This is a genomic window from Burkholderia sp. 22313 (genome assembly GCF_052045245.1).
In the GTDB taxonomy this organism is placed as follows: Bacteria; Pseudomonadota; Gammaproteobacteria; order Burkholderiales; family Burkholderiaceae; genus Burkholderia.
Genome location: NZ_JBQEON010000027.1, coordinates 30,410 through 88,080 on the forward strand (window position 1 = coordinate 30,410; position 57,671 = coordinate 88,080).

45 protein-coding genes (1 of these 45 cut by a window edge) are annotated in these 57,671 nt (G+C 69.2%); 17 read left to right on the forward strand and 28 right to left on the reverse strand.

The features are described 5' to 3' along the window. From ACTJKF_RS21500 to ACTJKF_RS21520, 5 genes are all read left to right on the forward strand, one after another. On the forward strand, positions 1–62 hold a 62-nt coding region (locus tag ACTJKF_RS21500), incomplete at its 5' end, for a hypothetical protein (RefSeq protein ID WP_440626009.1). A gap of 117 nt (positions 63–179) precedes the next feature. Then, positions 180–419 carry a type II toxin-antitoxin system Phd/YefM family antitoxin gene (locus ACTJKF_RS21505; RefSeq protein WP_440625889.1) on the forward strand — a complete coding sequence of 80 codons (240 nt, stop codon included), beginning with the start codon at positions 180–182 and terminating at the stop codon, positions 417–419. Beyond that, the gene (locus ACTJKF_RS21510; protein WP_440626011.1) at positions 416–811 is read left to right on the forward strand and encodes a type II toxin-antitoxin system VapC family toxin; all 396 of its coding nucleotides are present in this window, start codon (positions 416–418) and stop codon (positions 809–811) included. Before ACTJKF_RS21505 ends, ACTJKF_RS21510 begins: the two co-directional genes overlap by 4 nt. A gap of 417 nt (positions 812–1,228) precedes the next feature. Beyond that, positions 1,229–1,813 carry a nucleotidyltransferase family protein gene (locus ACTJKF_RS21515; protein ID WP_440625891.1) on the forward strand — a complete coding sequence of 195 codons (585 nt, stop codon included), beginning with the start codon at positions 1,229–1,231 and terminating at the stop codon, positions 1,811–1,813. A gap of 200 nt (positions 1,814–2,013) precedes the next feature. Continuing rightward, on the forward strand, positions 2,014–2,157 hold the full coding sequence (locus tag ACTJKF_RS21520) for a hypothetical protein (protein ID WP_440625893.1): 144 nt from the start codon (positions 2,014–2,016) through the stop codon (positions 2,155–2,157). A gap of 89 nt (positions 2,158–2,246) precedes the next feature. Here ACTJKF_RS21520 and panE read toward each other — a convergent pair whose 3' ends face one another. Next, positions 2,247–3,185, reverse strand: coding sequence for a 2-dehydropantoate 2-reductase (gene panE / locus ACTJKF_RS21525; protein WP_440625895.1), 939 nt, complete (start codon positions 3,183–3,185; stop codon positions 2,247–2,249). Between the two features lie 256 nt (positions 3,186–3,441). Here panE and ACTJKF_RS21530 point away from each other — a divergent pair, with 256 nt between their 5' ends. Further along, positions 3,442–4,995: a methyl-accepting chemotaxis protein gene (locus tag ACTJKF_RS21530; RefSeq protein ID WP_440625897.1), complete on the forward strand. Its 1,554-nt coding sequence runs from the start codon at positions 3,442–3,444 to the stop codon at positions 4,993–4,995. A 126-nt stretch (positions 4,996–5,121) separates the two neighbouring features. Here the strand turns inward: ACTJKF_RS21530 and ACTJKF_RS21535 are convergent, their stop codons facing one another. Then, positions 5,122–5,799, reverse strand: a complete 678-nt coding sequence (locus ACTJKF_RS21535) for a LuxR C-terminal-related transcriptional regulator (protein ID WP_440625899.1) — start codon at positions 5,797–5,799, stop codon at positions 5,122–5,124. A 375-nt stretch (positions 5,800–6,174) separates the two neighbouring features. On the opposite strand from ACTJKF_RS21535, the gene ACTJKF_RS21540 reads away from it, so the two are divergent. After that, the gene (locus ACTJKF_RS21540) at positions 6,175–6,666 is read left to right on the forward strand and encodes a hypothetical protein (protein ID WP_440625900.1); all 492 of its coding nucleotides are present in this window, start codon (positions 6,175–6,177) and stop codon (positions 6,664–6,666) included. A gap of 66 nt (positions 6,667–6,732) precedes the next feature. On the opposite strand, the gene ACTJKF_RS21545 is transcribed toward ACTJKF_RS21540, so the two are convergent. From ACTJKF_RS21545 to ACTJKF_RS21575, 7 genes are all read right to left on the reverse strand, one after another. Then, on the reverse strand, positions 6,733–8,154 hold the full coding sequence (locus ACTJKF_RS21545) for a sigma 54-interacting transcriptional regulator (protein WP_440625902.1): 1,422 nt from the start codon (positions 8,152–8,154) through the stop codon (positions 6,733–6,735). A gap of 110 nt (positions 8,155–8,264) precedes the next feature. Beyond that, positions 8,265–8,849 (reverse strand): hypothetical protein, encoded by a 585-nt coding sequence (locus ACTJKF_RS21550; RefSeq protein WP_440625904.1) that lies wholly within the window; start codon positions 8,847–8,849, stop codon positions 8,265–8,267. Between the two features lie 141 nt (positions 8,850–8,990). Then, on the reverse strand, positions 8,991–10,667 hold the full coding sequence (locus ACTJKF_RS21555) for a chemotaxis protein CheA (protein ID WP_440625906.1): 1,677 nt from the start codon (positions 10,665–10,667) through the stop codon (positions 8,991–8,993). Positions 10,668–10,711: 44 nt separating this feature from the next. Continuing rightward, the gene (locus tag ACTJKF_RS21560) at positions 10,712–10,984 is read right to left on the reverse strand and encodes a hypothetical protein (protein ID WP_440625908.1); all 273 of its coding nucleotides are present in this window, start codon (positions 10,982–10,984) and stop codon (positions 10,712–10,714) included. A 76-nt stretch (positions 10,985–11,060) separates the two neighbouring features. Next, positions 11,061–11,651 carry a hypothetical protein gene (locus tag ACTJKF_RS21565; RefSeq protein ID WP_440625910.1) on the reverse strand — a complete coding sequence of 197 codons (591 nt, stop codon included), beginning with the start codon at positions 11,649–11,651 and terminating at the stop codon, positions 11,061–11,063. Positions 11,652–11,762: 111 nt separating this feature from the next. Further along, a complete protein-coding gene (locus ACTJKF_RS21570) occupies positions 11,763–12,089 on the reverse strand; it encodes a hypothetical protein (protein WP_440625912.1) in 327 nt (108 codons plus the stop codon). A gap of 1,915 nt (positions 12,090–14,004) precedes the next feature. Next, the gene (locus tag ACTJKF_RS21575; RefSeq protein ID WP_440625914.1) at positions 14,005–14,931 is read right to left on the reverse strand and encodes an AraC family transcriptional regulator N-terminal domain-containing protein; all 927 of its coding nucleotides are present in this window, start codon (positions 14,929–14,931) and stop codon (positions 14,005–14,007) included. Between the two features lie 179 nt (positions 14,932–15,110). On the opposite strand from ACTJKF_RS21575, the gene ACTJKF_RS21580 reads away from it, so the two are divergent. Further along, complete coding sequence (locus ACTJKF_RS21580; protein ID WP_440625916.1) at positions 15,111–15,572, forward strand: (2Fe-2S)-binding protein; 462 nt, start codon at positions 15,111–15,113, stop codon at positions 15,570–15,572. Positions 15,573–15,574: 2 nt separating this feature from the next. Next, a complete protein-coding gene (locus ACTJKF_RS21585) occupies positions 15,575–17,785 on the forward strand; it encodes a molybdopterin cofactor-binding domain-containing protein (protein WP_440625918.1) in 2,211 nt (736 codons plus the stop codon). Positions 17,786–17,894: 109 nt separating this feature from the next. Here ACTJKF_RS21585 and ACTJKF_RS21590 read toward each other — a convergent pair whose 3' ends face one another. Further along, on the reverse strand, positions 17,895–19,097 hold the full coding sequence (locus tag ACTJKF_RS21590) for a Fic family protein (protein ID WP_440625920.1): 1,203 nt from the start codon (positions 19,095–19,097) through the stop codon (positions 17,895–17,897). Between the two features lie 434 nt (positions 19,098–19,531). Here ACTJKF_RS21590 and ACTJKF_RS21595 point away from each other — a divergent pair, with 434 nt between their 5' ends. The 5 genes from ACTJKF_RS21595 (at position 19,532) to ACTJKF_RS21615 (ending at position 36,601) form a co-directional block, all read left to right on the forward strand. Then, on the forward strand, positions 19,532–19,927 hold the full coding sequence (locus tag ACTJKF_RS21595) for a winged helix-turn-helix domain-containing protein (protein WP_440625922.1): 396 nt from the start codon (positions 19,532–19,534) through the stop codon (positions 19,925–19,927). Positions 19,928–20,305: 378 nt separating this feature from the next. Further along, positions 20,306–21,466, forward strand: a complete 1,161-nt coding sequence (gene sctQ / locus ACTJKF_RS21600; RefSeq protein WP_440625924.1) for a type III secretion system cytoplasmic ring protein SctQ — start codon at positions 20,306–20,308, stop codon at positions 21,464–21,466. A gap of 3 nt (positions 21,467–21,469) precedes the next feature. Further along, entirely contained in the window at positions 21,470–22,144 is a 675-nt protein-coding gene (gene sctR, locus ACTJKF_RS21605) for a type III secretion system export apparatus subunit SctR (protein ID WP_040140436.1), read from the forward strand. Then, the gene (locus ACTJKF_RS21610) at positions 22,141–22,944 is read left to right on the forward strand and encodes a lytic transglycosylase domain-containing protein (RefSeq protein WP_440625926.1); all 804 of its coding nucleotides are present in this window, start codon (positions 22,141–22,143) and stop codon (positions 22,942–22,944) included. Before sctR ends, ACTJKF_RS21610 begins: the two co-directional genes overlap by 4 nt. A 235-nt stretch (positions 22,945–23,179) precedes the next feature. Then, positions 23,180–36,601, forward strand: a complete 13,422-nt coding sequence (locus ACTJKF_RS21615; RefSeq protein ID WP_440625928.1) for an LWXIA domain-containing protein — start codon at positions 23,180–23,182, stop codon at positions 36,599–36,601. Between the two features lie 57 nt (positions 36,602–36,658). Here ACTJKF_RS21615 and asnB read toward each other — a convergent pair whose 3' ends face one another. The 16 genes from asnB to ACTJKF_RS21695 form a co-directional block, all read right to left on the reverse strand. Next, on the reverse strand, positions 36,659–38,629 hold the full coding sequence (gene asnB, locus ACTJKF_RS21620) for an asparagine synthase (glutamine-hydrolyzing) (RefSeq protein ID WP_440625930.1): 1,971 nt from the start codon (positions 38,627–38,629) through the stop codon (positions 36,659–36,661). Further along, positions 38,605–38,886, reverse strand: a complete 282-nt coding sequence (locus ACTJKF_RS21625) for a hypothetical protein (RefSeq protein WP_440625932.1) — start codon at positions 38,884–38,886, stop codon at positions 38,605–38,607. Before ACTJKF_RS21625 ends, asnB begins: the two co-directional genes overlap by 25 nt. Then, on the reverse strand, positions 38,883–39,914 hold the full coding sequence (locus ACTJKF_RS21630; RefSeq protein WP_440625934.1) for an EscU/YscU/HrcU family type III secretion system export apparatus switch protein: 1,032 nt from the start codon (positions 39,912–39,914) through the stop codon (positions 38,883–38,885). The genes ACTJKF_RS21625 and ACTJKF_RS21630 overlap by 4 nt, the downstream gene beginning before the upstream one ends. A gap of 24 nt (positions 39,915–39,938) precedes the next feature. After that, positions 39,939–40,748 carry a type III secretion system export apparatus subunit SctT gene (sctT, locus tag ACTJKF_RS21635; protein ID WP_440625936.1) on the reverse strand — a complete coding sequence of 270 codons (810 nt, stop codon included), beginning with the start codon at positions 40,746–40,748 and terminating at the stop codon, positions 39,939–39,941. Beyond that, the gene (locus ACTJKF_RS21640) at positions 40,742–41,479 is read right to left on the reverse strand and encodes a hypothetical protein (protein WP_440625938.1); all 738 of its coding nucleotides are present in this window, start codon (positions 41,477–41,479) and stop codon (positions 40,742–40,744) included. The genes sctT and ACTJKF_RS21640 overlap by 7 nt, the downstream gene beginning before the upstream one ends. Then, on the reverse strand, positions 41,472–42,857 hold the full coding sequence (gene sctN, locus ACTJKF_RS21645) for a type III secretion system ATPase SctN (RefSeq protein ID WP_440625939.1): 1,386 nt from the start codon (positions 42,855–42,857) through the stop codon (positions 41,472–41,474). The genes ACTJKF_RS21640 and sctN overlap by 8 nt, the downstream gene beginning before the upstream one ends. Continuing rightward, complete coding sequence (sctL, locus tag ACTJKF_RS21650; RefSeq protein ID WP_440625941.1) at positions 42,854–43,483, reverse strand: type III secretion system stator protein SctL; 630 nt, start codon at positions 43,481–43,483, stop codon at positions 42,854–42,856. The genes sctN and sctL overlap by 4 nt, the downstream gene beginning before the upstream one ends. Next, positions 43,465–44,205 (reverse strand): SctK family type III secretion system sorting platform protein, encoded by a 741-nt coding sequence (locus ACTJKF_RS21655; RefSeq protein ID WP_440625943.1) that lies wholly within the window; start codon positions 44,203–44,205, stop codon positions 43,465–43,467. Before ACTJKF_RS21655 ends, sctL begins: the two co-directional genes overlap by 19 nt. Next, positions 44,202–45,086, reverse strand: coding sequence for a type III secretion system inner membrane ring lipoprotein SctJ (gene sctJ / locus ACTJKF_RS21660; RefSeq protein ID WP_440625945.1), 885 nt, complete (start codon positions 45,084–45,086; stop codon positions 44,202–44,204). The genes ACTJKF_RS21655 and sctJ overlap by 4 nt, the downstream gene beginning before the upstream one ends. Positions 45,087–45,137: 51 nt before the next feature. Next, positions 45,138–45,626, reverse strand: a complete 489-nt coding sequence (locus tag ACTJKF_RS21665; RefSeq protein ID WP_440625947.1) for a hypothetical protein — start codon at positions 45,624–45,626, stop codon at positions 45,138–45,140. Between the two features lie 124 nt (positions 45,627–45,750). Continuing rightward, the gene (locus ACTJKF_RS21670; RefSeq protein WP_059468365.1) at positions 45,751–45,960 is read right to left on the reverse strand and encodes a hypothetical protein; all 210 of its coding nucleotides are present in this window, start codon (positions 45,958–45,960) and stop codon (positions 45,751–45,753) included. Positions 45,961–46,101: 141 nt separating this feature from the next. Continuing rightward, positions 46,102–47,337 (reverse strand): type III secretion system inner membrane ring subunit SctD, encoded by a 1,236-nt coding sequence (gene sctD, locus ACTJKF_RS21675; protein ID WP_440625949.1) that lies wholly within the window; start codon positions 47,335–47,337, stop codon positions 46,102–46,104. Beyond that, entirely contained in the window at positions 47,318–49,360 is a 2,043-nt protein-coding gene (sctC, locus tag ACTJKF_RS21680) for a type III secretion system outer membrane ring subunit SctC (protein WP_440625951.1), read from the reverse strand. The genes sctD and sctC overlap by 20 nt, the downstream gene beginning before the upstream one ends. Next, a complete protein-coding gene (sctS, locus tag ACTJKF_RS21685; protein WP_440625954.1) occupies positions 49,360–49,638 on the reverse strand; it encodes a type III secretion system export apparatus subunit SctS in 279 nt (92 codons plus the stop codon). The genes sctC and sctS overlap by 1 nt, the downstream gene beginning before the upstream one ends. Next, positions 49,635–51,854, reverse strand: coding sequence for a type III secretion system export apparatus subunit SctV (gene sctV, locus ACTJKF_RS21690; RefSeq protein ID WP_440625957.1), 2,220 nt, complete (start codon positions 51,852–51,854; stop codon positions 49,635–49,637). The genes sctS and sctV overlap by 4 nt, the downstream gene beginning before the upstream one ends. A gap of 239 nt (positions 51,855–52,093) precedes the next feature. Further along, positions 52,094–52,927: a helix-turn-helix transcriptional regulator gene (locus ACTJKF_RS21695; protein WP_440625959.1), complete on the reverse strand. Its 834-nt coding sequence runs from the start codon at positions 52,925–52,927 to the stop codon at positions 52,094–52,096. A gap of 280 nt (positions 52,928–53,207) precedes the next feature. Here ACTJKF_RS21695 and ACTJKF_RS21700 point away from each other — a divergent pair, with 280 nt between their 5' ends. Then, positions 53,208–54,116: a helix-turn-helix transcriptional regulator gene (locus tag ACTJKF_RS21700; protein ID WP_440625961.1), complete on the forward strand. Its 909-nt coding sequence runs from the start codon at positions 53,208–53,210 to the stop codon at positions 54,114–54,116. A gap of 120 nt (positions 54,117–54,236) precedes the next feature. On the opposite strand, the gene ACTJKF_RS21705 is transcribed toward ACTJKF_RS21700, so the two are convergent. Both ACTJKF_RS21705 and ACTJKF_RS21710 read right to left on the reverse strand, forming a co-directional pair. Then, complete coding sequence (locus ACTJKF_RS21705) at positions 54,237–55,883, reverse strand: NRAMP family divalent metal transporter (RefSeq protein ID WP_440625963.1); 1,647 nt, start codon at positions 55,881–55,883, stop codon at positions 54,237–54,239. A gap of 107 nt (positions 55,884–55,990) precedes the next feature. Next, positions 55,991–56,128, reverse strand: coding sequence for a hypothetical protein (locus ACTJKF_RS21710; RefSeq protein ID WP_440625964.1), 138 nt, complete (start codon positions 56,126–56,128; stop codon positions 55,991–55,993). Positions 56,129–57,200: 1,072 nt separating this feature from the next. Between ACTJKF_RS21710 and ACTJKF_RS21715 the strand changes: the two genes are divergently transcribed. Further along, positions 57,201–57,470 (forward strand): hypothetical protein, encoded by a 270-nt coding sequence (locus ACTJKF_RS21715; RefSeq protein ID WP_440625966.1) that lies wholly within the window; start codon positions 57,201–57,203, stop codon positions 57,468–57,470. A 114-nt stretch (positions 57,471–57,584) separates the two neighbouring features. Beyond that, a protein-coding gene (locus ACTJKF_RS21720; RefSeq protein ID WP_440625968.1) for a carbohydrate porin crosses the window boundary here: on the forward strand, positions 57,585–57,671 show its beginning. The gene runs 1,425 nt beyond the window's last position; only the first 87 of its 1,512 coding nucleotides appear in the window; it begins with the start codon at positions 57,585–57,587; its stop codon lies beyond the right edge, outside the window.

Consider the following 57,671-nt stretch of genomic DNA (forward strand, 5'->3'; position numbering starts at 1 on the left):
CAATGGTAATTTCGCTGACGGGGATTTATCACAACCTGTTGAGGAAATGGGCGGATGCGTAGCCTGGACGGGTAGCGCCATGCCCACCGGGCAAGGCGGCCGACGCCCGCGCCGCGTCGCTTGCATCGGCTCGCCACGCGCGTCTAAAATGACCATCGTCAAATGACCATGCTCATATCATGATGCCGCACCCTCCCGTCTCCAAATCCGAGTTCAAGGCTCGCGCACTCGAATACTTCCGGCTCGTCGAGGCGTCCGGTGAAAGCCTGATCGTGACCGACCACGGCAAGCCCGCACTCGAAATCCGGCCTTATCGCACCCGCGAATCCCAGCCGTTGGACATATTGCGCGGCTCGGTCATGCGCTACGACAATCCTCTCGATCCGATTGCGGAAGATGATTGGGAGGCGTCGCGGTGATCGTGCTGGATACGCATGCATTGGTGTGGTGGGTGGCGGGCGATCCGTCGCTCAGCAAGAAGGCCCGCAGCGCGATCGAGCGCGCGCGTGGCGAAGGCACGCTCGCGGCGTCCGCAATCTCCGCATGGGAAATCGCGATGCTGGTGCGCCACGAGCGCCTCGCGCTGACGATGGACGTCGATGCGTGGCTCGCGACGGTCGCGCAGATCGACGGCATGCGCTTCGTCCCCGTCGACGCAGACATCGCCGCGAAATCCACCGCGCTGCCCGGCACCTTCCACAAGGATCCGGCCGACCGCATGATCGTCGCCACCGCGCGCAGGCTCGGTGCGTCGCTCGCCACGCGAGACGAAAGGATCCGTGCATACGCGCACGTCAAGACGCTCTGGTAAGCCGCTCGCGCGGCGCCGAGCAAACCGCGCCACATCCGCCGGCGCGGCGGTCGCATCGTGACGATTCGTCTGACCAAACCGCTCACGTGAATCGTCCGGCGCCTGTGCTACACGCACGCCCCTTTCATCCGCCGCCCGGCTGCCCGCGATCGGCAGGTTCCGATCGACGCACTCGCCCGCGCCGGCTTCGCCAATTCCCCGTCCGGATGGCAGCATGGGTCGTTCGGTGGCCGCCATTGCATCGTGATGCAACGCGAATCGCACGCACGTACCGCCCTGTCGAGCAGACCATGCTCACCGAAGCCCCCCGCTGACATGCTTTCCGACGACAACCCCCGCCCATCGGTAACATCCGCACTTGCCGATCCCTCCCCGCTCCCGCACAATCGGGCCACCTGCCTTCCTCCCCCCGCGCCGATGTCCTATGCGTCACTCGCCACCGGCATCCTGCTCGCCGGCGGTCTCGGTCAACGCTTCGACCCGAGCGGTCTGCACAGCAAGCTGCTCGCGCTGCTTCCCGACGGCACGCCAGTTGCGGTCGCGGCGGCCCGCCATCTCGCGGCGGCCACGGCCGACGTGATCGCCGTCGTGCGTCCCGGCGCCGAAAAACTCGCGATCCTGCTGAACGAAGCCGGCTGTCAGGTGGTCTACGCGCCCGACGCGATGCGCGGCATGGGCGCAAGCCTCGCGGCCGGTGTCCGCGCGACACCGGAAGCGGCCGGCTGGCTGGTTGCGCTCGGCGACATGCCGTGGATCGCGGCATCCACCTACGAAGCGATTACACGCGCGCTCGATGCCGACGACGCGTCGATCGTCGCCCCCGTGCATCGCGGCACGCGCGGTCATCCGGTCGGTTTTGCCGCGCACCACTTCGATGCGCTCGCCGCGCTCGACGGCGATACGGGTGCCCGCGCGCTATTCGCCCGCGCACCGGTGAACCTGCTCGACGTCGACGATCCGGGCATCCTGCGCGACGTCGATACGCCCACTGACCTGCGCTGACAGCGGATTGCGCGGGCCGCGCAACGCATGGCGCATGCCTGTCGCCTGGCGATCCGGCGCGATACCTGCAGGCACGCGCATCTCGCCGGCAATCCGCCTGCCGTCGCGAGAATCCCGCTGCAAACGCGCGTCCGATTGCCTATAACGGAGACGAGGCGCACCCGCCGCGCCACCGCCGTCACGCATTGCGCGAGTTCCCCATGGACCACACGACCCCGATGCCCGAGTCCCCCGCCGACCCGAACCGCGATCCGGAAGACGACCCGCTGTCGCCGCCACCGCCGGGCCATCCTCACGACAACCCGCAGCAGCCCGACGGGCCGCCGAACAAGGATCCCGTCTAGCCGGGGGCGCGGCCCGCGCCGCATTGGCCGGCGCGTTCACCAGCCGGGGCGCCGCAGTCTCGCGGCCGACACCCCGGCGGCGGCCGCCCTTACGCGGCCGCGCTCTCCCGCGCAACGCGCGCCTCATACGTCTTCAGGTGGTTGTACGCGATCCGCAGCAGCGACAGCGTGTCCGCCGCCTGCGGGTCGCGCCGCGCCAGCAGGTCGCCGATCACATGATCGGCTTCGACACGTGCGCGGTTCTCGACGTCGCGCAGCATCGACGCGGTCAGCGGCGACGGCGTCAGCACCATCCGCTGCATCCGCTCGACCGCGGCCGGATCCGGCCGGTAACCATTGTGCGCGGCGATCGCGCTGCATTCGTCGAGCATCGTCTCGAGCAGGCGGCGGCCGTCCGGCGCGGCGAGGATGTCGCCGATCGAGCCGCGAAACAGCGACGTACTTGCCGCGAGCGTCGCGAGGAACACCCACTTGTCCCACATCCGCGCGGCGATGTCGTCGCTGAGCGTCGCGTCGAAGCCCGCGCCGCCGAGCACGTCGGCCACCGCGCGCACGCGCGCCGATGCGCCGCCGGCGAGTTCGCCGAACGACAGCCCGTGCGTGTCGTTCAGGTGCACGATCCGCTGCTCGCGATCGAGCGTCGCCGCGATCACGCACAGGCCGCCCAGCACCTGCGCGGCGCCGAACCGCTCGCGCAGCACGCCGAGATGACGCATCCCGTTGAGCATCGGCAGGATCAGCGTCGACGGACCGACGAACGGCGCGAACGACGCGATCGCATCGTCGAGGCTGTACGCCTTGCAGCTCAGCAGCACGAGGTCGAACGGCGCGGCCGCATCGCCGGCGCGCACCGTCGGCACGTTCGCGAGTGTCAGGTCGCCGCGCGGGCTGCGGATCAGGAGCCCGTCGCGCGCGAGCGCGGCCGCGCGGCCGTCGCGCACCAGGAACGTCACGTCGCGCCCCGCCGCCGCGAGCCGCCCGCCGAAGTATCCGCCGACCGCGCCGGCCCCTACCACCAGAATTCGCATCGTTGCCTCCTTTCAGGTTGGTTCGGCGCCATCGCGCTGCGCCCGGCCAGCCGCGCACGACGCGCAACCGCCATTGCCCGACAGTATAGCGACGCAGAATATGCATATGCATAGATACCCGCGCCGCGCTCGATGGCATCGGGCGGCGCAAGCCCTAAGGGATTTCCCGCCTACGGCAACGTTCGTTGCGCGCCGTCAAAGACTTATCCCCCACGCCGTTCCGGCGCGCCTGTTCGACCGACCGACCTCACTACCCATGCGCACCCTTTCCCTGAACCAGAAACTTGCTTCGATGATCGTCATTCTGTGGCTCGGCCTGCTCGTGATCGCCGGTATCGGCGCGTGGCAGACGCGTGCGTCGATGATCACCGACCGCCGCGACCAGCTTGCGTCGCTGGTCGCACAGGCGACGAGCGTCGCCGATCATTACTACAAGCTGTCGCAGCAGAACGCATTGCCGGAAGCCGACGCGAAGCAGAAGGCGATCGAGGCGATCGCCGCGATGCGCTACGGCAGCGACGGCTATATCTCGATCAACGACTCGAAGCCGGTGATCGTGATGCATCCGATCAAGACCAACCTCGACGGCAAGGACGTGTCGAATTTCGCGGATCCGAACGGCAAGCACCTGTTCGTCGAGATCGTGCAGGCCGGCAACGTGGAAGGCGGCAAGGGCTTCGTCGAGTATCTGTGGCCGAAGCCGGGCGCCGACAAGCCGCAGGACAAGACCAGCGCGGTGCAGCGCTTCGCGCCGTGGGACTGGTATCTGGTGACGGGCATGTACATGGACGACGTGCGTTCGGCCGTGCTCGCGAGCGTCGGCCGCTGGCTCGCGATGACGGCCGTGCTCGGCGCGATCGCGACCGCCGTGATGGTGCTCGTGCTGAAAAGCGTGCGCGCGAACCTCGGCGGCGAGCTCGAAGTGGCGCTCGACGCCGCGCAGCGGATCGCGCAGGGCGATCTGACCGCGCGCGTGAACGTGAAACCCGACGATCGCGGCAGCCTGTTGCATGCGCTGCATACGATGCAGGGCGGACTGATCGACATGGTGTCGCGCGTGCGGATGGGCACGGAGAACATCAACGTCGGCGCGAGCGAGATCGCGTCGGGCAACACCGACCTGTCGCAGCGCACCGAGGAACAGGCGGCCGCGCTCGTGCAGACCGCGTCGAGCATGGATCAGATGACCGCGAACGTGAAGCAGAACGCGGAGAGCGCCGCGCAGGCCGCGACGCTTGCCGGCCAGGCCGCACAGGTCGCGACGCGCGGCAGCGAGGTGGTCGACGACGTCGTGCGCACGATGAACGAGATCACCGACCGCTCGCACAAGATCGGCGACATCATCGGCGTGATCGACGGCATCGCGTTCCAGACCAACATCCTCGCGCTGAACGCGGCCGTCGAAGCGGCACGCGCGGGCGAACAGGGCCGCGGCTTCGCGGTGGTCGCGGCGGAAGTGCGTTCGCTCGCGCAACGCTCGGCGACGGCCGCGAAGGAGATCAAGTCGCTGATCGTGTCGTCGAACGAAACCGTCGAGCACGGCGCGACGCTCGTCACGAATGCGGGCGAGACGATGACCGAGATCGTGCAGTCGGTGCGGCGCGTGAACGAGATCCTCGACGAGATCAGCCATGCGTCGCGCGAGCAGAGCGCGGGGATCGAGCAGGTCAATCGCGCGGTGGGCGAGATGGACCAGGTCACGCAGCAGAACGCGGCACTCGTCGAGGAAGCCGCGGCCGCCGCGCATTCGCTGCGCGACCAGGCCGAAACGCTGCGCGACGCGGTCACGCGCTTCGCGCTGCCGGCCTGACACAGCCGGATCGCGCCGGAGCCCACCGGATTGCGCCGGATCCCGCCCGACGGGCCGGCGCCGCGCGGTGCCGGGCCATGCCCGGCCAGCGCCTGCCTTGAGCCTGCTTTCGTACCCGCTGCGCGGCTACCCCTCGCCGCCCGGCAGGCTCAGCGCCCTGGCGCCGCCGAACCCCAGGCCGGCCGCCCGCTGGACCAGCTCGATGTCGTTGGTGACGCCGAGCTTCTTCATCGCGCTGATCTTCTGCGCACTGACCGTCTGCTTGCCCTTGTTCAACCGCTGCGCGATCGCCTTGATCGGCACGCCGGACAGATAGAGGCGGATCACTTCGATTTCGCGCGTCGACAGCTTCACGGGCGGCTGGTCGTGTTCGGCGAGCGCCTCGAGCGCGCGCCGGACGAGCGGCGACAGATAGCGCCCGCCGCTGTAGCTCGAATGGATCGCGGTGACGATATGGCCAACCTCGTCGAACTTGCTGACGAGGCTCGCGCCGCCTTGCGCGAGGATCGAGCGGAAGATCACCGGCGTCTCGTTCCCGACCAGCGCGACGATCCCGACTTTCGGGTGCGTGCGCCGCAGCCATTCGAACAGCGCGAGGCCGTCCATCTGCGCGTCGCCGCGAACCGAATAGTCGACGAGCGCGACGTCGCAGTCGATGCTGCCGAGCGCCGCGATCAGTTCGGCCGGCGTCCGATAGACGCCGACGAGATCGATCGCGCACGCGTCGCCGGCGATGTGCTCCATGCCCGCGAGCGTCAACGGCCAGTCGTATGCGAAAACGGTGCGAATACTGAATTTCCCCATGCGCAATTCCAGAAAATTCGCCGGGCCGCGCGGCGCGGAATGCGCGCACGGCAGGATCGGCGTTGAATCGACGGTCGAGATATTTTTATCCCGGCCACTATTCTAGGAAGCCGCACGCGACCGAGCTATCGGACGGCATATAGATTGGCCCGCAGGAACGTAATACGAGTTTGATATTTGCGCCGATTCGACCGTTCGGCAGTGGCGGAGGTCGACCGGACGGCCGACGTTGCGGACCGCGCGGGCCGCGGGGACGGCCAGCGCGGTAAAATTGCGGCCTTTGCATGCCGCACCGGGCGACCGGCCGGCGGCAGCGCGCCCACCTGGCCGCGCGCCCCGCCCGCTCGCCGGCGGCCCGTACTCCCCGCCTTCTCCATGACCGAATCCGATCTGCAATCCGACGACACCACCCTCCACGAAGCCGGCCTCTGGCGCGACAACGGCTGGACGGCGCGCATCATCAAGAACGAAGACGACGACGGCTGGGCCGTCGAGATGATCAAGGACGGCGAGACCGAGCCCGCGCTCGTCGGCCCGTGGACGATGGGCCGCGACAAGAAGAACCCGAAGCCGATGGACGCGAACGCGTTCCGCACGCTGGTCAAGACCGCGACCGAAGTGCTGATGCGCCACGAACAGCAGCGCCGCGCGATGCTGCACAAGGAAGTGACGGTCCAGGGCGACGACGGGCAGGATGTGTCGGTCACGCTCGACATCGTGCCGGACGAGTTCGAGCCGTATGCGGAGCTGAAGGCGTTCGACCCGTACGGCGAGCTGCTGGCCGACGCGAAGGTGTCCGCCGGCTTCAAGCTCAACAAGGCCAGCGCCGCACGCTGGGTCGAATCGGGCTTCGAACGGCCGGCCTGAGGCCGCCCGCCCAGCGGCCCGCGACCGCATGACGCCGGGACGCGTGCCGCGCGAGCGCGACCGGCGTCAGCCGTGCAGCCCGTGCGCGATCATCAGGCGGTACAGCGTCGCGCGCGAGATGCCGAGTTCCGCCGCGGCGTCGGCATGCTGGAGCCGATGCCGCAGCAGCATTTCCTCGATCGTGCGCCGCTCTGCCTGCCGGCGTGCTTCGGCGAGCGTCGGCGGCCGGTGCGACGTGTACTGCGTCAGTTCGAGATCGACGGCCGAGATCAGCGGGCCGTTCGTCATCACGATCGCGAAGCGGATCCGGTTGATCAGCTCGCGCACGTTGCCGGGCCACGCATAGTTGTGGATCGCCTCGATCGCGCACGGCATGAAGCCGCGAATCCGGTGCGAGCTGTCGCCGCGATAGCGCCGCAGCACGTGGTCGGCGAGCAGCATGATGTCGCGGCCGCGCACGCGCAACGGCGGTTCGTCGATGCGCAGCACGCACAGGCGGTAATACAGGTCGGCGCGAAACCGCCCCGCCTGCATCGCGGCCTCGAGATCGACGTGGGTCGCGGACACGATTCGCACGTCCACCGGAATCGACGCGCGCCCGCCGAGCCGCTCGATCTTGCCTTCCTGCAGGAACCGCAGCAGGCTCGCCTGGCTCTCGAACGGCATGTCGCCGATTTCGTCGAGAAACAGCGTGCCGCCGTGCGCGGCCTCGATGCGGCCGATCTTGCGCTGATGCGCGCCGGTGAACGCGCCGCGTTCATGACCGAACAGCTCGGCCTGCAGCAGCGTCGGCGGAATGGCCGCGCAATTCACGGCGACGAACGGCGCGTCGGCGCGCGACGAATGCTGGTGGATCGCCGCCGCGGTCAGCTCCTTGCCGGTGCCCGATTCGCCGGCGATGAACACGGTGGCCTCGGTGTTCGCGACCTTGCGGATCGTCGCGAACAAGCGGCGCATCGCGTCGCACGCGCCGATCATCGCGTCGCCGGGCGCCGCGGCGTCGACGGCCGGATCGCTTTCCGCCAGCTTCAGCATCCCGTACGCATGGCCGACGAGATAGCCGATCGTCGTATAGGCCGTCGCATTGCGCACGTAGTCGAAGCAGCATTGGCGAATCAGGCGCGCGATGGTCACGTCGCGCAATCGCTCGTCGTCGGCAAGCGCGACCCAGCCGATGCGCGGATCGCGCAGCAGCACCTCGAACGACACGACGTCCGGCGACGCGACGTCGCCGAAATCGACGATGCCCGCATGCAGGCGGTTCGCCTTGACGAGATTCAGTGCATCCGCAACGGATTTCGCGCGCCACACGTCCCAGCCGCGCGACACGAGCCAGTCGACGAGCCCCGCATCGGGGTGCTGCGACAGATACACGAGCGGTCGCGACAGCGCGGCATGGGGGCGCCGGACCGCGACGAACGGCGGCGCGCTTGCGGCCCGTTCGCACTCCTGCGGGCCTGACAGTCTGATCGGGCAGCAATGGTTCACGGTCGCCTCGCCGCGTAGGGTTGTCGGGCGGACCGGGCGGCGCGCAATGATGCGCGGTGGGCCTTCATGCCCGCGCGGCACAGCCGGCGGGTCCGCTCGGGAAAGTTTCGTTATCGGCAAAACACGACCCGCTGCGTATAGATCTGCGGTTCGACGACGGGCCGTGCAGCCTGGTTGAGGTCCTCGCGATAGGTGCGGTAGGTCTTGCCGTTGACCGTCACTTCCGTCGCCGGCGCCGTCTCGATCGTGTTCAGCGCGTTGCGTTGCCAGTCGCTGACGCGCGCCGACGCGGACAGGCTCGACTCGCCGGCGATCTTCTGCGTGATCGCGCTGCTGTCGCTCCACGGCTGCGTCTGCATGTCGTTCGCATGCTGCATCGCGCCGACCGTCTTGCCGGTCGGGTGCGGTCCGTTCTGCGCTTCGAACGGCGCGCCGCGACCGTACACCGGCGAGTGCCACGACGGTGCGTGCCCTTCCTCCGGCATCATGTAAATCATCTGCGGGGCGCCGACCATCACCATCGGCACGCATGCCGTGTTGTCCGGGCGGCCAAGCGTCGTCAGCGCCTGCTGGACGCTCGCGGCGTTCGCGAGGGTCTGCTCGCTCAGGATGACAAAGACCGCAGGGTTCTGGAAAACCGACTGCGCGGCGGCTTGCGTGCCGACCAGCAGCAGAGCGACCAAAAAGATCCTCATGATTGAGGCCTCCTTGTACCCTCGTCAGGCAAAAAGAGGTGTTGACCTCGGGGAGGGGACCAACACCCGTCAAACTTGCAACGCGCGTCGCGCAGCGGATCCCGGCTCCCGCGCGGCCGGCGTGCNAGCCGGGCCGCACGCTTACGACGACGTGCTCGTCGAGATGACGGCCGGAGCCGGCATCACGGGAGCGGCCGGAGCAGCCTGCTGGCCGGCCGTGGCGGGCATCGGATCGGTCGCGGCCGGCATCTCGGCGGACGGTACCGGTGCGGCAGCGGACTCGACCGCATCCGTCGCCTTCGCGTCGACGACCGGCGTGTCGGCTGCGGCCGCCGCTGCGGCGGGCTGAACCGCTTCCGGGGCAGGCGCTTCGGCCACTGCCTGCGGGGCCGGCTCGGCAGCCGGTACTGCGGCTTCGGCGGCTTGCGGCGCGGCGTCGGTCGCGGCCGGTGCGGCTTGCGCGGCATCCGGCACCTTCACGTCGGCGGCCGGTGCTGCCGCGGCTTGCGCTGCGGTGTCGGCTGCCGCCGGTGCCGGTTCCGGGGCCTTGTCGGCGATGGCCGGCACGGGTTCCGGCGCCTGCGTGTCGACCGCCGGCGCCGCCGCGGCTTGCGCTGCGGTATCGGTTGCGGCGGGCGCAGGTTCCGGGGCCTTGTCCGCCACCACCGGCGCAGATTGTTCCGGCGCCTTGCCCGCCACCACCGGCGCGGGTTGTTCCGGCGCCTTGTCGGCGACGGCCGGCGCGGCCACGATGGCCGCAGCAGGCACCGCACTCGGCGCAGCCGGTGCGATGGCAGGCGCGGCGCTCACCACAGCCGGTGCGACCGCAGGCGCGGCACTCACCACCGGCGCCGCGGCGGCAACCGGTGCGACGGCTGCCGCAGCAGCAGCCGGCACGACGGCAGCCGCTTGCGATGCCCTGGCGGCGGCTTGCGTCGCCGCCGGCACCGCGCTGACGGCAGGCGCGGCGATCGACGGCGCGGGCGCCGGCACCGCGAGCGGCGCGGCCTGGACCGCGGTCGTCGCCACCGGGCGCGTCTGCGCGGGTGCCGGTGCGGCGGCGTCGAGCGGCGGCAGGCCCATGCGGCTGCGCACGAGCGGATCGCGATACTTCACGTCGTCGGCCACGGTCGCTTCGGCGGCGGGCGCCACGTTCGACCGCGCGAGCGGCGCGGTGGTGCCGGGGCACAGGTGCCCGGTCGCTTCCACCGCGCGCCGGTTCGCATCGCTCTGGCACAGCAGCGCGAGCGCGACGTCGGTCAGCCCCATCGCGCGGAATTCACGTGCATCGAGACGACGCACGCACGCCTGGTCGACCAGTGTCGTGCCGCCCGTCGCGCCGAACCCCGGGAACGACACGCCGACGCTCACCGAGCCCATGCAGGTATCGGACAGCGTGGTCGTGAGGCCGGGCGCCTGGATTGCCGGGTTGGTCTTGATCGTCTGGGTACCCGAGTAGTTGACGTTTTCCGCCGACTGGGTGTTGTACGGGCTGCTGCCGGGCGCGCCGGCCGCGAGCGTGCTCGTGCTCTGCGGCGTCACGTTCGAGCCGCCGCTCGCGGCGGACGGCATCGTCACGTTGACCTGCACGTTCGAATTGCCGCTGCCGCGCACGCCGCTGGTGCTCGCGCTGCTGGCGTTGCCGCCGCGCGAGCTGGTGACGTTCGTGTTCATGCTCGAGCCGCCGCCCTGGCTGATCGCCGTGGACGATGTCGAGGACTGCGCGCTGGACGTCGAGTCGGCGGTTTGCGCTTGGGCACCGATCGCGGCCATCGCGAACATCGCCGCGCATGCCGCCCTGATCTTGTTGCTGTTCATTTCAATCTCCGGACGAGGTTTGACCTCCCACCCAGGCAACCGTATTAATTCCCCTGAATTCCTTCAGCTTTGCCCGCTTCCCCGAACTGCTTCCAGCCGCTACCCAGCTGGGACCACGAGCCGCCCGACATGCCCGGCCAGGGCCGGGAGTCCGGTGTGCCGATGGCACTGCCCGACGAAAGCGTTTGTTGTTGTGACGGGTTGGTTGTAGGGTTTGACGTCTGCAAATTTGATTGCACGTCCTCGGCAGCACGGTCAGCGCCATATGCCGTCAGAGACGCGAGCATCAGAGCGGCGGCAATCAGTTTCTGCTTCATGCCAACTCCTTACGGTGTCAACAAGGCGAAGCAAGAGACCAGCATCTCTGGGAAACTGGTCCCCCCCAACACCCCATTAAGGACTGCTTGCGGTTGCGCCCGAACTGCCTTGGCTGCCGCCCGCCGCGGATGGCGACCCGGCCGGGCCGGTGCCCCACACAGTCGACGAGTTGAAGTGACTCGAGCCCGCGATCGCGCTCGACCCGCCAATGCCCGTCAGGGCGGCGGCCCCCCCCGTGGCATTGCCGTTGTCGTTCGCACCCGTTGCCGTGTAGTGGTTCGCGCCCAGTACGATCGTGGCGGTCACCCCTCCCGACAGCGCATTCGCGTTCTCGCTCGTATTGCCGGTTCCACCGAACGAGCCTGCGGCACCGATACCGCCGCCTGCCGCGAACGCGCCCCCGTTCGAGCCAAAGCCGCTGGCCGTCGAAGTCGAGTCGTGATAGGCGGATGCCGTGCCGGTGGATCCAGCGGGTGTCACGGTACTTCCTGCATTTGCGCCCGCAACCGAAGTCGAGTTGCTCGTATAGCTTCCGGTGCCGACCAGCGCCGAACCCGATACGCCCGCCGCGATGGATTGCGTCTGGTTGAACGTGGTCGGTCCGGACGCCATTACCGCCGACGACACGACCGTGAGCGCCGCCGCTAAAAAGACGTTGGCTTTCATAGCAATTCCTTTCTGTGAGGAAATTCGGTGGCCAGGCTGCCGGGCCCGCCCTTGCGGAACGCAACCCGGCATCCGTGCCACCAGTCCATGACGAACGCTATGCGCCGCGGCTTAGTAGTGATACATCGTCCAGCCGGTCGCGCCGGCGTTTGCGCCGCTCGAGCCGCCGGCTTGTGCGCCGCCCCAGCCGAAGCCGCCCACCGTCGACGTGTTGGTGTGGGTCGTGTACGAGAGCGCAGCGCTGCTGCCGTCGCCGGCGCTTGCCCCGGCTGCGCCGAGCCCAGCGCCCGAATTGGTCGCGGTGAATTGGCCGAACCCGGTGACCACGGCCATCGTTTGGCCGCCGCTCGACGAGTTGCTGGTCGATGTCGTGCCGCTCGCTGCGAACGCTGCACCCGAAACCGCCATAACTGCTGCTGCAATCAGAAGCTTCTTCATGGTCGACTCCATAACGGCGTGGACGGAACAAGCGAGGAAAGCTGCACGCCTTCAACTTCCCTGCCATGAGCAATCCCGAAAAATAAGGATCACTATCAAATTAAAAAGAATCGATTCACACCGAATCCGATACCCAGAAATTTTTGGCCAATCCAAGTTCATGTTCGTCTTTTTTAGTTTTCCGAACTTTTTAACTGGCACTTTCGACAAGGCATATCTGCGTTTTTAATAATCAGGAAACAAATCACCAAACGCATCCGCAAAAAGGAATTCACCCTTCCGGATCATTCGTTTTCGATACTCGGCCTTGCGGCATGCCGGCACGTGGCATCCGCTTCATCGATCGAAAATGCGTGAATGGTGTTGCCCACCGTCAATGCAGTGCCGCTGGAAAAATGCGCGTTATTGCGGCAATAACGGGCCTGCATGACAGTCAGGTGGCATCGCTTCTCCCTGATCTACCGATCAACGATCTTCCGGGCAATCCGGCCGATGGGCGTTCGAGCTAGTCCAGCCAGCGCCGGCAGGTACGCGGCGCAATCGAAACGGCCCGGCACGGTCGAAGACGAATCGGCGCCAGGCTGTCCGGCACGAACAGCCTGGTCCATCCGGGTGAACTGAACGACGGCGGACACCACTGGCGGTCGGTTGCCGTGCAGAGCGACAGGCGTTCCCGCGCGTGCACCGTGCGGAAGCCGCGAAACCGGCAACGAGGAACCCGCGAAGCGGGCACTGCGCCGCGCGTCATTCCCCCATCCGTCCGACTACCCCACTGTTGCGCCAACCACGCGCGGATTACGCTGCTGCTAATGGTCTTCATTGCCGTTTCCCCGACTGGCTCTTTGACGAGGTGGCCGCCCCACATCTTGATCGCATCATGTCGACCGCTCGCCGATGCACTCAATATCGCAAGCAACATGCCACGCGTTATGCCACCGACCGTTGCGCGGCGCGCACCGACCGCCATGTCCGTCCCTGTCGCCAGAAACGATATTTTTTGTTTCAGGAATGTATCGCAACGACCGGCGCCGGCATGCGGCGATCATTGAGTGCCACGAAGCAATCCCCGGAAAAGACGGACGAATGCGGGCTCCAGCATGCGCTCGGGCGCGGATGCGAACGGGTGTTTCATGCTTGAGAAGCGCGCCGCGTGGCGAGCGGGCCCGCACCGCGTCCGAGCCGGCCGATCGCGGGTTGCGCGCCGCGCGACGGGCAGGCAGCGCCCCGACATCCATCGCAGCGGATCGGCCGGCAACCGGCCGTGCGAGCCCGGCGCGGCGGGCTGCGCAGCGTTCGCAGGAGGCGCGCACCGGCTGCGGCGAAACGCAATTGATTCATCCGTGAAAAGGGCCAACGGGATCGAGCGTCGACCGACAATGCGAACGCGCGGCAAATAGCGGTGGGTGCGGCGCCGGCCGAAAGCTGTCACCCCGCCTGCCTATCGAAAAAACGACGACACGCGTCCGCGCGAATCCTTCAATACACTTGAATGATATTGACGGTCGTCATTCAATTGGCCTGCATTCAATGCCGATTACGATCGTGTTTCAATGACGGGATCACGACACACGATACGCGCGAGCAACATTATCGAAGCGATATCGACCGGGAATCTCATTGCTGAAACAGGTTCGTGCCGCGCGCGATTGACGCTGAAAATCCGTCATCACGCGACTTTTTTTGCGCGTGTCGACCCGTGGGGCCGCATCCGGCCGGCAATCGCCGCATCCGCTCGCGCGCTACCGGGATGCATGCGTGAAACCGAAACGCATGCGCGGCGCGGCCGTGCGTGCCGCTACCCCGATCGCGCCTGCGTGCGGCGCCCATGACATGCGGGTTGTCCGTCAGCCGGCGCCGGCGAAACATGCGACGCGCGGCAGCCGGCTCGCTGCCATCGACACGACCTGCATCGCCGTCAGGGCCCGAGCAGTTCCTTCTTGCGCAGATGCACGACGTCGCGCATCGGTGGCGCGCCGAACAGCCGGCTGTATTCGCGGCTGAACTGCGACGCGCTCTCGTAGCCGACGGTCGCGGCCACCGAGCCGACATCGCCGCCCTGCCGCAGCAGCAACCGCCGCGCCTCGTGCAGCCGCAACTGCTTCTGGTACTGCAGCGGGCTCAGCGTGGTCACGTGCTTGAAATGATGGTGCAGCGACGACACGCTCATGTTGACCGCCTGCGCGAGGGTGTCGACCCGCATCGGTTCCGCATAGTGATCGCGGATCCATTCGATCGCGCGCGCGATCCGGTGCGTCTGGCTGCCCGCGACGGCCATGTGCCGCAGTCGCGTGCCCTGCCCGCTCGTCATCAGCCGGTACAGCAATTCCTTTTCGATCAGCGGCGCGACGACCGGAATGTCGGCCGGCGTATCGAGCAGCCGCAACAGCCGCAGCGCGGCATCGAGCAGCGGCGGCGTCAGCTCGGCGAGCGCGATGCCCTCGCCTTCGGGGCCCGCATCGGGCTCCGGCAGCCGCATCTCGGCCGCGAGTTCGACGATGCGCTGCGGATCGAGCGTCAGCGACAGGCACAGGTACGGCGCATCCGGCGACGCCTGCGTGACGCGCGAGAGGATCGGCAAGTCGATCGACGTGATCAGGCAATTCTGCGTGTCGTATTCGTAAGCGTGGCCGGCCACGATCACGCGCTTCGCGCCCTGCGCGGCAATCACGAGCGCGGCGCGCGACACGCCGCAGCCGAGATCGACCGGATGCCCGTGCCGGTGCAGCATCAGTGCCGGCACGGCGGTCGAGTGGGAGCCGTCCGTCGGCGCGAAACGGCCGATCAGCGACGCCAGTTCGCGCCGCCCGGATTCGCGCGACGCCGCGATATCGGTCATGTCCATGACGGAGTCCTCGCTTCCTTTCCCTGAATCGCGGGAGCATAGCGAAACGCCCGGCGCCGTGCCGGGGATTTGCAGGATTGTTCAATAAATTTGCAGGATTGGGTAGACGTAAAATTCGGCCGCTCACGCACACTGCCACCTGACCGGCGCATGCCGGGTTTTCCCCACGGAGACAAAAAATGCCCACCACGTTTGTCCTGAACGGCAAGAGTGTCACGCTCGACGCCGATCCGTCGATGCCCGTCCTCTGGGCGATCCGCGAACACGCGGGGCTGACCGGCACGAAGTTCGGCTGCGGCATGGCGCAGTGCGGCGCATGCACGGTCCATCTCGAAGGCCAGGCCGTCCGCTCGTGCGTGCTGCCGCTCGCCGGGATCGCAGGCAAGCACGTGACCACGATCGAAGGCCTGCAGAGCAAGCCCGCGCAGGCCGTGCAGGCCGCCTGGGTGAAGCTGCAGGTGCCGCAGTGCGGCTATTGCCAGTCCGGCCAGATCATGTCGGCCACCGCACTGCTCGAGCAAAACCCGAAACCGACCGACGCGGACATCGACACCGCGATGAACGGCAACCTCTGCCGCTGTGCGACCTACGCCCGGATCCGGGCCGCGATCCACGACGCGGCCGCGACGCTGGGAGCCTGACCATGACGATCGATCTCGACAAGCGCGATGCGGTGCAGCCGTCGCGTCGCACGTTCCTGAAGGCCGCGGGCGCCGCGGCCGCCGTCAGCCTGACGATCGGCTTCGAATGGGCCGGCCTCGGCCGCCGCGCGCTCGCCGCGACGGCACCCGCCGCCGATTTCGCGCCGAACGCGTTTCTGCGCATCACGCCCGACGGTGCGGTCACCGTGATCGCCAAGCACGTCGAACTGGGCCAGGGCGCCTACACGGGCATCGCGACGATCGTCGCCGAGGAGCTCGATGCCGACTGGTCGAGCGTGCGCGTCGAAAGCGCGCCGGCCGATGCGAAGCGCTATGCGAACCTCGCGTTCGGCACGATGCAGGGCACGGGCGGCAGCTCGGCCATGTCGAACTCGTGGCAGCAGTTGCGCGAAGCGGGCGGCAAGGCGCGCGCGATGCTCGTGTCGGCCGCGGCCGCGCGCTGGAAGGTGCCGGCCGGCGAGCTGACCACCGCGGGCGGCGTCGTCACGCATGCGAAGAGCGGCAAGACGGCCGCCTACGGCACGCTCGTCGCCGATGCGTCGAAGCTGCCGGTGCCCGACAAGGTCGCGCTGAAGCAGCCGGCCGACTTCAAGCTGATCGGCCATCGCATTCCGCGCGTCGACGCGTCCGCCAAGTCGAACGGCACCGCGCATTTCACGCTCGACACCACCTTCCCCGGCATGCGCGTCGCGCTGCTGCAGCGCCCGCCGCGCTTCGGCGCGACGGTCAAGTCGTTCGACGCGACGGCCGCCAAGGCCGTGCCCGGCGTGGTGGCGGTCGTGCAGGTGCCGCGCGGCGTCGCGGTCGTCGCGACCGGCTTCTGGGCCGCGAAACAGGGCCGCGACGCGCTGAAGGTCGACTGGGACGAAACGAACGCCGAAAAGCGCGGCTCGGACGAGATCATGCGCGAATACCGGCAGCTCGCCGCGAAGCCCGGCGCGTCGGCGCGCAAGGACGGCGATGCCGACGCGGCGATCGCCGGCGCGGCACGCAAGGTCAGCGCGACCTATGAATTCCCGTATCTCGCGCACGCGCCGATGGAACCGCTCGACGCGGTCGTCAAGCTGACGGCGAACCGTTGCGAGATCTGGGCCGGCGACCAGTTCCAGACGGTCGACCAGGGCAACGCGGCCAAGGTCGCGGGCCTGAAGCCCGAGCAGGTGCAGATCCACACGCTGTACGCAGGCGGCAGCTTCGGCCGGCGCGCGAACGCGTGGTCGGACTACGTGGTCGAGGCCGTGTCGATCGCGAAGGCGCTCGGCGCGGACGGCAAGCCGGTCAAGCTGCAATGGACGCGCGAGGACGACATCCAGGGCGGCTTCTATCGCCCGATGTACTTCCACAAGCTCGACGCGGGGCTGACCGCGGACGGCCGGCTGGTCGGCTGGCGGCACCGGATCGTCGGCCAGTCGATCCTCGCCGGCACGCCGTTCGAGGCGTTCATGGTGAAGAACGGGATCGACGCGACGTCGGTCGAGGGTGCGGCGAACCTGCCGTACGCGGTGCCGAACGTGTCGGTCGAGCTCACGACCACCCAGGTCGGGTTGCCCGTGCTGTGGTGGCGCGTGGTCGGCAGTTCGCACACCGCGTATGCGGTCGAGGCGTTCATCGATGAAGCCGCGCACGCGGCCGGCAAGGATCCGTACCTGTTCCGCCGCGACCTGCTCGCGAAGGAGCCGCGCCTGCGCGCGGTGCTCGAGCTGGCCGCGCAGAAGGCCGGCTGGGATCCGGCGAAGCCGCTGCCGAAGGGCCGCGGGCGCGGGATCGCGGTGGCCGAGGCGTTCAAGAGCTATGTCGCGCAGGTAGCCGAGGTGTCGGTCGACGCCGACGGCAAGGTGAAGGTCGAGCGCGTGGTGTGCGCGGTCGACTGCGGGATCGCGATCAACCCCGACATCGTCGCCGCGCAGATGGAAGGCGGGATCGGCTTCGGGCTCGGCGCGGTGCTGCACAGCGCGATCACGCTGAAGGACGGCCACGTCGAGCAGCGCAACTTCGACGGCTATCACGTGCTGCGGATGGCGGAGATGCCGAAGGTCGAGGTGCATATCGTCCCGTCGGCGCAGGCGCCGACCGGCGTCGGCGAGCCGGGCGTCGCGCCGATCGGGCCGGCGGTGGCCAACGCGATCTTCGCAGCGACCGGCAAGCGGCATTACGTGCTGCCGTTCGATTCGGGCGATAGCGCGAAGGCTTGACGCGCGCCAAGGCGAAACGCCAGGCCGGCCGGGTGACGGGAACGTTGCGCGGCCGGTTTTTCATTCCGCAACACCGCCCGCGGCCCGCAACACGCGCCGCCCGGATCGCTCACTCCTGTTCGACTTCCGGCCAAAGCCTCGGAAAAAGAAATCGAAGTGCTGCAAGCGGCAGCCCGAACGAAAGATCACCGCGGTGTGAAGGCGAAGTCAGCAACCCGAAGTCGAGCAACGACCGAACCATACGGCGCGCCAGCACGTCGCTTACGCCAAGCATCTGCGCGAATTCCGCGCGCGTGACGGTACGACGCAGTGCGACGAATTCCATGGCCAGCGCGGCGGCTTCCGCCTTGACGACCGATCTTTCCGAACCGATGGCCCATGGATTGAATTCCAGGTACCGCAGCAGATCCAGCATACGCCCCGTCACCCCGCCGAACTCGGTCATATGGACCATGAATCCGACCTGATCCTGGCAGCGATCCAGAAAGAATCCGGCAAACCGGACGAGCCCCTCCTGAGACAGGTTGCCCCGGCCATCCAGATCGTTGCGCCGAGTCTGATCGGCTTCGCTTAGTCTCGCGTAATACTGCGCATGCTCGCGCGCCAGCCCGCGCAGCGGCGACCACAGCCCATGGGTGAGATCGGCGGCGTGCAGCCCAAGATGCGAATGCAGACGCGCGACACGGCCGTTGCCGTCCATGAACGGGTGTACCCAGGCCAGACGGTGATGCGAGCAAGCGATCGCGATCACTTGATATTCCTTCGCGCGAATGCGGGCGTAGCGCACCGCCCAGGCTTGCAGCAACGGCTCGATCATCTCCGGCTCCGGCGCCAGATGGCGCCCGACCGTCACATCCGAGCGCCGGAACTCGCCCGGAACGATGACCTGTCCGTCCTCGGTGACGCGTTCATCCTCGGGCAAACAGGAAAAGAACCGTTCGTGGATGACCGGGACGCGCGCAGGTTCAAACAGCGCGGCGACCGGAAGAGCGGCCCATTCTTCCTCGAGCGCCGCTTCCGCTGCGATATGCGCGACCGCGAAGCGCTGCTTCTTGCGCTCGACGGTATCGGTCGAGTAGTCCCGATGAAGCGCGGCCTCGATCTTGGCAGGGGTCGTATGCTGACCTTCGATCTTGTTCGTGTAGTACGAATTCATGGCGCGCAACTGGGGAACGAGCGCGCGGGCCAACGGGGTATCCCGCACGGCGAGCAATCGCTGCGACGATTCGACGAGTTGCCCGGCCTGATCGAGCAGCGCTTCGAGGACGCGATCCTCGGGAAACAACGGTTCGAAGGCAGCAACGGTCGTCATGCTTCGCTGTCGGACTTCATGTAGGGTTGAATGTAGGGTTCACTGTCGGCAATTATACCCATTCAACCTCATGATTTATATGAAATTTCAATTGATACAAGTAGAGTCTTATGTAGGGTTCCATGTCGGGTTTATCGGCGTGATTTTACGCCCCATGCCGTGCGAAAGCCTCGGCATCGTCGCCACCGTTTCCCACGTTACGCCCTCCGTAACGCCCGTAACGTTTCCCGATTGATGCTACGTAACAATTCTTCAATATTGATCCGGCCCTCGCGAAGCCCGCCGCTCGTCCCGCGTTAAAAATTCTTTCAGATTCAAGGCTGGCGCGCCGCCCGCCCCGCTCGCGCCCTGCGCCCCGCCCTGACGATCCGCCCCTGGCCCGGAAGTTGCAGTACATGACCCGCAACACTCCTATACGGACATGCGAGGGCCACATGGATTGCAAATACCTGTACATCGACAATATAAAAATCAACTTCGTGCGCCGCACGATCGAAATCGACAACACGGTCGTCGACGTCACGCCGCGTGAATTCGACGTCGTCGAATTCCTGCTCGACAACATGAACAAGATCGTGCCGCGGCAAGCGATCCAGGAAGCGGTCTGGGGCCGCGAGCTCGGCGTATCGTCGCGCACGCTCGATACCCATATCTCGCGCATCCGTTCGAAGCTGCAACTCGATCACGACAAGAACCTGCGGATCATCCCGATCTATGCGGTCGGCTATCGGCTGGTGCTGTTCGGCGCGGCCATGACGCACGTCGAGCGCCACGATGTAGCGCCGATCCTGCGCGCCGCGCCGCAGCCGGCGCTGGCCGACTACGCATGACGCCTGGCGGCCCGCTCGCGCGGCGCGCCGGCCACGCTCCCCCGCCGCGCGGCACGTTCGACCTGCAGCGCGTGGCGGCCCGGCATGCCTGCGCCGCCGCGACACGATCGCCGCCTCACGGTGGCGACCGCCTTTGCGGCGGCGCACACGGGTGCGCTTGCTGCCACGCCGTACCGCCATCCCCCTCCCGCCACGCCACCCCGCAACCGGCTTCGTAGCTCACCGCCGCCCGCGCCACCGCGCGCTGCGCGCGACTACGGATTCCGGCGCGGCACGCGGCCGACACCGTCCCTACAATCGACGCAGCAGCCGAGCGCACCCTGCGCCGCCGGCCACCGCAACCCGTCGAACCAACGCCGAATCCGCCCCGATCCCGCCGTGCCTGCGCTGTCCCTGACGAATGCCGACGCCGGCGACGCCGCGAACCGGGTCCCGCCCGCCGCGGCCACCGCGCATGCCGTCCCGCCCCCGCCGGCCGTGGTCGCGCTCGATGCGTCGCCCTACCTGCCGCGCCTGTCCGCCGCTGCCGCGCGCGGGCTGTCGCATGCGTATGGCGCGACGGCCGCGATCCCGGTCACGCTCGGCGAACACGCTTGCGAGGTGCGCTGGCGCGTCGATGCCGAACCGGCCGCCGATGCGCATGCGTACCGCTTCGTCGTCGGCCCGGCGGCCGGCACGCTATGGCTCGATCCGGTCGCGGAAACCGAATGGCTCGGCGACGCGGCCGACCCGGCCGTGCCGGCCGTGATCCGCGCGGCGCTGCTCGCCGACCTCGCCGCGCCGCTCGCGGCCGTGCTGCAGGCCGCGACGCGGCAGCGCGTGGAACTGCTGCCGCCGCCCGCGAGCGTGCCCGCGTGGCGCACCGCGCCGGCCGCGCTGCGCTTCGAGCTGCGCCGCGCCGACGGGGCCTGGCGCTGCCACGGCGCGCTGCTGTTCGATGCGCCGGACGCGCTCGCGGTGTTCTTCGCGACGCCACCGGCCGCGCGGCCCGACACGCACGCGGCCTACGCGAGCCTGCCGGTGCCGCTCGTGTTCGAGATCGGCGGGACCGCGCTGACGATGGCCGAGCTGGCGGACGTCGTCAGCGGCGACATCATCGCGATCGAGCGCTGGCGCGCGCACGAGCAGACCCTGCTGTGCGTCGCCCGGGTGCCGGCTGCGCCCGCGTGGGAAATCACCGGACGGCCGTCGGGCCCGCGGCTGACCGTCGAACGAATCAGGGAGATGCCTTTGGAACCGACCCGCACCGACACCCCGCCCGCGACCGCGCACGACGCGCCGCAGAACGATGCGCCGCGCACGCTCGACGGCCTCGCGGTCGACCTGCGTTTCGAGTTGCCGCCGACGTCGATCCCGCTCGGCGAGCTCGGCACGCTGCAACCGGGCGCGGTCATCGAACTGGAGCAAGGGATCAACCAGAGCGTGATCCATCTCGTCGCGAACGGGATGCTGATCGGCACCGGCCACCTGATCGCGGTCGGCCAGAAGCTCGGCGTGCGCGTCGTCACGCTGACGCAGCCCGCGCCGCGCGAGCGCTGAACGATGGGTAACCTGCCGAATCCGGTCGCGCTGATCGCGGTGATCGCCGCGCTCGGCATCGCGCCGTTCGCCGCGCTGATGGTGACGAGCTATACGAAGCTCGTGGTCGTGCTCGGCCTGCTGCGCTCCGCGCTCGGCATCCAGCAGGTGCCGCCGAACCTCGTGCTGAACGGCATCGCGCTGATCCTGTCGCTGTTCATCATGGCGCCGGTCGGGATGTCGATCCGCGACGCGCTGCAGGCACGCCACTTCGACGCATCGGGGCAGCTGTCGACCGCCGATATCGGCGCGCTCGCCGATGCCGCGCTGCCGCCGATCAAGGATTTCCTGGTGTCGCACACGCGGCAGCGCGATCGCGAATTCTTCGTGCGCACCGCGACGTCGGTATGGCCGAAGAACCGCGCGGACGGCATCAAGGACGACGACCTGCTCGTGCTGGTGCCGAGCTTCACGCTCGCCGAGCTGACCAAGGCATTCCAGATCGGCTTCGTGATCTATATCGTGTTCATCGTCGTCGACCTGCTGGTCGCGAACATCCTGCTTGCATTAGGCATGCAGATGATCTCGCCGACGACGATCTCGGTGCCGTTCAAGCTGCTGCTGTTCGTCGCGCTCGACGGCTGGTCGCTGCTCGTGCACGGGCTCGTGCTGTCGTATCGCGTGGCGGGGGCGGGATGAACGCGCGCGGCCTGCGCGGCGGCGTCGCGCACCTCGGCGCGCTGGTCACGCTGCTCGCGCTGACGCTCGCGTGCGCGGGCATGCAGCCGCGCAGCGCGCACGCGGCCGGCAACGCCGCGGGCTTCGCGCAGCTCGCACGCGCGTGCGCGCCGAACGTCGATCCCGACACGCTCGCCGCGCTGGTGCGCACCGAGTCCGGTTTCAATCCCTATGCGATCGGCGTGGTCGGCGGCCACCTGACGCGCCAGCCCGCATCGCTCGACGAAGCGCGCGCGACCGCGAGCGAGCTGGCCGCGCGCGGCTTCAGCTACAGCGTCGGCCTCGCGCAGGTGAACGAGCGCAATTTCGCGAAATACGGCCTCGACGACACGACGATGTTCGAACCGTGCCGCAACCTGCAGGCGGGCGGCGCGATCCTGACCGAATGCTTCGCGCGCTCGGCGAACACCGGCCGTCCCGCCCAGGCCGCGTTGCGCGCGGCGCTGTCGTGCTACTACAGCGGCAACTTCACGACCGGGTTTGCGAGCGGCTATGTGAGCCGCGTCGTCGCGAGCGCGCAGCGCAACGCGCGCGAAGGCGGCGTCGAACCGATTCCGGTGGTGCGCGATACGCCGCCGCCCGCGCGGCAACGGCGCATGGACGCCGCCGCGACCACGCCGCCCGACCGCGCGCACAGGCTCGCGTCGCCCGCGGCATCCGCCGACGCGCCGTCGTGCCATGCGCGCCCGGTCGTGATGATGTGCCGCGGATTGTCGGCGAACCAGGCAAGGCGGCTGTGCGTGCGGTGTCTCGATCAGTGACGGCGCGCGGCCCGTATTTCGGGGCACGAGCATCGGCCGCCCCGCCCAGGGCACGCCGCCGGCGCGGGGCCGCGCGCGTCTCGTAGCCTCCCGCGCGCGCACGCGGCGGCCCGGATGCCGCGCTACGAATCAGCGAGGATCCGGCCGCGATCCGTGCCCCTACACTCGTCGGATCGCATCGTGGCGCACGTGGCGCCGTGCGGGGCGCACCTCGCGCGAGTCAAGGGAGACGAGCATGCTGTCGATCGACGGAATGGGACTGGGCGTGAACTGGCAGCGCTTCCTGTCGGAAACGCTGGACCCGGTCGTCGCGCCGCCGCCCCCGCCGAAGCAGGACGATTCGTCGGCCGGCCCGGCCAACCCGAGCGTGGCGCCGCCGATTCCGGTGATTGCGACGCCGACCACCGATCCGTCGAAGCCGACCAACGCGGAGATCGCGTCCGCGACGTCGCTGATCCAGAGCATGGCCGCGCAATACACGCCGCCGCCGCCCGACATCACGGTCGAGAACGACAAGACCCGCGCGGTGCAGAAGGCGATCCAGGACGCGCAGACCCAGTACGACAACGCGTCGCAATCGCTGCAGGGTGCGCAGAACGTGCTGCGCATCGCCAACCACGATCCCGAGTCGACCCCCGACGAACGCAAGGCCGCCCAGGCCGACTACGCGAAGGCGCGCACCGCCGCCGACAGCGCGCAGCGCAACCTGAACGTCACGACCGACGCCGGCTACATGATCCTGTACGGCGAACAGGCGACGAACGACATGCCCGCCGGCATGGTGCAGTCGGATACGGGCGAAGTCACGAACCCGGGCGACGCGCAGAATCTCGCCACCCAGAAGCTCGCCGCGCTGCAGGCGCTGTTCCCCGACTACCCGCACGATCCGAACGACAAGAACTGGGCACCGCAGGCGAGCGACTGCAAGAACCCCGTCCAGATCCGTGCGTACGACGACTGGCAGATCGCCGACGCACAAGCCGCCGCCGGCGCGTCGAGGTATTACGCGGATATCTCGAACTCGAATCTCGCCTATGCGCAGTTCCAGTCGTACCTCGCCGATCCCGACTACAAGTCGGCGGTCGATGCGAGCGTCGGCAAGCTGAACGACGCGCTGGCGTCACAGAACCTGGCAGTGTCGCTGCCCGAAACACCGGCCTCCGCGGACGCCGCGCAGCAGGCCGTCACGACCGCCGCGAAAGAGGCGAACTACGCCAATGCGGCGCTCTCGGCGGCGAACGACGGCGTGACGCTCGCGCAAGCGCAGCAGCGATCGGACGCGGACAACGGCAAGGAAGGCCCGACGGTCATCGTGCCCGGCGCGATCGCGAAGGACAAGACCGCGCTCGATCACGCGCAAACCACGGCGGGCACGAGCGGCAGCTATCTGCAGATGCTGTCCGCGCAACAGCAGGTCGATACGCTGCAGGCGAACTTCCACGGCAAGCATACGAGGATCGACGACGATCCCAGTGACCCGTACACGCAGCTGCAGATGGCGAAGCAGCAGGCCAGCATCGCGCACGACGCGTTCGTCGTCGCGTACGGCGGATCGCTCGCGCAGCAGTACGACGACCAGGCGGCGCAGATCGAAGCCACGGTGAAGCCGCCGCCGTTGTGCCGCGTGCAGCCGAACCCGCTGAATGCGTCGCTGCAATTTTCGCCGCCGCCGTGGAACGCGGCCGGCGCACCCGCGAACGGCGCGGCGAACCTGCCCGGCGCGGCACCGCTGCTTGCATCGCCGCTCTCGACGACGAACCCGACGGCCAACCCGATCTGGAGCGGCACGCCGAACGGCAACCCGACATGGCCCGGCACGGCGCCGTTCCTGACGGGCCCGCTCGCGCCGTCGCAGACCGATCCGGCGACGAGCGCCACGGCGGCCACCGGCCCGACGCTGGCCGATGCGAAACGTCTGCGTGTCGCCGCGGGCGCGATCCGCGCGGCCAACGATCGCCTGTCGGATTCGGTCAACGAGCGCGCCACGAACGCGGCGCTCGCCCAGGCACGCAGCCAGCAATCGCAGAAGCACGACGCGCTGACGACGGTCCAGCAGCAATACGACGACTGGCAGGCGTCGCATCCGGCACCGACGCGCTTCCGGCAAATCGCCGACGGCGACATCCTGCCGGCCTATACGCCGCCGCTGCCGAACCCGTACCAGAGCCAGCTCGACCAGGCGAAGCAGGATGTGCAGAACGCCGACAACACGGTGCAGCGGCTGAAGTTGCTGAGCGAATCGGCACACCAGCAGGTGCTGATGGACCAGTTCGACGCGGGCCTCGACGAGCGGCTGCGCTACACGACAGACGGCACGGACGCGCACAACGACTTCGTGAAGGCACAGCACGACTTCTACGAGGCGCATCGCAGCGAGCTGTCGAACACGCTGCTCGACGCCGCGGGCGCGAACACCGGCAACGGTGCGACGATCGAGTTCGGCAAGCTGAGCGACACGCAGCAGCGCAATCTCATCGGCGTCGCGCTCGGCATGGCGCCGGACGTCGGCGGCGATGCGTCGTCGACCGCATCCGTCGCCACCGATACGCAGACGCACTTCACCGACAAGGACAAGCTGTCGGCGATCGACGGCGTGCGCGACCAGTTGCTGAAGATCGGCGGCGGCGCCGCCACGAAGATCAGCGTGCTGCCGATCGTGTATGCCGCGAAAGACACCGGCATGCAGACGACCGCGCTGTTCAAGGTCACGGACCCCAAGGGCGGCACGCAGTTCGTGGACGAGACGGGCGGCACGTACCACGACATCAACGACTACATCGACAACAACCAGCTGTCGTCGGACGGCACGGTGGACATCGCGACCGGCCATAACGCGGACGGTTCGCTGCAGATCGTGTCGCGCGCCGCGCACCACGACAGCGGCTTCGACAGCTTCCTCAATACGCTGACGGGCACCAAGCTCAATCTCGGGATGCTGATCGGCGGCATGGTGCTCGAAGGCATCGGCGGCGTGCTCGACGCGACGGTGCTCGGCCTGCCGCTCGGCGCGACGCTGAATGTGGTCGGCGCCGGCATGACCTATACGTCGATCGCCGCGACGATGACGAGCTCGGCGCTCGACCTCGCGAACCGCGCGGACCACGGTCGCAGCATCAATCCGTTCAGCGACGCGGGCGCGCGCTCGGACTTCATCAACCTGGTGCCGATGGGCGCGGCCGGCGCGGCGAAGCTCGTCGGCAGCAAGCTGTTCACGCGAACCGTCACGGCGCTGACGCGCACGCCGAAAGTCGCGTCGATCCTCAACGGCACCATGAAGGCCACCGCGTTGACGACGGGCGTGGCCGGTGCCGGCGAGTCGTTCGTCGAGGCCGGTGTCGACTACTGGAACCACGATGCCAAGGCGGGCAACCAGGCGCTCGTGGGCGGCTTCACCAACCTCGCGCTGATGGCCGCGGGCGGACTCAAGGAGCGCGCGGTCACGAGCGTCGTCAATCGCACCGGCAGGCCGTTCGTCGCGCGCACGACGGACGGCAAGGCGGTCACGGTCGACGGCCAGACGATCGGGCAACTGCTGAACAAGGGCGGCGACGCGTCGCTCGCGGCCGGTCGCAATCGCGCGACGCTCGACGGCGAGCGCGTGACGGTGTCGCGCGACGGCACGCTGATGGCCGGCGGCAAGGTGCTTACCTACGACGACAAGCCGATCCGCGTGCTCGACGGCGCGTCGCGCAAGGCGCTGCCGGCGGGCGAATCCGTGGTGCTCGGCGAGGACGGCAAGCTGTCGCTCGTGTCGGCGTCCGACAAGAACTGGACCAACGGCACGCGGATCGACTCGCTGACCGACACGGGCGAAAGCCTGTCGTTCGGCCCCGGCGGGCGGATGAGCACGACGCCGAAGATCCTGGCGAGAACACCGCTCGACCTGCTCGACAGCGCATTGCAGCAGGCGCGCGACGCGCATGCCGCCGCGGGCGGCGCCGAACCGGCGGCGCGCAGCCTCGCGCAGACGGCCGTGCAGGACGAAGCGGCGAGCACCGCGGCCGACGCACGCAGCACGCGGCGCACGAGCGAGGCGCGCGCGCGCGTCGACGCGCAGCACGACGAAAGCGCTGCCGAGCACGCGACGAATGCAGCCAGCAACCGGCGCAGCGCCGACGCACACGCGCTGCAGTATCGCCCGCTCGAGACCGATACGCCGGCCGGCGCCGGCCATCGCGCGGCGCCCGATGGCGCACGCTCGACCGTCGCGGTCCGGGTCGTCGATCTCACCGACGAGGCGCCCGCCGCGCGCCCGGCGACGTCCGACCCGGCCGGCATCGCGGTACCGCGCGGGCCGCGCGCGGAGCCGATGGCGGTCGGCGACCGCACGGTGTACATCGTGCGCGACGGCGCCGGGCCGGACGCCCCCGCCAGCGGCGCCATCCGCCCGCAGGATCTCCAGGATCCCGTCATCGTCGTCGCGGGCGAGCACGATGCGCCACTCGCGCCGGAACTCGCGAACCGCTGGCAGAAGGCCGTCTATGCGGCCGCGCCCGATGCATTCGGCCCCGACGGCCAGTTGCGCGCCGATGCGCGTGTGCTGCGCTTCGACCCTGCGCCGGAAGGCGCCATGGCGGCCGGCGGCCTGCCCGGCGCCGCGGCCCCCGACGAAACACCGCACGCGAGCCCGCCGCGCAACCCCGGCAACGATACGGTCATCGTGCTCGCCGGCAAGCGCGGCCCGAACGAGCCCGAAGTGCCGAATCCCGCCGCGATGCGGCAACCGGCCAACGCGCTCGACGGCCGGTTCAGCCCGCCGAACCGGATTCTCGTGCTGGTCCGGCCCGAGCGCACCGATGCCGCGGAGCGTGCGCCTGCCCGCGACGAGACGGCACCGGGCGAAGCGCGCGCGGTGCCGCCCTCCCGTGCGAACGATGCAAAGCCGCGACCCGCAACGGCGCACGCTGTCGCAGCGTTGCCCGAGGGCGACCTCGTGGCCGCGCACCCGGACATGACGGAGCCCGCCGCGCCCGATGCCGCCGCGCAGAACCCCGGCTGGTTCACGCGGATGCAGATGCGTTTCGGCGGTGCGCCGCTACCCGAGGCCGCCCAAGCGCTCGCGATGCAGTCGGCGACGCTCGTGACGCAACTGCGCATGCTCGACGATGCCGGCTGGCGCGTGAAGGTCGGCAAGCGCGGCGGCGGCAGCCACATCGATCCGCGCAAGCGCCGCATGACGATCGACGGCGCACTGCAGGACCCCGGCAGCATCACGTACACGCTTGCAAGCGAGGCGAGACAGGCGGTGGAAGCAATGGCCGGCGCGCTGAACCTCGACTACGGCAATCGCGGCCGCTTCACGCGCAAGGCGCTCGAAGCGGAGGCGCGCGCGCAGATCAATGCGTTCGAGGCCCGCTACGAGATCGCCCTGTCGAGCGGCGTCGACATCGCCGAACACACGCATTTGCCCGAGGCGATCGCGCGCGAGGGGGTCGATTGGCAAGGCCCGTCGAACGATTACACGGGAACGGTCGGGCGGCTCGCCGACCAGTTCGCCGAGGCGCCGGTATCGGGCCGCGACGCGCAGACCTATCGCGAGTTCTACGACGACGTCTGGGCGCACCAGAAGCGCGGCGGCGGCCTCCCCCGCCACCTGCCCGCACCGCGGATGCACGACGCCGGCGATGCGGTGGACGGCAAGGCGCACCTCGACGCGCGCACCGCCTGGAGCCACGCGCACGCGGTGCTCGCGTCGCCGTTCGGCGACGCGCGCCCGACCCCCGACGCCGCCGATCTGCACGCGCACCGCGGCGGTCACCTGGCGACGTTGCCGGACCGCAACCTGCTCGTGCTGCACGCGGACACGCTGCCGGACGGCACGCTGCTGGTCGACGGCAAGCCGGTCGGCGCGCACGAATATGCGCTCGCCATGGCGCCGTGGAGCCTGATCAAGGGCGCCGACACGATCGTGCTGTCCGCGCGGCACGGCGGCAACGCCGCCGCCGCGCGGCTCTCGAACGTATGGCAGCGCGCCGTCTACGCGCCGCCCGAGCGGGCGGTCGGCGACGATGCGGCGCTGCTCGACACGCGCGTGTTCCACCGCTTCGATCCGGCGCCCACGGCACCGCACGCCATCGGCGAACTCGCGGCCGACGCCGGGGGCGTCCATCTCGCCGGCGATCCGGGCGCGCGGATCGACGTCGAGCACCACGTCGGCGAACTGCTGGGGGCCGGCGCGCGCAAGACCGCGTTCGCGCTCGGCGACGACGCGGTGCTCGCCACGGTCGATCACGGCCCGACGCCGTCGGCGCACGAGCAGGCGCCCGCGACGATCGACGCACGACGCGCGGCCGACGAGCAGCTCGTGACCGACGAACAACACGCGCTTCAGGAACTCGAAGGGCTGGGCATCCGCACCGTGCAGTTGCACGGGCCGTTTCGCGCGCTCGGCGGCGTGGTCTCCGCACTGGTCCGCCCGCTCGGCGTGTTCCACAGCGACGCGTTCGCGGCAGGCGAGCTGCCGCCCGTCATCTCGTTCGCGGGGCTCCAGAACATCCTGAAGCTGCGCGAGGTGCTCCAACAATCCGACATCGGCTTCGACCTGCAGGGCATCTTTACGAGCACGGGCGACTTCCTGGTCAGCGATCCCGGCCGGATCCGGCATGACTACGCGTCGCATCAGCTGTCGCTGTCGCGGCTCACGGAAATCGAGAACGGCGTGATGCGCTGGATCACATTGAATGCACCGGAGCGCCTGCCGCCCGACGCGTTCGCGCAGAAGCCGTCGATCATCACGCGCGTGCGGATGCGGATCGGCGGCGCGCCGCTGCCCGACGAGGTCGGCGCGCTCGCGCTGCAGTCCGGCACGCTTGCGACGCAACTGCGCATGCTCGACGCGAGCGGCTGGCGCGTGCGCGTCGGCAAGCGCGGCGGCGGCAGCCGAATCGATACGAAGCGCAAGCGCGTGACACTCGACGGCGCGGCGGCCGGCCCCGCATCGATGACGTACGTGCTCGCGCACGAGGCCAGGCATGCGGTCGAGGCGATCCAGGGCACGCTCGGGCTCGACTACAGCGGCCGCGGCCGTTTCACGCGCACGGCGCTCGAAGCCGAAGCGCGCGCGCAGCTCAACGCGTTCGAGGCCCGCTACGAAATCAAGCTGGCCAGCAGAATCGACATCGCCGCGCACGTGCGGCTGCCGGACGCGCTGCAGCGCGAAGCCGACGCGTGGCAACCGTGGCACGATCGCGCCCGCGCCGTCGCACGGCTCGCCGACGCGTTCGCCGACGCGCCGGTGTCGGGCGCGGGCGGCAAGACCTACACGGCGTTCTACGGCGATGCCTACGCGCGCGGCCGCGCACACGGCACGCGCGCAATGCCGGCACCGGAGACCCGCGCCACGCGCGGCGACGGGGAAGATGGGCCGCAGTCGATGCGCGCGATCCAGGCGCAGCGCGCGGCATGGTCGCAGGCCAACGCGGAACGCAATGCGTCGCCGTTCGGCGCCGGCGGCCCGCCGCCGTTCGACACGCTGCAGTTCCTGCGCGACGGCCGCGTGCTGATCGATCCCGCCAGGCGGCTTGCCATCGTGCCCGCCGAGACGCTGCACGACGGCACGCTGCTCGGCCCCGACGGGCAACCGGTCGATCCGCACGCGTTCACGCTGTTCAATCCGCCGCCCTCCGACACGGGCTATACGACGATCCTGTCGACGCGGCATGCGAACGAAGGCGCGGCCGCCCAGCTCGCGAACCTGTGGCAGCGCGCGATCTACACCGCCCATCCGGATGCGGTCGGCGCCGCGGGCGCGCTGACCGACCTGTCCGGGATGAACCGCTACGTGCCGGCCGCGTATCGCCAGCCGTCGCTCGGCGAACTGTCGGTCGACCCCGTGCACGGCGGCCTCACCCTCGACGGCGATCCCGCGCGGCCCGCCGATCCGGCGGATTTCCTCGGGCCGGTGCTGGGCTCGGGCGCCTACAAGACCGTGTTCGACGGCGGTGCCGGACAGGCGATCGGCGTGTACCGCGACGAGTCGATCGACGGTCTCGCCGATGCCTATGAAGCGGTCGGGCTCGAGCAGGGCGGGCTCGCGATGCTGCGCGACGTCTACAAGCTGCCGACCAGCACCACCGACGGGCCGTTCACGGTCGCGAACCGCGTCGGGGTCGTGCTGAAGCCGTCCGCGCAGATCAGCAGCGTCGACGTGGAGTTCGGCTTCGGCTTGCCGCGGATCGTGTCGAGCAGCGGGCTGGCGGACCTCGCACGAATCCGCCGCGTCACGCAGACCCACCATCTGCTGTACGACTTCCAGGTGCTGTTCGGCCGCAACGGCGACGTGATGCTGCACGATCCCGGCGAAGTCCTGCCCGGCGCCGACCCGGACGGCAGCGTACTCGGAAGAATCGACGAGGTCGCGGCGAAGATCCACCACGGGGTCATGACCGGCCGGATCCGGCTCGCGCATCCGGCGTTCGACGAAGCCGGCGCCTATGCGCCGCGGCGCGGCGCGATCGCGCACGTCGTCACGACCTTCCGCGGCATCGCGCTGAAGCTGCACATGCACGCGCTGGCCGCCCTGTCGCCGACGCTGCGGGACCAGATGCGGCTCGCGCGGCGCGACGGCTGGAAGGTGAAGCTCGGCGCCCCCGGCGGCGGCCAGTACGTGGACGCGGCGCGGCGCGTGATCGTCCTCGACGGCAACACGCGGCGCGCCGGCACGCTGGTGTTCGCGCTCGCGCACGAGGCGCAGCACGGCGTCGACATCGCGACGGACACCCTCGGCATCGACCGCAGCAGCCCGGAAGCGTACGTGCGGAGCCTGCTGCTCGCCGAGGCGCGCGCGCAACTCAACGCCTGTCGCGTGCGCGATGAAATCCTCGCCGCCGGCGGCCCCGACATCGCCGCGCACGTGCAACTTCCCGACGCGCTCGCCCGCGCCGCGGCACACGCGTTCGCGAGCGGCGATCCGGCCGCGCTCGACGCGCTCGCGGACACCTTCGGCGACATGCGCACGTCGTTGCCCGGCAAGCCGACCTATCGCGCGCTGTACGGCGAGCAGGCACGCGCCGAGTTCGCCGGCGAGCCGGTGCCGATGACGCTCGCGGCACCGGCGCGCGGCGGCGCACGGCGCGGCCGCTACGCGACCGACAGCGCGGAAATGACGCGGGCGCGGGCATGGCTCGACGAACGCGGGATGCGCACGCTCAAGCGCGTCGACGGCACGCGTGCGCCGTCGCTGCGCGCGCTCGTGCGGCACACCGGCGTCGATACCGAACTGCTGATTACGCGCGCCGGCAAGGTGACGCCCGCCGCGGTGCCCGAATTCGTCGCGACCGCGCGCATCGATGCGAACGGCGCGATCACGCCGCCGAAGTTCGTCGGCAATACGCTGACGCCGGACGAACAGCACTCGCTCGTTGCCGCGCTGAACGCCGCACTGGATGCGACGGATCGCACGCAGGCCGCGGCCGCGCGCCGCCTCTTCGCGTTCCACGCGTCGCCGGTGTCGCTCAAGGAACTGCAGGCGTTGGGCGGCGTGGCGAAGATCGAGCCGGCGCGCGACGGCAAGACGGTCGAATTCACGCGGCCCGGCCGCGTGAGCAAGCGCTACGTCGACGCGATCGACGCACTGGGGAGGAATACGAAGCAGTACCGCAACGCGCACCAGGCGATCGGAGCGGCCGGCGAGTCGGACACGATCTACGCGATCGACCGGGCAAGCGGCGAGATTCGCGGCCACGCGCGCTACGACAGCGCGCACGGCGTCTGGCAATACCACGAGAACGCACCCCTTGCGCAGACCCGCGTTGCGACGCGACCACTGGCCGACGCCTACCCGCGGCGTGCGCACGTGCGCGTGCGGCCGCACGGCAAATCGCACGGCGTGCCGCTCACACGGGCGCGCCGGCGCGGAATGTCGTTCGCGGTCAGCAGCATCGACCCGGCGATGCTCGAACGACTCGGCAACCGCTTCGATCCGGTCAAGCCGCCGAAAGCCGCCAAGCCCGACAAGCTGCCGCGCCCGGGCCTGCGCTATCTCGGCCACCTGGGGCTCACGAAAACGCTCAACGCCCCGCGCCGTGCCGCGCTGCTCACGCGCAACCGCGCCGCCGCGATGCTCGGGCGCGGGCGCACCGGCGCCGCCCTGCCCGCCGGCGGCACGCGCGCGACGGATCCGGCCACGCGGCTGTTCGAGAAGAACGTGTTGCCCGCGAGCAAGCGCGCGGCACTCGATTTCAGCGGCCACAACGCCGTGCACCTGCTCAGCGTCGCCGAATTCGGCGGCCTCGAAGCCGGCAAGCATCACATCTACGTCTACGACACCACCGCTCCGCTGACCGACCGGCTCGACGCACCGGACGGCATGCTCGTGCCCGACGCGAACGGCAAGCTGACGTGGCACGACGCGCGCAACCCGGCCAGCCGGGGTATCCCGCTCGAGTCGTCGCCGATCGGCAACGGCCCGTATGGCGCCGACATTCACCTGCTGCTCACCGAACTGACGCCCGCCGAGCTGGCCGCGCATGCGCGCGGCACGCGGCTCGCGGCGCTGAAGCGGCGCCTCGCGCACCTGGAGGCGATCAAACAGGGCAAGTCGCCCGGCACGTTCGCGGCGCTGCGCACGTGGGCGAGCAATCAGGCCCGCGATGTGCGCCGCGAGAAAGACGCGCTGAAGAAGGAGATCCAGAGCGCGAAGGACGAGGCCAAGCGCCGTGGCCAGCCTGCGCCCGTCAACCCAAAGCTCAGGATCCGGCCTTACCAGCCGTCGCTCGTCAGCGCGACGCTCGTCGAATGGAAGCGCCTGTACGGCGACGGCAACGTGTCCGGCCTGTTCGCGCACCTCGAACGGATCGATGCGCTCGCGAAGCGGGAACGTGACCCGCGCCTCGCGGCGCTCGAGCTGATCGACACCTCGCCCGACGCGCCGCCGCCGGCGATGATGGCCGACGCGGCCGCGTGGCGCGGGACCGGCATGCCGCTGTACGTGGCGCGCGACTGGGCCGGCGGCGGTGCGCGCACCGCGCCGGTGCCGTTCTGGAAGCGCGCGCAGCGCGGCCTGAGCACGGCCGCGGCCACCGATCGCGCGCTGCGGCGCGCGTTCCTCGCGAGCAGCGACGCGTTCCGCAACCGCGTGGTGCCGATGAGCCGCGCGTACCGGCTGTCCGACGATCCGGCGCCGTTCGTCCGGCAGATCCTTCGCCACGGCGGCGTGATGCCGGTCGTGACGATCCCGATCGATCCGCACACGCTCAACGCCACGCGCGGCGCGAAGCACGACCCGGAATTCGTCGGCGACGTGAAATCGATCGGCAACCAGAAGAACGCGAAGATCGACTACTGGGAAGGCACGATCACCGGCGAAAACGGCAACACCCTGCATCTCGACGACCTGACCCAGGCGCATCTGCATCGGTGGCTCGACGCGGCATCGCAAGCCGGTTTCCTGTTGCGCCTCGAAATGGCGCCCGCGCGCGCGCTGGTGTCGTCGGAGGACAACCGGCATCTGGCCGGCACCAACGACGGCTATCACCATCACGCGCGCCTCGGCACGCTGCTCGAATCGTGGGCTGCCGACAACGAAGGCAGCCCCGCGCCCCACGTGATGGTGACGTTTCACGGGTGGGATGCCGTGCCGGAGCCGGTGCCGGGCGCGGGCCATCTCGCGCTCGTCGACTCGCTGCTCGACCGTCCGACGCTGCAATGGGTCCATGTCGGCCTGTCGTACGCCACGCACGGCGCCGACTTCATCGCGAATCAGGAACTGACGACCGCGCTGGCCACGATGCTCGTCGACCGTGCGCAGGCAGAAGCCGCCGCGCCGGGCGGCACCCGGGCGAACGACAGCAAGCTCGCGCGATTGCACGGCTCGGATGCGCTGACGCGCGTGTTCGAGCGCGTCGACCGCGCCACGCTGGCGGACCAGCACCAGATGCTGCTGGCCGAAATCGACCGGATCGGCCGCGCCAAGGGCCTGCAGCCCGACGCGATCGCCGCGTTGCGACAGGGGATCTACGAAGGCAACACGACGCGACTGCTGAACCGCGCGCGTTACGCGACGGCGACGTTCGCGACCCGGTCCTGGGCGGCCCACCCGAAAGATGCGCCTGCCGAAGACGCGGCCGGCCGCAAGTACACCGAGACCTGGCTGGCGAGCATCGGCGCCCGGCTGCACGAACCCGAACAGGAAACGACGCTGGTGGACGGCGGGGACGTCGCGGCGGGGCTCACGCCGTGGCGCGAAGTCGTCCGGCAATCGGCACTGCTCGTCGACGACTCGCTGCCCGTCAGCGACAGCCGGCTCGTCAGCGCGCAGGCGGTCGCGCACGTCGCCGCGGACGATCCGCTCGCCGCCCACGCGGAACTGAATGCGCTGCGCCTGCAGCAGGTGGAGCGCTCATGGTCGCTGCTCAACTGGCGGAACGTGCTGTCCGGGCTGGTCGGCATCGGCGCCGGCGTCGCGGTCCATCACATCGGCCTCACGCCGACCGACTACAAGCAGGCGGCCAACACGACGTTCGTCGGCGTGCGGACCGGCCGCCTCGTCCAGGCGTTGCACCAGGACACGCTGCGCGCGCTGCAAAGCGGCGATCCGCGGCTCTTCAACCATGTGATCGACCGCTTCATGAGCGGACTCAACAACCAGCTGTCGGCGCACCGGATGGACGAGGCGCAACGTCGCGCGTCGCTGCTTCGGCTGGCGGACGAAGGCCGCGCGAAGATCAACCTGCAGCTCGAACTGCATCGCAGGCAGTCGCTGCCCGCCGACAAGACGGTCGAATACACGAAGCTGATCGCGAACGACATGGTCCAGCAGATGCAGGGCGTGCTGGCCGGCACGTCGATCCAGCAGCTCCATCACGGCAATCCGCGCCGCTTCCTCGGCAAGGTCGGCCGCACGGCGGCGATCGCCGGCTATGCGAGCCTCGGCGAGCTGTCGCTGCATACGCTGCTCCAGGATCCTTCGCTGGTGCCGTTCCTCGGCACCACGGGCGCGCTGCTCGGCCTCACCTACACGGGGCTCGTCCAGGCAAGCGCGTTCACGCACCTGAGCATCGAGCGGCGCAGCCGCGTCGTGCGCTTCATCGACACGGCATCCGACCTCGCGAGCATCGCGGGCGGCTACATCGGGCCGTTCGTCGGCTCGGCGCCGACGATCCACGCGAACCTGCCGATGGCGATCTCGTCGCTGAGTTCCGCGACGCTGCTCGCGCTCGCGCGCGCCGACACGCATTTCCCGAACCTGACGAAGCGCGTCACCGGCAAGATGCCGACGATCCTGCTGCTCGCGCCGATCGGCATCTACGTCGGCAACTGGCTCTATACGGCGTTCGGAGGAAGTGGAAGTGGGAGTGGAGGCGGCGGCGGCAAACCGACGTCGTCGCCAGGCTCGACGAAGCCGGGCACCCCGCCGGCGGGGCCGCCGTCAGGCACGCATGCGCACCTGGCGCCAGCAACCGCGCCGGTCCCCTCGCCCACGTCGAGCGCGCCGGCCGCGCAGCCGTACATCGTCGTCGAAGGCGATTCGCTGTGGGTCATCGCCGACCAGCACCGCCAGTCGCTGCTCGACGCCGCGCACGTGTCGCGCGCCGCTCAGCAGGCGATGCCGCGCGGCGAACAGGATGCGCGTGCGCTGAACGAGATCCTGCAGCTCAATCCGTCGGTCGCGCGCGATCCGGACCGCCTGTCGGTCGGCACGCCGCTGGTCGTGGGTTGATCCCGGCGCGATGCCGGGCGCGGCGGGGTGCGCGCCGGTCGTGCCCGGCGCGCCGCCTTACCCGGCCCGCTGATGTTCCAGCCACGCCTGGAACATCAGCACCGTCCAAAGCGGGTGCTGCCAGTTCATCCGGCCGGTCTGGTGCTGGCGCCACAGCCGCTCGACCGCCTGCGCGTCGAAGAACCCTTCATCGCGCAACCGCGACGGCTGCAAGAGCGCATCGGCCCAGTCGCGCAACGCGCCGCGCAGCCAGTGATCGACGGGCGCGCAGAAGCCCTGCTTCGGCCGGTCGATCAGCGACGACGGCACGTACTGGTCGAGCAGCCGGCGCAACAGCGCCTTCGACTGCCCTTCCGGCAAGCGCAGCGACGCCGGCAGCCGCCACGCGAATTCGACGACGTGATGATCGAGGAACGGCATGCGCGTCTCGAGACTGACCGCCATCGCCGCGCGATCGACCTTCGCGAGGATGTCGGTCGGCAGGTACGTGAGCGTGTCGATCGCCATCGCCTGCTCGGCGAAGCTCAGGTTCGCCGGCCACGCGGACGCCGTATCGAGCGGCGTCGGCGGCTCCTGTCCGGCGAGCGCGATGCGCTCCGGATGATGGACCGACGACATCAGCAGCCGGTACAGCCCGATGCGGCTCTCGGCCGTCATCACATGGCCGAGCTTGTGCAGCCGGTCGCCGATGCGGGTCGCCGATTCGCGCGCTTCCACGCCGCTCCACGCGCCCTGCGCGACCGCCGCGAGCTGGTCCGCATGATCCGGCCGCAGCGCATGCAGCGCGGCCGCGATCCGTGCGCGCACCGCCGCCGGCACGCGATGCAGCTTGCGCCACAAACGCGGCGTCAGGAAGTAGCGCGTATAACCGCCGAACAGTTCGTCGCCGCCGTCGCCGGACAGGCTCACCTTCACATGCCGGCGCGTCAGCTCCGACACGAGGAAGGTCGGAATCTGCGACGCATCGGCAAACGGTTCGTCGTAGATCGCCGGCAGTTTCGGCACGACGCCGAGCGCATGGTCGGCCGTCACGTAAAGCTCGGTATGCCGCGTGCCGAGATGGCGCGCGACCGCCTTCGCGTAGCCGGCTTCGTCGTAACCGGCCTCGTGAAAGCCGATCGTGAACGTGTCGACCGGTTTGGCCGACTGCGCCTGCATCAGCGCGACGATCGCCGACGAATCGACGCCGCCCGACAGGAACGCGCCGAGCGGCACGTCGGCTTCCATCTGCCGCGCGACCGCCTGGCGCAGGATCGCGTCGAGCTGCCCGACGGCCTCGTCGGCGTTGCCCTCGAACGGCCGCTCGCGGCCGGCTTCGATCGCCTGCTGCTCGAGCGTCCAGTAGGCGCGCAGGCGCGGCGTGTCGCGCGCATGCTCGAACTGGATGAAGGTGCCCGGCGGCAGCTTGCTGATGCCGCGATAGATCGTATGCGGCGCGGGCACGCTCGACTGGCGCAGATACAGGCACAGCGCGTCGCGATCGATCGTGCCGTCGAAGCCCGGATAGCCGCGCAGCGCCTTCAGCTCCGACGCGAACACCAGCGCGTCGCCGATGCGCCCGTAGTAGAGCGGCTTCTCGCCGATCCGGTCGCGGGCCAGCGTCAGCACCCGCGACGCACGATTCCATAGCGCGAACGCGAACATGCCGGTCGCGCGCCGCAGCGCCGCCTCGACGCCCCACGCGGCGATCGCCGCGATCAGCACCTCGCTGTCCGAGTGGCCGCGCCACGCCGGTGCGCGACCCGCGCGCTCGAGCTCCGCGCGCAACTCGCGATGGTTGTAGATTTCGCCGTTGAAGACCATGACGTGGCGGCCGCACGCGGATGCCATCGGCTGCCGGCCATGGACCGACAGATCGACGATCGCAAGCCGCCGGTGGCCGAGCGCGATACCGGCTTCCGGGTCGACCCAGAGGCCCTGCGCGTCCGGCCCGCGATGCGCGAGGCTCGCCGTCATTCGCGCGAGCGTGCCGCGCGCTGTCTCCTCATCGAAGGCGACGCTATTCAGAAAGCCGTCGATTCCGCACATTTGATTTGTCCGCCCCTGTTGACCTGTTCCGTCACCGGCGGCGCAACCTCGCGGCCGCCGTCCGGCTGACGGTCGAGCCATCTTACGAAGAAATAAATCAGCAATAATTCATGGGTGGATGCGGGCCGGCTCCAGAAAAAAACCGCCGTCAAGCACGACGATGCGGCCGGCCGGCCGGGAAAACGATTCCCCGCGCGGCGAATCGCCCCGGCCGGCCGTGCGCCGGCGTTCCAGCCCCGATATGCGGCAAGCGTCACGCCGCGCCGGTCGCCCACTTCAGCAATTGCGCGACTTCGCGGAAATGCTGCTGCTGGATCGTGCCCTTTTCCGGCGTGCTCTCGTACAGTGCGTGCGCGAGGCCGGCGTTCGCGAGCGTCGGGCGCAGCGCGTCGCGGGCGGCCCGCACGATCCGCTCGGCCGCCTCGCCCTCGCCGCGCGCGAGCACCCAGGGCAGCGTGCCGATCCCGCCGTAATAAAGCGCGACCGCGACGCGCGACGAATGGACGACCACCGACGCGAAGCCGATCCGGTCGGGCAGCGACGAGAACTGCGCCTCGCGCGCGAGCTGCCGGCGCTTCGCCTCGATATGCGGATCGCCTTCGTCTTCCTTGTGCTCGCGTCGCACTTCGTCGATCGACATCTTCATCTTCTGGCTGAACTCATGCCGCTGGTGCACGATGTCGATCAGCGCCATCACGATATAGATCAGCGCGGCCCAGCCGAACAGCAGCATCAGCAGCTTCACGATCAGCGCGAGAATCGCCATCGGCCGCGTGAAGCCCGACTGCACCGATGGGTCGAGCGACTCGACGATCAGCCAGCCGAGCGTCGCGACCAGCAACGCGGTTTTCAGCAGCATCTTCGCGAGGTTCACGAGGTTGCGCATCGACATCAGGTTCTTCAGCCCCTCGGCGGGATTGAGCCGCGACAGCTGCGGCGCGAGGCGGCTCCACGCCATCACGCCGCCCACCTGCACGAAGCCCGCGAGCAGGCCGGCCAGCAGCCCGGCCGCCACGATCTGCGCGGACAGCGTCGCCCAGTCGCGCGCGGCGCCGTCGATCAGCACCGCGAGCCGCGCGGACGGATCGGCCGCGCCGGCCGCGTCGAACACGAGCCGGAACAGCGCCTGCAGCCGCGCGAACAGCGTGCCGAGCCCGACCGCGAGCGCGACGCACACGCCGACGAAGAACGCCGACGAAATCGTCTCCGCGCTCTTCGGCACATCGCCTTTCTGGCGCGCCTCGCGCAGGCGCTTCGCGGTCGGCTGCTGGTTCTTTTCGGCCATGGGCGCTCCGGTTCCGGCGGCCCGTCACGTGCCGCCGTGCGCGGCGGACAACGCGCGCAGCAGCGCCACCAGCCCGCTGTCGGGACTCAGCAGCGCGTGCAGCGATGCGTACACCACCGGCAGGAACAGCACCATCATCAGCACCGCGAGCGCGCTCTTCAGCGGCTGCGCGAACACGAAGATGTTCAGCTGCGGCACCGCGCGCCCGACGAGGCCGATGCCGAGCTCGACGAGCACCAGCACGATGATCACCGGCGCGGCGAGCTTCACCATCCAGTCGAAGATCGTGTCGGTCTGCCGCACGACGAAGGTCTGCAGCATCGACGAGAAGTCCGGGCCGAGGGAGCCGATCGGCCACCACGCATACGACTGCGCGAACAACTGCACGAGCACCTGCAGGCCGCCCGCGGTGACGAACAGCGCGATCGCGACGAAATTGAGGAAGCCCGACGTCGGGCCGCCCTCGTGACCGCCCATCGGATCGAAGAACGCGGCGCTGCCGCTGCCGGTCTGGAAATCGATCAGGTAGCCGACGCCCTGGATCGCGAACAGCACCGCGCTGAACGCGCCTGCGAGCAGCATGCCGACCACCGCCTCCTTCGCGACCAGCAGGCACCACATCAGGAACGGCAGCGCGGCGACCTGTGCCGGGTCGATCACCGGCGCGACGAACGCGGCGATCACGACCGCGATCCCGTTGCGCACGAGGCCCGTGACGATCTGCTCGTTGAACACCGGCACGACGAACATGACCGGCAACAGGCGCGGCATCACATAGAGCAGCGGACGCAGCGTGCCGGCGATGTCGTTGAAGTTCGCGGCGTGGTCTAGCATCGGCGCTCCGCGACGGGGGGCGTGGTGTCGCCGGCGGGGGCGATTGCCGTGGGTACCGTGGGTACCGTGGGTACCGTGGGTACCGTGGGTGCCGTGGTTTCAGCGGTTTCAGCGCTCGACTCCATCTCGGCCGCCGGCTCCATCGGCGCCGCCTCCGCCGGTCGCGACGCCATCTCCGCATCGAACGCGGCGGCCTGCTCCGGCGCCCCCGCTGCATGGCCCTGCGCGTCGTCCGCCCACACGCCGGCCGTCGCGAAACGCCGCACCGCATGCGCATCCGCGACTTCGTCGGCGTCGCGCTCGACCCGCGCGGCGCGCGCCTGCAGCGCCTTTTCGCCGGCCTTGTCGAGCTTGTCCTCGGCGGCCTTCGCCTTGCGCGCGGCGCGCTGCAGGTCCGCGAGCGTCGCCTCGTGCTCGCGATGCACGTGCGTGGCGTCGCTGACCGACGCATTCGCGACGCCGATATGACGGTCGAACGTGCGGGTATCGGCCGCCGCGTTCTGCAGCGCGCGCGCCTCGCGCACGTCGCCGGCGAGCCGCGTCTGGATCGCGGCCTTCGCGGCGACCTGCTGCGCGAGCTGGGCGTGCGCGGCGTCGAGCGCGCGCCGGCTCTGCACGGCGATGCCCTGCTGGCGCGCGGCCGCGACACGCGCGATCTGGCTGCGCATCTCCCGCACGCGCTTCAGGCGCGCCAGCGTCGCGAGCACGAGGCGATCGTCGGCTTCAGACATGGTCGTTCGCGAGTTTCGTCAGCTTCGCGAGCAGCGCGTCGAACCGCACGTCCTCGTGCGACGCCTGCGCGCAGAACGCGCCGATCACATCGCGTGCGCGCAGCGCCAGATCGCCGAGCCGGTCGCTGCCTTCGCGATACTCGCCGATCTGCACGAGCAACTCGATCTCCTGGTACTTCGCGATCAGCTCTCGCACGCGCGCGGCCGATTGCTGGTGCGCGCGGCTCGCGACGAGCGGCATCACGCGCGACAGGCTCGCGAGCACGTCGATCGCCGGATAGCGGTTCGCCAGCGCGATCTTGCGCGACAGCACGATATGGCCGTCGAGAATGGAACGCACTTCCTCGGCGATCGGATCGGATTCCTCATCGCCTTCGACGAGCACCGTGTACAACGCGGTGATCGAGCCGGTCGCGCCCTGCCCCGCGCGTTCGAGCAGGCGCGGCAGCACCGCGAACGTCGACGGCGGGAAGCTGCGCCGCGTCGGCGGCTCGCCGCTCGCGAGGCCGACTTCGCGCTGCGCGCGCGCGAAACGCGTCAGCGAATCGACCAGCAGCAGCACGCGCTTGCCCGCATCGCGGAAATGCTCGGCGATTGCAGTCGCCACGAGCGCGGATTTCACGCGCTCCATCGCGGGACGATCGGACGTCGACACGACGACGATCGAACGCGCGCGCACCTCCGGCGACAGGCTGTGCTCGATGAACTCGCGCACTTCGCGGCCGCGTTCGCCGACCAGCGCGATCACGTTCACGTCGGCCTGCGCGCCGCGCGCGATCATCCCGAGCAGCGTGCTCTTGCCGACGCCGGACGGCGCGAAGATACCGACGCGCTGGCCGATGCCGAGCGTCATCAGGCCGTCGATCACGCGCACGCCGGTCGGAAACGGCGTATCGATCATCTTGCGCGCGAGCGGATTCGGCGGATCCTGCTGCGTCGATACCCAGGCGGCGCCCGTCACGGGCCCGCGGTCGTCGAGCGGCCGGCCGAGCCCGTCGAGCACGCGGCCGAACAGCGCTTCGCCGACCGGGAACACATGCTCGCGCCCGGACGGCACGACGGTCGTCTCGGGCGACAGGCCGGCCACGTCACCGAGCGGCGTCAGCAACGTGGTCTGCCGCGAGAAGCCGACCACTTCGGCGAGCAGCGTCGGCTGGTTTGGCGTGCGCAACTCGCAGATTTCGCCGAGCCGCGCGCGGATGCCCGTCGCGTTCAGGATCTGGCCGACCGCGTGATTGACGCGCCCCTGCACCGACACCGGCGAGAAGAACGCGAGCCCCGCGTCGAGATCGCCGACGAGGCGGCCGCGATCGAACGGCGCGGCCTCGTCGTCGCTGTCGCCGTCGAACGGCTGCCGATCGTCGAGCGGCGCATTCATCGCGTCGTGCCCTTCAGCGCGTCGCGGCGGATCGCCTGGCGCAGCGCGTCGATCTGCAGGTCGAGGCTCGCGTCGATGCGCCCGGACGGCGTCTCGACGGTGCACGCATGACGTTCGAGCTGCGCATCCTCGACGATGCGAATCCGTTGCCGGTTCGACTGTCCCGCGAACGCGCGATCGAGCGCGTCGCGCATCTCGTCCTGGCGGCCGGGCGCGACCCGCACGATCAGGAACGCTTCGTCGCGCACGAGCGGCGCGATCCGCGCGAGCGCGGCCTCGTACAGCTTCGCCGTGCCCATCTCGCCGACGATCGCGCGCACGGCCTTCACGACGATGTCGGCCATCGCATCCTTCATCGACTCCATCGTGCGCGCGGCGGCGAGCGCCTGCGTGTAGGCCTGCGCCGCATGCTCGCGCTGCGCGCGGCGCATGCCTTCGTCGTAGCCGGCCGCCTGGCGCTTGTCGAATTCGCGCTGCGCGTCGGCGACGATGCGCGTGGCCTCGTCGCGCGCGGTCGCGATCACCGCGGACGCATCGAGCAGCGCCGCGTATTCGCGCTCCTTGAGCACCTTGCGCTCCGACAGCAGCTGCAGGTTGTCGCTCGTGATCAGAAAAGCCAGTCCCATGACGCAAGCCTCTCGGGAATCAGAAACAGGAACAGCAATTCGCCGAACTGGTCGCGCTGCGCGCGGTTCAGCCAGTACGGCGCCTCGTCGTCGATCGCGCGGTTGAATTTCAGGCGCACCCGCCGCGCGACCGCGTCGCCCGCCACGCCGATGAAATCCGCGAGCAGCCGTCCGCCGCGCGCACGGATCACGACCGGCAGCGCGGCCGGATCGGCGCGCCACGGTTCGAGCGTGTCCGCGAGCGCGCCGAATTCCGGTGCGCGTTCCAGCGCGAGTTCCAATGCATCGCCGCCGAGCTTCGCCGCGACTTCCGCACGAATGCGCCGCGCGGCCAGCGCGTCGCGCAGCCAGCCGCGATGCAGCAGCAAGCCCGCATACGACGCCAGCTGTTCGAGCGCCGCGCCGGGCAGCAGCGCGAGCCGCGCGCACGGATTCGCGAGGTCGAAGTCGTGATGCCCGGCCACGCCATGCACGTCGAGCAGGTGGCGCGCAAGCAGCTTGCGGCCGGCCGGGCCGAACGCGTCGGGCGAGCGGTAGCGCGCGGGCCACCCGGACGGCACGCGCGTCACGTGCAGATAGCGGTCGGGCCGCAAGTTGAATTCGCAGACGAGCGCATGAAACGCCGCGCGCCGCCCGTCGGGCGGCGGCGCGAGCGATTGCAGCCACGGCAGCGACACGGCGTCGGGCGCGACGCCCGGCGGCAGTGCATGCGGGTCGTTCATGCGCCGTCGCGCGCGCCGTCCGGCGTGCGCAGGCTGCCGCCCTGCGCCGCCGCGCCGCCTGTACCGTTCCCGCCGCGCGGTGCGCTGCCGACCAGTCCGGCCAGCCGCGCGCCGAACATCCCGCGCCGCGCGGCCGACAGCGCGATCACCGCGCAGGTCAGCAGGATCAGCGCGACCACCAGCCAGCCGAGCGGCGAGCGCAGCCGCAGGAGGTCCGATACCGCGCTGCCGATCCCGTCCACGCGCGTCGTGCGCGCGGCGGCCGGCTGCAGGAACAGCGACACGTTGTCGTACTGCAGCCCTTCGATGCTGTGCGCGACGAGATCCTTGACCATCGGCGCCATCGCGCGCAGGTCCACGCCGGGCCGGTAACGGATATACACCGCCGCCGACGACGGCTTGATCTTGTCCGCGAGCGGATCGTTCTCCGGGATCACGACCTGCACGCGCGCGACCACCACGCCCTCGATGTCCTGCAGCGTGCGCGACAGGTCCTGCGACACGCCGTACAGGTAGCGCACGCGCTCCTCGGCCGGCGTCGACACGAGCCCCTGCTTCTGGAACAGCTCGCCCAGGCTCGCATAGCTCGGCTTCGGCAGCCCGTTCGCCTGCAGCACGGTGAGCGCCGACTGCATGTCGCCGTCCGCGACGCTCACCAGCCATGCGTTGCGATCCGACGTGTCGCGCGCGTCGTTGTCCTTCGACGCGCTGATCCCCGCGTCGCCGAGCACCGCGACCATCTGGTTCGCATCGCGCTCCGACAGGCCGGAGTAAAGCTCCTTCTGGCAGCCGGCCAGCAGCGCGAGCAGCCCCGCGAGCAGCGCGCGCGCCGCCCGGCTGCGCCACGCATGCATGCGCGGCGTCGAATCGATCGTCGTCATCGTTTGTCCGCGTCTGGGCGCGCGGCCGTCAGGCACACGCGCCGGCTATCGCTACTCCTGCGTCTTCAGCACCGTATGCGTGAAGCCGTTCGCCGCCTGCGCGACCGACAGGCTCAACTGGTATTCGGAAATCGTGGTGGTCGCCGTCCACTGGAAATCCATCGCCTTCACCATCGTCATCAGCGGGTCGCTGCGGCTGTCCGCCATCGACGTCAGCATCTCGCTGCGATGCTTGTCGATGTTCGCGTACCGCGTATCGAGATCGTTGCCGTACGTGCGCAAACGCTCGACGAGCGACGCATGGTTCGCCTGTGCGGGCGTCGCGGGCGTCATCTGCACCGCCGGCGCCGCATCGGACGGCCCGCGCGACATCGCGACGCCGGACGCCGACGCCGACGTGGCCGACGGCGACGCGCCCGGCTGCATCAGCGCATCGAACTGGCGCACCTGCGCCGGATCGGACGCCGTGCCCGTCTGCTGCACCGCGCCCGCGAGCACGGCCGCGCCCGGCGGCGCGGCGCCTACGCCTGTTACCGACATGATCGTGTCCTCCTTGTCCGGCAGCGCCGGGAACGAGCCGGCCGCCACGCACACACGCCGTACCGGGCGCCCGTCACGGGCCGCCCCGGCATCCAGCGTCGTGCGCCACGGCCGGCGACCGGCGTCATGCGCGGCCGGCGGAACTCAGGTGTTGCGCAACCTGCGCATTCGCCGTCCCTTCCTGCGCGGTCACTGCGTTGCTGGTTTCGAACGTCGCGGTCGACTGCTGGACCTGGAAGTTGATCTTCGTCAGTTCGAGCTGCGTCTTGGTCAGGTCGTCCGCCTGCTGCTGGACCTGGTTCGTGTTGTTGGCACCAGTCGGGGGGGTACTCATGTTTCGCTCCTTTACGGAAGTTCACTTGCGTTGCCGGCGGCAGCCCGATGCCCCGCCGATGACGTGACGCGCCGCCTGCCGGCGACGTGTCGCGTAATGCGCGCACCGCGCCATACGCGATGCGCAAGACCTGTCGCGGCGCTAATGCGCCGCCTCCTTCGATGCGACGGCCGGCGTCGCCGGCGCACCGCCCAGCGGCATCGTGATGCGCTGGCCGTTGCGCTCGAACACGACTGCGTCCGGGCCGATCGACACGACGGTCGGCCCTTCCTTCAGCCGCGCACCTTCGAAATAGCGGCTGCCGTCGACCATCTCGATGTAACGCTGGTCGCCGTCGCCCGCGAAGACCGTCGTGATCTCCGGAATTCCGGCGACGCCACCGAGCGTCGTCGCGGTGCGCGGCGCCGCGGCATCCGCGTCGCGCACGTGGTCGACCACTTCGAGCGCCGGCCGCGCGTCCTTCATGTAGTTGCGGATACGCGGCTCGATCTGCGCACGCTCGGCCGCCCCCGTCAGCTCGATCCGGCCGCGGCCGAGATAGGTGACCGTCAGCGCGGTGTCGCTGAAATACGTCTGCGCGGTCGAGACGAGATCGCTGACGACGTAGAGGTTGCCGAGCGCTGCGTTATCGACGCCCGCGACGATCTGCGCGACGCGTTCCCGCGCAGCCGGATCGCTCACGTAGCCCGACACGATCACGCCGTCGTCGCGCGGCGCGACGGCGAGTTCCGGATACGCATGCAGCAGCTGCTGCAGCCGGTGCGTGCGCGCCAGCACCGACTCGTGCTGCCACGGCAGGCGCCCCGACCACGCGACGAACCCGTAGCCGAGCGCGCCGAGCAGCACGCCGAGCCACAGCGCGACGAGCGCGATCACAAGCCGCCGGCTGCCGAGACGGCGCAGCCCGCCCGTGAGCCAGCCGAGCCACGCGGCCTCGCGCGCGGCGTCCGGCGTATCGGCCTCGTCGGGCACCGCGACGCTCGCCTGCGCGTGACGCGCGATGCCGAGCTTGATCGAGCCGACCGTCACGACGTCCTGCGGCGTCATCGAGCGGCGGCCCGCGCCGAGCGGCGCGTCGTTGAACAGCACCGGCGCGCCGGCGTCGCCGCCGTGGTTCTGCACCGTCACCGCGAGCGCGCCGACCTGCAGGCACACCTGTTTCGCGCCGATCTCGCGATCGGGCAGGATCACTTCGCAATCGGCCGCGGTACCGACCCAGTTCGCGCCGCGCGCGAGCGACATCGTGCGGCCGTACATCGGCCCGCTGAGGAAACACAGGTTCCACGGCGACGCGAGCGCGACCGAACCGGCCCCCGCACCCGCCGCGCCGCCGGGCAATACGCCGTCGCCGTGCGGATCAATGATGGTCGTCGACATGGGTAGGCGCTCCTGCGGTCGTCGCCACCGGCTGCGACGCCGCATCCAACGGCTGCGGCGGCAGCGCGGGCGGACCGAACTTCGTGCCGGGCAGCGGCTGCGGCGTCAGCGGTACCGCGATGTCGTTGTCCGGCGGCCGATACATCGACGTGCCGCCCGACGCGGCCGGCCCGTCCGCGCCCGGATTCACGGGCGAGCCGTCCGGCGCATACATCGACGCATTCGTCACCACGCGCGGCGTCAGCAGATAGAACCGCTCCATGTGGTTGCCCGACTTGTCGGTGTACTTGAACAGGTTGCCGATCAGCGGAATGTCCGACAGCCAGGGCACGCCGCTCTTGTTCAGCCGCACCTCGTCGTCGTTGAAGCCCGCGATCAGCAGGCTCTTGCCTTCGTCGATCATCGTCTTGGTGACGATGTTGCGCTGCTGGATCACCGGCACGTTCGACACGGCCTGCCCCGGCACGATGTTGCCGTCCTGGATGTCGATCGACATCATCACGCTCTGCGGATGGCCCGACACGGCCGCCGCGTTGCGGATCGCCTCGTCGACGATCATCGGCGTCACCTTGATGCTGGTGCCGGTCGTCACGCTGTACAGCGACGAATCCTGGTAGCCCTGCACCTGGACGTAGAACTGCGTCAGGTTCTCCAGGATCGCCTCGGTGTTATCCAGCGCGAGCACCTTCGGCTTCGAGCGCAACTGCGCCTGCCCTTTCTGCGCCAGCGCGTTCACGCGCGTGAGCAGGTAGTTGCGCAGCGAGCCGCCGATCGATGCGGTCAGCGCGATGCCGGTCGGCATGAAGGTGCCGGTCTGCCCGGATTCCGACGCCCCGATGCCGAACGTCAGCGGCGGATTGCCGGCGCCGTTGTACTGCGTGTTGCCGTTCAGCGGATTCTGGCCGTTGCCGATCTGCACGTCGCCGTGCGTCGTGTGCAGGCGCCAGTCGATCCCGAGGCTGTCGAGCGAATCCTCGTTGATGTCGATGATCGTCACGTTGATCTCGACGATGCGCGGCCGCTCGTCGAGCTGGTCGATCAGCGACTGGTAGCGATACATGTTCTCCGGCAGGTCGCGCACGATCACCGCGTTGATCGCCGGATCGGCGACGATCTGCGGCAGCGTGTCGCCGCCTGCGTTCGAGAACGGCGAGACGCCGCTGCCCGCGCTGCCGTCCGCGCCGCCATAGCCGCCCTGCCGCGGGCCGCCGGCAAGGTCCGGGAAGTCGAGGCGCGGCACCGCGATCGTCAGCCCCGAGCCGAGCTTCACCTGGCGCGCGGCCTGCCCGAGCGGCGTGCTCGACGGCAGCGCGCTGGCGCCGCCGCCCTTGCCGAACAGCCGGCGCAGGATCGTCGCGACGCCCGGCACCGTGACCTCCTTGCCCGAGCGATTGATCGTGAAGTCGGACGCCCAGCCGTACTTGAGCCGGAACGCGCGGATATCCGCATGCGCGCCGTTCGCGGACGGATCGCCGACCGAGCCGACCGCCTGCCGCACGAGCTCGACGTAGCGGCGCGGGCCGGCCACGTACACGCTGTTCGCGCGGTCGTTGATGACGAGCGTGTAACGCTTGTCGGGAATCTGCATCGCCTGCAGCGCGCGGCCGATCTCGCCGGCCGCGTTCGGCGGGATCGGGATCATCTGCGTCTGCGACTGGTCGGCCGGATCGACATAGAGGAACGACCCGTCGTAGTACCACGTGAGCCCGTAGGTCGAGCAGATCGTATCGAGCGTCTGCTGCGGCGTACCGGAGAAGCGGCCGCTGATCACGCCGTCGACCTTCGGATCGACCACGGCGGTGACGCCCTGCGACGACGCGAGCTCGCGAATGAAGTCGCCGATCTTCTTGCCGTTCGCGACGATCGTGAACGGCTTGTTGCGCCAGCGCAGGTCCGCCGCGCGCGCCGGCTGCGCGAGCGTCATGCACAGCGCGGCCGTGAGCAGCGCGGTCGCGCACATGGCGAGCGCGGCCCGTTGCAGGCGGCGCGGTTGAAACCGGATCGGGGCGACGCGTCGACGCATCAAAACACTCCATTGGAAGAAACGAACACGCGTTCCAGCGCCTGCTGCGCGAAGCGCAGCACCTCGCTGCCGAGCCAGCCGGACAGCAGCACGAGCGCGACCATCACGGCGATCAGCCGCACCGCGATGCCGATGTTGGCGTCCTGCACCTGCGTGACCGCCTGCAGGATCGCGACGACGAGGCCGGTGACCGTCGCGATCAGCACGATCGGCAGCGACAGCAGCAGCACCAGCATCAGCGCCTGCCGGGTCAGGTCGAGGATCGTCGAGCTCGTCATGGCACGACGCCCGGCGCGCGCACGCCGGCACCCGCGCCGAGCGTGCCGTCGTCGGGCGGGTTCTTCACCCAGCCGACCGTATGCAGCTGCACGTCCTCCTCGACCTCCTGGTACGACAGCACCGCGAGTTCGGGCAGCACCGGTTGCAGGATCGTCTTCACGTAGCGGCGCGCGCCGAGCGCGACCATCACCGCGAGCCGCGCGGCGCCTGGCGGATTGCCGTGGCCGCCGGGGCCGGCCGCCGGGGCCGCGGTCGCGGTCGCGGCCTGCACGATCGCGCGCACCTGCTCGCCGATGTCCTGCTTGATCGCGCTCGACAGTGCGAGGAAATTGCCCTGCCTGGTGCGCATCACCGCGTTCTCGATCCGCTCCTGCAGGTTCTGCTCGAACAGCACGACACGCAGCTGGCGTGAGGTCCCCGCATGGCGATCGGTAATCATCCGGCGCAGGTCGACGCGCACCAGCTCGACCAGCGCGATCACGTCGTCCGGTTCGTTGGGCGCCCACGTGATCAGGCTCTCGAAGATCACGCGCAGGTTGCGGATCGGTACCTGTTCGGCGAGCAGCCGGCGCAGCACGTCGGTCACGCGCTGCAGCGGCACCAACCGGGTCAGTTCGCCGACGAGCTCCGGATGCTCGCGGCGCACCAGATGCACGAGCGCCTGCGTCTCCTGGATGCCGAGCAGCTCGTCCGCGTGCTGGCGCACGACCTGCTCGACGTGCGCGGCCAGCGCGCCTTCGCTCGTCAGCCACTTGCCGTCCGGCGCCGTGCCGTCGGGCTTGATCCACAGCGCGGTCGCGAACGGGCCGAACGCCTCGGCCGGCTGGCGCTCCGCGCGCTCCGGCAGCGGCGCGACGCCGTCCCACAGCAGCCAGCCCGGCTTCAGCGCGCCATGCGCGGCGAGCACGTCCTGCAGGTAGATCCGGTAGCTGCCGGCCGGCGCACCTTCGTCGTCGTTCAGCGTGATGCGTGGAAACACCGTGCCGATATCCGCATCGACGCGCGCCTTCGCGCTCGACAGCGCGCTCTGCAGTTGCGCGAGATTCAGCGTCGTGCGCAGGTCGTCCGACAGCGATACCGCGATCAGCGACGTGACGCCCGCCGCATGCGACACCTTCGCGGCCTGGCCGTCGTCGGTCGCGCCGATGCGCCCGGCGATATGAATCAGGTTGAAGCTCGGCGCGGTCGTCTTGCGCTTCAGTTGCGTGAACGCGAACGCACCGAGGCCGAACGCGATCAGCGCGAACGACCACTTCGGGAACCCGGGCACGACCAGGAAGCCGGCCAGCACCAGCGCCGCGATCAGCAACGCGCGCGGATGCGCGCCGAGCTGCTCGCCCAGCTGTTCGCCGAGCTGGCGCTGCCGCGCGTCGCGCGTCGCGACGCGAGTCGTCACGATGCCGGCCGCGATCGACACCAGCAGCGACGGGATCTGCGACGCCATTCCGTCGCCGACCGTCAGGATCGCGTAACGTTGCAGCGCCTCGCCGATATCCATGCCGTGCATCAGCGTGCCGACCGCGATGCCCGCGACGATGTTGATGAAGGCAATCACGAGGCCCGCGATCGCGTCGCCCTTCACGAACTTCATCGCGCCGTCCATCGCGCCGTGCATCTGCGATTCCTGCTCGAGCTTCTCGCGGCGCTCGCGCGCTTCGTCGGCGCTGATGATGCCCGCGCGCAGATCCGCGTCGATGCTCATCTGCTTGCCCGGCATCGCGTCGAGCGAGAAGCGCGCGCCGACTTCGGCGACCCGCTCCGAGCCCTTCGCAATCACGATGAACTGTACGACGGCGATCACGAGGAACACCACGCCGCCCACCACGACGTTGTTGCCGACCACGAGCCGGCCGAATGCATCGATCACGTGGCCCGCGTTCGCGTGCAGCAGGATCAGCTTGCACGACGCGATGTTCAGCGCGAGCCGGAACAGCGTGGTGAACAGCAGCAGCGCGGGAAACGACGAGAAGCTGACCGCCGACGGGATATAGGTCGACACCGTCAGCAGCACGACGCTCGCGGCGAGGTTCAACGAGATCATCCCGTCGAGGGCAGCCTGCGGCAGCGGCAGGATGAACAGCGCGACCACCGACACGATGAACACGGCGAGAAACAGATCCGCGCGCGGCGATGCCCCGAGACGGCGCCCGGACACGCTGCGGCCGGCGGAAAAGATCCGCTGCCAGTCGCGGGGGAGCGCCTTCGGTTCTGCCATCGTGCGGTCGTCCTGTCATTGTCGCCGGCGGGCGCGGGCCGTCTTGCCCCCGCGCCGCGCGGACCGTTGAATGGGACGAGTGTAGCGATGCGACACCGCGTAAAAAGGGACGCGCCTCGTAGCGTCGCGGCGGTTTTCCTATGGCGATCGGATCGGACTACGAAACCCGGCGGCGCCTGCCCGCGCGACCCGCCGGAACCGCTTCCATCCCGCGCCGGACGCGGCACGGGCGGATGGGGTCAGGACTCCAGGCGGCGTGCGGCGAGATACGCGAGCTGCGCGCGGTTCTGTACGTTGAAGAGTTTTTCGAGCGAGCGGATATGGTGACCGACCTTGTGCAGCGACGTGCGCAGCGCACTCGCGATCTCCTGGTCGGACAGCCCGTGCACGAGCCGCTCGAGCACCTGCTGCTGCTCGTCGCCGAGCGCGAAGCCGCGCATGCGCGCGATGCGTGCCTCGAGAAACGGCAGCGCGACGCGGTGTACGGCGAGGCTCACCGACAGCGCGCCGCCGATCACGCGATCGTCGATCCACTCGGTGCCGTGGGTCTCCGACGTCACGTTGACCGCGACGCGCAGGTCGAGCCGCGGCGCCGACAGGCTGAAGATCACGCCGCTGTTCATCGCGTGCGCCCGCAAATGGCCGGCCAGCGCCAGCACCTTGCGATCGCCGCTGCCGTGCGCGGCCGCCTCGATCTCGTCGAGCCGCCACGCGACAGGAAAACCGCTCTGCCGCACCTGCGCGAAACGCGGGTCGGTTTCGTAGAGCATGCCCTCGATATACGGCTGCATGAAGGTCGCGGGCGCGAGGTCGCGCAGCAGATGCGCGCACAGGATGCGCCGCCCGATCATCTCGTAGGCGCCGTAACCGAGCGTGCTGAAACCGATTTGCCGCAAGCGGGCGTGGCATTGCGCGAAATCGACGCTACTCACGTCGGATTTACCGGGCACGATTTGAATCCCGGTAAAAAAGTCGCGCTCGATTGCATGAATTTCTTTCGAATAGGCGGCATTGGCCGCGATATCGGCTTGCGAGAACCACTCGACGCGTGGCGCGTCGTCAGCATATGTCATGAGGAGCCCACCCTTTCCCAATATGTGAACTTGCCCCGTCACGCTCTGGTCTTTTCTTTATGATTTTCTGGTCGACGCTATATCGGCGCGAATATGAAGCTTTCGCCCGCATTCGTATTACGGCATATTACGCGCACGCCGGCATTTTTGTACAATGCCCCCGCGTTTCGTCAGGATGACGATCGGCGCAAATCATAACGATGCTCGACCGCAGCGCCGCGCGCACCGTGCCCGACACGGCGGCCGCCACGCGATGCGCGTCGATTCCGAGGGATGGCTCATGTCCGATATTGCATTGCATGAAGAAGCGGTCGCCCCAACCATGTTGCCCCGTCCGTTGCAGCGGACGGCCGGCTGCACCGACGCGTCGAGCGCGCGCCCGGTGCAGGTCGTGTGGTGCGACGACGTCACGCGCGGCGACATCGCGCAACCGCACGCGCCGAAGCTCGGCGTTGCCGATACGCTCGCGCACGCGCAGAGCACCGCGGAACGCAACCGGATCGTCACCAGCCTGCTGCACCTGACGGGCTTCTCGACGTTCGCGTACTTCGCGCTCGAATTCTCGCGAGAGCGCGTCGAAAGCCTCTATCTGCACGAGGCGTTCACGCCGGCCACCTACCGCGGCGATTACGTACGGCACAACCATCACGACATCGACCCGCGCACGCTCGACGCGCGCGTGTGCAACATGCCGATCGTGTGGGACCTGCAACAGCTGCGCCGCGAGCATCGCGAGCGCGACGACGGGCCGTGCGTGGCGCCGGCCGCGCTCGACGGGTTCCTGCAGACGATGCAGGACGACGGCATGTGCAGCGGCATCATGTATTCGATGGCCGTGCCCGGCACGCGGCTGCATGCATTCATGAGCTTCACCGCGCCGCGCCGCACGCGCGAATGGATCACGCCGGCGACGATCGAGCAGGCGCTGTCGATCGGGCTGTCGGTGCACAAGTTCGCGTCGCCGCAACTGATCGCGACGTCGCGCGAGCGCACGGTCAACGGGCTCACACCGTTCGAGCAGGAACTGCTGCTGGGCATCGCGGAAGGCGCGTCGGACAAGGAGATCGGCCGGCGCCTCGACACCAGCGCGCACAACGTCGACTATCACCTGCGCAAGCTGCGCAAGCGCTTCGGCGTCGCGAACCGGATCCAGCTCACGTACCTGACGTCGAAGCTCGAGCTGATCTGACCGAACATCTGACTGAGCGCGCGTGATGTCAGCCGCGTAAACGTACATGCCGGCCTCGCGGGCCGGCATGTACGTTTACGCGGGCCGGATCCGGCGCCACTCCCAGACAGACGATCGCCGTTACTTCAGCAGCGTCATCTGCACGACCTTGACGATCACCAGACCGACCGCGATCACCAGATAGCCGCGCAGCACGGCCATCCAGACGCGGGTCGAGACCGTCATGTTCTGCGGCTCGAGCGTGTCGAGCGGCGGCATGCGCCACGTGTCGCGCAGCGACCGATCGATGCCCGGCTCGACGACGCGCTTGTTGCGGCGGATCAGCACCGTCGCGAGATAGCCGACGATCGCGAGCACCGTGCCGCCGACCAGCACGTCGACGATCGCCTCGCCGCTGATGTCGGGATACATCACCGATGCGGTGAGGATGATCGACAGCAGCACGAGCACCCAGATCACCGCGCCCGTGAACACGTTGAGCTTCGTCGAGTTGACCCACGGACCGAGCACCTGGCGGTCGTTGCAGAGCACGAGCAGGAACACCGTCGCGCTCGGCAGCAGCACGCCCGCGAGCGTCTGCACCGCTTCGGTCAGCAGGCCGAGCGGGCTGCCCGGAATCAGCACGAGCGCGGCAGCGGCCGCGACGATCCCGAAGTAGACCAGATAGAAGCCCTTCGCGTCGCCCACGCCGCGATGCAGCGAATGACGAATCTTGAACACGTCGCCGATCGCATAAGCCGTCGACAGCGACACCGCCGCCGCGCCGATGATGCACGCATCGAGCAGCGCGACCGCGAACAGCGTCGCGCTCGTGCGGCCCGCATACTTCTCGAGGCCCGCGATGATGCCGCCGGCGTCGGTGAAGTTGCCGGCTTCCGGATGACCGCCGAACAGCGCGGCGCTGAAGCCGATCATCGCGACCGCGCCGATCAGCACGAATGCGATGCCGATCCACAGATCGACCTTCTCGTACTTCATGAAACGCGGCGTGATGCGCTTGTCGATCACGTAGCTCTGCTGGAAGAACAGCTGCCACGGCGCGACCGTCGTGCCGACGATACCGATCACCAGCAGCATCACGTCGGACAGCTTCGCGTGCGCGGGCCAGTTCGGCACGAAGAAATCGCGCGACATCTGCGCGACCGGCGGGTGGATCGTCACCAGCACCGGCACGAGCAGCAGGCTCAGCAGACACAGCACGATCGCGAACCGCTCGAAGCGCCTGAAATCGCCGGTACTCACCGCGGCCATCGTCAGCGCGGCGGCGATGCACACGCCCGCGACCTTCGGGAGCCCGAAGAAAGCCAGCACGAACGTGATGCCGATGAACTCGGTGACGATCGTCAATGCATTGAGCAGGAACAGGTCGATCACGCTGAATGCGCCCCAGAACTTGCCGAAGCGCTCGAAGATCAGGCGCGCATGGCCCACGCCGGTGACCGCGCCGAGGCGCAGCACCATTTCCTGGTTCACGTACAGCACCGGCACGAGCAGCAGCAGCGTCCACAGCAGCGTCGTGCCGTAGTTCTGGCCGGCCTGCGTATAGGTGCCGAATGCGCCGGCATCGTTGTCGCCGACCATCACGATGAGGCCGGGGCCGATGATCGCGAGCAGCGTGCGCAGGCGCGCCCACCACGTGCCGCGCGCGGCGGTGTCGTGATGCGCGATGGTGCCGAGGGCGCCGCGGATGTCGCCCAGATGGGCTTCGTCGAGTACGGCGCTGCGTTCGACGGCGATCGGTGAAGAGACGTTGGATGGCGTGGACATGATGAATTCCGTACGGCTGGTTTGTTATCTGGCCAAGCGTGTGATCTTGGCATGCGCGCGCGGAGCGGGCCCGCGTGAGCATGCCGAGACGCACTCGGCGTTTCAGTTCAGTGGAGCAACGATTTCAACCGGGTGAACAGCCGGGAGAACACCCGCGGACGGGCGTCGAGCATCAGCATCGCGTCGTAATGCGGGCGCGATTCCGTGACGTGCGGGAGGTTCGACAGCAGAAGGCCGAAGTTCATGGTCTGGCTCCTGGCGGCAGCGGCATGCGTGCCGGCCGCGTGGTGGGCGCGGGGCCAGTCCGGGGCCTGAACGGCGGAGGTGTCAGGCTAGCGAGCCGGCGTGTCCCTGCGACCCGGGTTCAAAAGGGTCTGTTGGTGCAACGGGCATAAGGGACAACTGTCACTGTCGTTCATGGCGGCTCCTGTGCGGTGTTCCAGCGAACACGGTTGACCGCCGCACGGCGCGCGGGCCGGCATTCGCGGGCCCGGAAACGGGATGCGCGAACGCGGCCGCCTGCCAGGCGGCGGCAAAACCGGACGGCGCATGCGCAAAGGCATCACGCTAACCGGCGCGAATCAGGGTGCACGTAGGGAGTGACTGCGGAGTACTGCTGCGCGCACCGTTTGCCTGGGGGACAAACGGCGGCTTCGATGAGGCGCGGACGTCGGTCGCTCAGGCGGAAATGTCGTTCGAAGATCGACTACTGCAGGCGTCCAAGGCGGCGGCCCCTAGAGTGAAGATGGCGGATTCTATGGACGCCCCGAAAGTCAAGTCAACCCCTCGAAACCCCATTTCTCAAAATAAATTTCACATATCGCAACACTGAAAGATTTGCCCTCGACAACACGTGGCGAAACCTTTCAGCGCGCATCGTGCGGAACGCGGCCGATGCGTGCAAACAACGGGCGGGCGCCCTTCGTCATACCCATCGCTTGCCGGTCTCGGGCTGGCACGAGCGGCTGCGACGCACACGCCACGCGGGCTGCTTTTTATGCGTTTTTTACTTGCACCGCAGCAAAACTCGCGACTACAATCCGCCCCAATTCATCAAGGGAGTCCCTCCGTGGACACATGCTCTAGTTGCAGTTCGATGCCGGTCCAGGCCGGCCAAGCCATCGCGAGATAGCAGCCAGACGCATGTCTTACGCCGCTAGCTCGCATTCGTCGGGTTAGCGCGCTTCTCCCGGGCCGGCATCGCCGGTTCGCCCGTCGCACGCTCCGTTACGTTCCACCCTCCGATCGCAGGCCGCGCCATGCGCCCGCGCTCGATCACGTCGTCCGGCAGGCGCCGGACCGGACGGAGGCAGCGTCATGTTCCTTCAATCGTTCGCGCTCAGACTCAAGCGACTCGCGCACATCGCGTGCGATCGCTCGTTCGTTTCAGCCCTCTCGCCGCTCGCCCACACGTTCGGCAACTGGCGCGGTACCGCGCTCGCGCACTTGCCGGCGGCACCTCGCCCGCTCGATTGCGTGCTGGTCGGTGCGATGGCGGCCGCCGTCGCGCTCGTCGCGCTGCTTTGCACGGCCGCGTCGCGCCTCGGCTTCGCGCAGGTGTGGCGGATCGGCGGCTGGCTGCCGTAAGCGGCACCGCGCGCCGAAGCGGCCATGTTTCGGCCCGCCTCGCCCGATTCCCTTGCATCGCGTCACGATTTCATTGTCCTCGGTCAAACTAATCAATCGAACCACGGAGTCCGCATGAAGCATCGTTTCGAACCCGCGGCGCGCACACCGCGCCTCAATGCGCTCGCCGCGCTGCTGCTGTCGCTCGCGGCCGCGCCCGCG

What these genes read in the sequence shown, in the direction of transcription:
- ACTJKF_RS21505 (WP_440625889.1), top strand. Translation starts at nt 180, where the DNA reads ATGATGCCGCACCCTCCCGTCTCCAAATCCGAGTTCAAGGCTCGCGCA.
- ACTJKF_RS21515 (WP_440625891.1), top strand. Translation starts at nt 1,229, where the DNA reads ATGTCCTATGCGTCACTCGCCACCGGCATCCTGCTCGCCGGCGGTCTC.
- ACTJKF_RS21520 (WP_440625893.1), top strand. Translation starts at nt 2,014, where the DNA reads ATGGACCACACGACCCCGATGCCCGAGTCCCCCGCCGACCCGAACCGC.
- panE (WP_440625895.1), bottom strand. Translation starts at nt 3,185, where the DNA reads ATGCGAATTCTGGTGGTAGGGGCCGGCGCGGTCGGCGGATACTTCGGC.
- ACTJKF_RS21530 (WP_440625897.1), top strand. Translation starts at nt 3,442, where the DNA reads ATGCGCACCCTTTCCCTGAACCAGAAACTTGCTTCGATGATCGTCATT.
- ACTJKF_RS21535 (WP_440625899.1), bottom strand. Translation starts at nt 5,799, where the DNA reads ATGGGGAAATTCAGTATTCGCACCGTTTTCGCATACGACTGGCCGTTG.
- ACTJKF_RS21540 (WP_440625900.1), top strand. Translation starts at nt 6,175, where the DNA reads ATGACCGAATCCGATCTGCAATCCGACGACACCACCCTCCACGAAGCC.
- ACTJKF_RS21550 (WP_440625904.1), bottom strand. Translation starts at nt 8,849, where the DNA reads ATGAGGATCTTTTTGGTCGCTCTGCTGCTGGTCGGCACGCAAGCCGCC.
- ACTJKF_RS21555 (WP_440625906.1), bottom strand. Translation starts at nt 10,667, where the DNA reads ATGAACAGCAACAAGATCAGGGCGGCATGCGCGGCGATGTTCGCGATG.
- ACTJKF_RS21560 (WP_440625908.1), bottom strand. Translation starts at nt 10,984, where the DNA reads ATGAAGCAGAAACTGATTGCCGCCGCTCTGATGCTCGCGTCTCTGACG.
- ACTJKF_RS21565 (WP_440625910.1), bottom strand. Translation starts at nt 11,651, where the DNA reads ATGAAAGCCAACGTCTTTTTAGCGGCGGCGCTCACGGTCGTGTCGTCG.
- ACTJKF_RS21570 (WP_440625912.1), bottom strand. Translation starts at nt 12,089, where the DNA reads ATGAAGAAGCTTCTGATTGCAGCAGCAGTTATGGCGGTTTCGGGTGCA.
- ACTJKF_RS21575 (WP_440625914.1), bottom strand. Translation starts at nt 14,931, where the DNA reads ATGGACATGACCGATATCGCGGCGTCGCGCGAATCCGGGCGGCGCGAA.
- ACTJKF_RS21580 (WP_440625916.1), top strand. Translation starts at nt 15,111, where the DNA reads ATGCCCACCACGTTTGTCCTGAACGGCAAGAGTGTCACGCTCGACGCC.
- ACTJKF_RS21585 (WP_440625918.1), top strand. Translation starts at nt 15,575, where the DNA reads ATGACGATCGATCTCGACAAGCGCGATGCGGTGCAGCCGTCGCGTCGC.
- ACTJKF_RS21590 (WP_440625920.1), bottom strand. Translation starts at nt 19,097, where the DNA reads ATGACGACCGTTGCTGCCTTCGAACCGTTGTTTCCCGAGGATCGCGTC.
- ACTJKF_RS21595 (WP_440625922.1), top strand. Translation starts at nt 19,532, where the DNA reads ATGGATTGCAAATACCTGTACATCGACAATATAAAAATCAACTTCGTG.
- sctR (WP_040140436.1), top strand. Translation starts at nt 21,470, where the DNA reads ATGGGTAACCTGCCGAATCCGGTCGCGCTGATCGCGGTGATCGCCGCG.
- ACTJKF_RS21610 (WP_440625926.1), top strand. Translation starts at nt 22,141, where the DNA reads ATGAACGCGCGCGGCCTGCGCGGCGGCGTCGCGCACCTCGGCGCGCTG.
- ACTJKF_RS21615 (WP_440625928.1), top strand. Translation starts at nt 23,180, where the DNA reads ATGCTGTCGATCGACGGAATGGGACTGGGCGTGAACTGGCAGCGCTTC.
- asnB (WP_440625930.1), bottom strand. Translation starts at nt 38,629, where the DNA reads ATGTGCGGAATCGACGGCTTTCTGAATAGCGTCGCCTTCGATGAGGAG.
- ACTJKF_RS21630 (WP_440625934.1), bottom strand. Translation starts at nt 39,914, where the DNA reads ATGGCCGAAAAGAACCAGCAGCCGACCGCGAAGCGCCTGCGCGAGGCG.
- sctT (WP_440625936.1), bottom strand. Translation starts at nt 40,748, where the DNA reads ATGCTAGACCACGCCGCGAACTTCAACGACATCGCCGGCACGCTGCGT.
- ACTJKF_RS21640 (WP_440625938.1), bottom strand. Translation starts at nt 41,479, where the DNA reads ATGTCTGAAGCCGACGATCGCCTCGTGCTCGCGACGCTGGCGCGCCTG.
- sctN (WP_440625939.1), bottom strand. Translation starts at nt 42,857, where the DNA reads ATGAATGCGCCGCTCGACGATCGGCAGCCGTTCGACGGCGACAGCGAC.
- sctL (WP_440625941.1), bottom strand. Translation starts at nt 43,483, where the DNA reads ATGGGACTGGCTTTTCTGATCACGAGCGACAACCTGCAGCTGCTGTCG.
- ACTJKF_RS21655 (WP_440625943.1), bottom strand. Translation starts at nt 44,205, where the DNA reads ATGAACGACCCGCATGCACTGCCGCCGGGCGTCGCGCCCGACGCCGTG.
- sctJ (WP_440625945.1), bottom strand. Translation starts at nt 45,086, where the DNA reads ATGACGACGATCGATTCGACGCCGCGCATGCATGCGTGGCGCAGCCGG.
- ACTJKF_RS21665 (WP_440625947.1), bottom strand. Translation starts at nt 45,626, where the DNA reads ATGTCGGTAACAGGCGTAGGCGCCGCGCCGCCGGGCGCGGCCGTGCTC.
- ACTJKF_RS21670 (WP_059468365.1), bottom strand. Translation starts at nt 45,960, where the DNA reads ATGAGTACCCCCCCGACTGGTGCCAACAACACGAACCAGGTCCAGCAG.
- sctD (WP_440625949.1), bottom strand. Translation starts at nt 47,337, where the DNA reads ATGTCGACGACCATCATTGATCCGCACGGCGACGGCGTATTGCCCGGC.
- sctC (WP_440625951.1), bottom strand. Translation starts at nt 49,360, where the DNA reads ATGCGTCGACGCGTCGCCCCGATCCGGTTTCAACCGCGCCGCCTGCAA.
- sctS (WP_440625954.1), bottom strand. Translation starts at nt 49,638, where the DNA reads ATGACGAGCTCGACGATCCTCGACCTGACCCGGCAGGCGCTGATGCTG.
- sctV (WP_440625957.1), bottom strand. Translation starts at nt 51,854, where the DNA reads ATGGCAGAACCGAAGGCGCTCCCCCGCGACTGGCAGCGGATCTTTTCC.
- ACTJKF_RS21695 (WP_440625959.1), bottom strand. Translation starts at nt 52,927, where the DNA reads ATGACATATGCTGACGACGCGCCACGCGTCGAGTGGTTCTCGCAAGCC.
- ACTJKF_RS21700 (WP_440625961.1), top strand. Translation starts at nt 53,208, where the DNA reads ATGTCCGATATTGCATTGCATGAAGAAGCGGTCGCCCCAACCATGTTG.
- ACTJKF_RS21705 (WP_440625963.1), bottom strand. Translation starts at nt 55,883, where the DNA reads ATGTCCACGCCATCCAACGTCTCTTCACCGATCGCCGTCGAACGCAGC.
- ACTJKF_RS21710 (WP_440625964.1), bottom strand. Translation starts at nt 56,128, where the DNA reads ATGAACTTCGGCCTTCTGCTGTCGAACCTCCCGCACGTCACGGAATCG.
- ACTJKF_RS21715 (WP_440625966.1), top strand. Translation starts at nt 57,201, where the DNA reads ATGTTCCTTCAATCGTTCGCGCTCAGACTCAAGCGACTCGCGCACATC.